Origin of the sequence: Nostoc mirabile CHAB5784, from assembly GCF_020829645.1 — a bacterium.
Lineage (GTDB): Bacteria > Cyanobacteriota > Cyanobacteriia > Cyanobacteriales > Nostocaceae > Nostoc > Nostoc mirabile.
In genome coordinates this window covers 1-57,452 of record NZ_JAIVFS010000040.1, presented here as the reverse complement: position 1 = coordinate 57,452, position 57,452 = coordinate 1, and the positions used below count along the sequence as shown (strand labels likewise).

Genomic DNA, 57,452 nt, shown 5'->3' with positions numbered 1-57,452 from the left:
TCAGTTGTGGCAATTTCGCCTGCTTCCATTAGCATTTTGAAGCGGCGCAATTCATCACCAATTTGCTGTTCTGGTTCTTCACCGAAAAGTTTAGCTACGGTAGCTGCCAATGCTCCACCGGGGGGGTTATACTCCAAAACAACCTTAACTTCCGTGCCGCGATCGCCTGGTGCTTTTTTGAAGCGGACAAAACCAGAATTATCTACGTCTGCACCTTCTACAGAAGCCCAAGAAATAAATTCATTTTCCCGGTCTTCGAGAATATCTGCATCCCATTCTACACTGTTACCCAAGGGTGCATTGGCAATCCAATGAGAACGTTTTTCGTTATGCACCTTGACAGATTTGAGATGCTTCATAAATGTGGGCAGATTCTCAAAGTTGTGCCAAAAGCGATATAATTCTTCTGCCGATTTATTGATAGTTACCGTTTTTTCAACTTTGATGGGTTGGTTTAGACCTATTGCTTCCTGTGCTTTCTGGATTGTGCTTTGCTTGGTTGCACCTTGATAAACCAAACCACCACCTGCTAAAGCCGTCAGCGCTCCTCGCAATGAACCTTGCCTTAAACCCATCAGCACCATCGCACCGCCACCGATAAGGGATGCCCAACGCTCTACTTCACTAGCTTCCGGCTGGTTTGTACTTGATTTATCCCCTGATGTTGAAGTCACTTTTTATATCTCCATTATTGTAAATTCACCATAGAGGCGCAAATATCCTCTTCTTTCTATCTGTATCAGGACTTACGCAAACAATAGCCGAAACCCTTATTTCACGTAGGGGCAATTCATAAATTGCCCCTGAGCGCGTGTACTTTTGCGTAAGTCCTATGTATGTTATTTGCGCCTCTTCGGTAGCCGTCTATGTTAAAAAACCTTACATTGACACAGCAGCCCCTGTAGTCGGCTTAGGAGGCTGAATCTGAGTGCCTATCCACGCCCGATACAACTCTACTAATCGCTGTTCGTATTTTAATAAATCGTGGTAAATTTCTTTGAAAATAGCAGTTGCTACTGGGTCAGTGAACATTGCAGACAAATTACCAATATCGCCGATACCAGTTTGCACATCGCCTAAAGCAGAACGTAACTGATATATGTCATCACTTCCTGTTAAGGCAGTTTTCACCTTGGCATACTGATTGGCAATATTTGCGCCTAAAGAGGGTTTTTCGCCCAATCGCTGAAGATAAGTTTCCAGTTTTTCAATGTGGCGCTGTTTTTTAGCAATTATTTCTTGAAAGACTGAGTTAACTTCGCTATCTGATTCTTTTTGCAAGTAATTTTCAAATGCTTCTAGTGAATAGCGTTCACCAGCAAGAGCATTATTTAAACCTTTGGTGATCTCACCTTTAGTTGAGCCACCCCAAGCATCAGCCAGTTTCCACCATTCAGCACTTGTGTCTTTCTCATTTGGTAATGCAGCATCTTTACCACCATAACCCAAACGGCTTAATATCGCTGTGGTGAAAATTGGCAAGTCTCCGGGTTCACGAGATGTAATCAAATTTCCGTCAACTACCACCGGCTCATCTAAATAATTTGCGCCAGCGTTAATCATATCCTTGGCAATAGCGCTAAAACCAGTGGCTTGTTTACCTTTGAGCAAGTCGCCTTCAATCAAAACTTGTGGCCCGTGACAAACAGCAGCGACTAATTTTCCTTGTTGTATAGCTTCTTGGACAAAACGTACTGTGTTAGTGTTCCGCCGCATTTGATCGGGAGCCATCCCACCGGGAATTATTACCGCGTCGAATTCGGCTGCGATCGCTTCTGTGGTAGTACCATCAGCTTGGATGCTAAGTTTGCCGCGTTTACCCTTATATTTTTCATTCATTCGGGAACCCAGGACTACTACCTCCATTCCCGCTTGTTTTAGTCCATTATAAGGAACTGTAAATTCTGCATCCTCTACTGCCTGTTCAATGAGAATAGCAACTTTTTTCTTACCGGAATGATTGTTATGGTCAGTCATAGATGGTATTACCTGTTTATTTCTAGTATTTAACTAACTACAATATTTATCGATTAGGAGAGTTAAAAACCAGGATTTTTCCTGAAAAATTTTGTTTGAATTGCTTACTATGCAGAAACTTCACTTGTTGCTCAAGTCCCAAACAGTTCTTCGTAATCGTGAGAAAAATGGGAGTGCAAGGCAGCAAATAATTCTGGACTGATGGCATTTTGCAACACAGTAAATACAGCCCGAACATGAATTGCCACAGTGGTTGGTTCTATATTTTCTTTTTGACTTGCACGCGTAATAAACTCTTGTAAATTGAAAGAGCCACCACTATCTCCTTCTTTTCCTCGCAAATAATCCCCTAGTTGTTGGGGCAAATTTGCAGCTAGTTCCTGTGCTTCATCATTTGCTATCCGTTCTTTAAGGGTTTCTAGTGTGGCACGGGTAGCACGTTCTGCCTCTTCACGAGAATCTGATTGGGTAAGGCTTTGTACATGTGTAATGAACTCATCGTATTCCACTGTCTACCTCCGTTTCTCAAAATTCTTTAGTTAAATGGCTAAACTTAAATTTTTATTTTTCCTCAATAATAAAAAATAGTTATGAGTGAGAACTTAGCTACTGAATAATTCCGGTTTAATTGCAAATTACGAATTACGAATTACGAATTACGAATTATTTAATAGCTCCTAACTCATAACTAAAAGCTTCAACTACAAGTTGCTTTACCATGAATTCATATTTACAATGGTATGGCCCGATGGTTAGTTAAGCTTCGTTCCAAGGGGATAGATTATTTTATTTCTAAAGCTATACATCTCTAGTAAGACAACTGGGTGACAGGAAAACGTTATTGTGAGAATGCACAAAAGGGCTAGTATCATGGCAGAAAAAAATCATAATGACGAAATTGAAACCAATGATTTGCCACAGGAAATTACCGAATCCTACGGTACTGGTGTGAAAGACTTGCCGGGATACAATATTGGTGGTAGCTCAATGAGAGCAGAAAGACAGGAGTATACAGAAACTAGTCCTGAACTCACTGGTGGCGATGTTGACGCTTATTGGCAAGATGCAGATGCAGTTGGGGATGAAGCTGTCGGTGGTAGTACTTCCACTCCCGATCAAAATGTAACTGAGGAGCTAGAAGCAGCAGTAGGGCTAGAAATGCATGATTCTGAGTTTCTGCATACTAACGATATTTTACAAGAACGTGACGGCGATCGCTGGGAGTTAGATCCGAAGTCTTCTGAAGATTATCAAGATCGGCGAGAATAAGCTAAATAAAAGCAAAAGCCGTATTCCTACTCGATGTCGCCGTTAAATAATTCGTAATTCGTAATTCGTAATTCGTAATGGGCAACTCTTAGAGACGCTAAACGCGAACGCCCCGCAACGCTTTCGTAAATTTTGTTTTGTAATGGGGATTTAACCCCAACACAAAACAAAATTTTTATTGAACCGGGGGACTTAAACCCACGGAACTAGTTAATAAATTAATATGGCTGAATTGGGCAGTGCTTAGAAAAGCACTGTCACAATAAAAATAACATCTATCTTAGGACTTACGCAAAAACCTTCTCAAACTCTCATTCCTCCGTGACGCGCCAGTTGCTTCTCCCAAGGGGAGACGCGCAAGGGACAAGTCTCTTAACCGCAAGGGCGCACTGGCTTCTCTGTGGTTCGTTTTCCGTTACCCGTACGTAAGTCCTATATCTATCGAAATACTTCCTGATAATATTTCAATTTGCTAGCATTCCCATTGCTAACTCCTTTATTTTGCCAAAGGCAAGCATTATTTTGGCTTTTGATATTTGGTTTTTATCTAATACCAATTCTGTATGAAGATGCACATAATAAGACCCCCCTGTAGTCCCCCCAAAGCATCGGGGGGTAAATATATGCAGCTTTACAAAGAAACGGTATAACTGTAATACTTCTAATGCAGGACTACAGTTTGCCCAATTTATGTTTTGTTTATAAATTGTTCTTCTTTATGATTTCAATACATCTGTCTTCAGTAGGGTAAAAGGCTAAATGTACATTTGGTAACCTTGCTAATGAAACTGATTAATTGCAATTGGAGTTAATAATGACATTTACACAAACTGGCGATCCAACTATTCGTGAACATGTTCAAGCTTGGCAACAGTTAGATGTGGATCAACAACTGGCTTTGTTTTGGTTCATTTACAAAGAAACGGGTAAGTCAATTACGCCAGCCGCTCCTGGTGCTAGCACTGTTTCCCCAGAAATCGCTGAAGGTTTGTTTAATCAAGTTAAGGAATTATCTCACGAACAACAATTACAAGTTCAGCGTGACTTGATTAATAAAGTAGATACCCAAATTTCTCGTGAATATGGTTCTTTGGGTGATACAACTAAGCTACTATTTTGGTATCGATTATCTCAAGGTATGGATACTGGGACTATCATTCCTGTACCTTCTGACTATGAACTTCCTTCAGAATCTCAACAGTTGTTTGGCAGAATTCAAGGATTAGAGTTTGAGCAACAGATTACTCTTTTCCGTGATTATGTTTCACCAATGGGTGCCGAAGCGAAAGCAGGTGGTGAAATTTAGCACTTTTGAAGTTTTTAGTCTGCTTCAGGCTACCTTTTTAGTCCCCGAATGAGGATGGCTGTTATACCAAGTTCATTTGGTAGTAGTAGAAGAATTCAGAAATCAGAATGTCTTTACTCTCCACGAGGTTTAGACGATTGGTGTTAGCGTAGCGTTACCAACTCTAGCCTGCGATATGCAGCATTGTCCTCATGAGAAGGGCAAGGGTATTATAGCCCAATACGCTCGGGTTAAGGCTAAAACTCTTTATCAAAGTCAAATTTTTAACGTAGACGCAAAGCGGTGAAGCAGCGCGGTCTTCTCACATTGGGAGAGGCTAACGCCAAGGGGGTTTCCCCCATGAGCGACTGCTGTTAGCGCAGCGAAAGCGTTCGCGAGTGCGTCTCGTAGAGAGGTACGAGCGGTAGCCGGAGGGCTTGCCCTCCGGCTACCGCTCCAGGCCAAAGGAAGCAGAGAGAAGAGAAAAAATGCTTAACCCAAGCGTATTGTATTATAGCCCTTTTGTTAAAGCTTGCCATATCCGCCAGTCGCTTAATATCAAGCTGAATTTTGATGACCGAAAACGAAAAGGATACAGAGCAAGTAAATTTATTTATGGGGATCAAAAATGTTTGAATTTTGAATTTTGAATTTTGAATTCGGAGCGAAGCGACGTGACTGGCGTCTTTATTTTTTCTGATAAATAAACACAGAGTAAAAACTAAAACTCTTACTCTGTGTTCATCTATGTCCTTAGTCCAGTTGCACCCTACAGTCGTAACGCCCTTTGTTTTGTACTCAATATATTAAATAATTCGTAATTCGTAATTCGTAATTCGTAATTTGTAATGGGCAACTCTTAGAGACGCTAAACGCGAACGCCCCGCAACGCTTTCGTAAATTTTGTTTTGTAATGGGGATTTAACCCTAACACAAAACAAAATTTTTATTGAACCGGGGGACTTAAACCCACGGACAGGAGTTAAAAGTGATTATATTTAAAACAATCTATCTTTTGGTTTGTTTAAATATGCTGAGATTGGATTAAAAGTATATCTTTATGTAGTGTTTTATCTAAAGTTAAATCTTTAAAATTGATAGAGATAGTAAGAAGGATAGTCGAGATTTTTGCATTGGAGATTTAATTATTTTTTCATATCTAATACCAAATTACATCTATGATAAGCACAAAAGGGTAGCTAATTTAGCATAGGTTATTATTGCTGATAAACATCTTGAGCAAGAAAACCTATATGTCTCAGTTTTTAATGCTTTAAATAGAGGCGATGCCGAGGACGGTCTACGCCCACGCTAGACGATATTCAGACTTATTTAATACTTAAGCTATGATCCAATACCCATTAATAGAATAAATACACTATTAACATAAATTCTTGCAAATTTAAGTAATAAAAAATTAGGATTGATATCATGTCCGGCCAATTAAGCATAATACGCAAAACCCCACCCCGCCAAAGCTGCGCTTGAGCTAACCTCCCGAAGAACTCTTAGGGGTTGGGGGTGGGGTTCTTTTATTATGGGTAATTTGGCGGACATGACATGATATAATACTTCAAATGACAGCTATTTGCTTGGCGTGAATTGTTGACAAGCAAAGCGAGAATCAAGTTGGTTCAAGGCAGGATTACAATTTTCATTTAATATTTTTTTAGTTAATTAAGTAGTTAATTACTTTGAGGTGTTTATGACTTCTACGAACGTCAATTTTTTAGAACAAAGTGTATCAAAATTTCAGAGTTTGGATATAGACGATCGCCTAACTGTGCTAGCTTTACTTTACACTGAAATTTCTGATGAAATTCCAGCGATCGCTCTCAATGATGTGCCAAACGAAAAGACTGCAAATTTAGTTGCACAAATTCAAAACCTGCCACAGGCAGAACAGTTGTTTGCTTTGCGCCAGTTGCTAAACCAAGATGAAGTAGGGGAAACAGCAATTCCTACTCAAGAGTATGCTTCAATGAACGCTGACGATAAATTAGCTTTTTGGTATCAATTAGCCCAAAATTTGGGAACTTCAATCATCGGTGTACCAAATGACTATATACCTTCTGAAAAAGCTACAGAAGTAATAGATTTACTTCACACACCCAATATTGAGGATTTAGTCAATTTCTTCAAGCGGGTGCTGTAATAGTCATTAGTCATTGGTCATTGGTCATTGGTCATTGGTCATTGGTCATTGGTCATTAGTACCAATGACCAAATAATTATTAATTCATAATTCATAATTCATAAATTTTATGGGTTCAAGCCCCCACTGAAATTTTTGATTTCAGTGGTCTACAATCAGTGGTGGGTTCAAGCCCCAAAGAATTGCAATTATGAATTAGTAATTATTAATTATGAATTAGATTGACTAAATCGGCGGGTGGCTATTGCTCCCACACTTTGAAGGGATGGGATTACGGCCAATTTTCGTTGAGTCAAGAATCAAAGGTGGGGCTATGCTTCACCTTTCTTTTTACAGCAATTTTCAAGTAATATAAACCACGTTCTACGGGCACAGCATTGCTCATTGGTGTCAACTTAACGTGAAAGCTATGTCCCGCAAGGAACTGAAGTTCCTTGGCTTTTAGCGAAAGTCTTCTGTTGATGACTAAATAGGGCTTGCTGAATAAGTCTCTCAAGCAAATGTAGAAGCCACACAGCTTACAAAATAGTTGTTTCATCGCTCAGTTTCCAAATTTACCCAGCGATCGCTAACGATTGTGCAAGGGTTTTGAGACTCTAGATGTTATAACAAAAGCACTTGTTTGTTGGAAAAAGGCTTAAAACCCTTATCTGGTCTATATTACAATTCTATTCAGCAAGCCCTAAATATATATCCAAAAATCTTTAGTCTACTTGAGTAGACTTTAGCTAAAAGCCAAAGAACTTTAGTTCTAGGCGGGTGAGTCAAGCCAACAGTTAAGCTATTTGTAACTTAAGTTGACACCAATGAGCATTGCTGTGCCCCTACAACTAATGTGCTTTAAATAAATGAAAACTCCTGTAAATACGTAATAGATTACAACTTTAACGTTCATAACCACAACTTCAGCAAACCTAATCACAGCTTCAGCCGTATTAACTACAACTTAAGCGTTACTTATAACAACTTCATCTGTAGTAACTACAACTTCAGCAAACCTAATCACAGCTTCAGCCGTATTAACTACAACTTCATCTGTAGTAACTACAACTTCAGAAAAGATAACAAAAGCTTAAGCCGTATTAACTACAACTTAAGCGTTACTTATAACAACTTCATCTGTAGTAACTACAACTTCAGAAAAGATAACAAAAGCTTAAGTCGTATTAACTACGACTTAAGCGTTACTTATGAAAACTTGAACGTTTATAACTACAGCTTCAGTTGTAGTTATCACAGCTTTAATTTTAGGAACTGCATCCAAACTAATTTTCTCTAATCGCTGCTTGATAGCGACCTAGAGCTATTAAAGGAAAGTATTGTTGATACAGATGATACTTGAGATAAAAATGACAAGGAAAGCCAGTACCTGTAAAGTCCGCCTCAAACCAAGTACCATTGGGCTGTTGAGTTGCCACTAGATAGGCAATTCCCCGCTCGATCGCCTCAAGAGCTAATTTACCAGTTGCTTCACCTGCTGCCAAGAGGCCAATTAAAGCCCAAGCAGTTTGAGATGCAGTACTATTTCCTTTTCCTTTAAGACTGGGGTCGTCGTAGCTGCGGCAAGTCTCACCCCAACCACCATCTGGATTTTGACATCCGATTAACCAAGCTGCTCCTCGTTCTATACTGAGTTTATGCTTTTGAGGAGCAATTAACGCCAAGGCTGATAAAACGCCACTGGTGCCGTAGATATAGTTGACACCCCAACGACCAAACCAACAGCCTTCGGTTTCTTGTTCGCTGTGAAGATAAGTAAGCGATCGCTCTAAATTATAAGTATCAATTGACAAATCACAAGCACCCAGCATTTCTACGACTCTAGCCGTAACATCTGCGGTGTTTGGATCAATCATCGCTTTCAAGTCGCCATAAGGGATGGAGTTAAGCCAATCTTGATCGTTATCCAAATCAAAGGCAGCCCACCCACCTGGTTTACATTGCATAGATGCAATCCAGTTTAAGGCCCGAGCGATCGCAGCCTGCTTGAGTTCTTCGTTGGGGAGTTTTGCCAAATGTAAAGCCATCACCACCACAGCCGAGTCGTCTACATCGGGATAAAAGCGATTGTCAAACTCAAACGCCCAAGCCCCTGGTTTTCCCTGACGATTTTTTACAGCCCAATCTCCGTAATCTAAAATTTGTTTTTGCAACAACCATTCTCCAGCTTGCACCACAACGGGATGATCTGGTGCAAAGCCAGATTCTACTAAGGCACGTATCGCCCAAGCTGTATCCCAGACGGGTGAAATACAAGGTTGAACTCGGTAGCTATCCTCTGTTTCAATGGCAAAGTTATCAATTGCTTGCAAACCTCGTTCTACAATGGGGTCGCTTCGGTCATAATTCAGACACCGCAAAGCCAGCATTGAATTCAACATTGCCGGAATAATCCCACCCCAGTCACCTGTGGCTTCTTGGCGCTCTAAAATCCATTTTTCGGCGGCTTTGATGCCTTCTTCACGAAAGGGAACTAAATTCAGACTTTCTGCAAACTTGAACCCCTGATCAAGGGTAAGGAATAAATCTGTCCAATCGCCAGTTTGGGGTAATTCCCACCGCACTTGATCAACGCCTTCAGCGTATAGTTCATCTAGGTTGATAGTTGGATCAGTGATAAAAACAGGTTTGCGATCGCACACAATCAACAACGGCACTGTGCTGGAACGCGCCCAGCTAGACATTTCGTAGATATTAACTGGGAAAGCTTTTGGCAACAGCATCACCCAAGCTGGTAGCGAGGGAATACCGCGCCAGTTGTAGCAGCCAATCAAAGCTAAATGCAACTTGGTAAAAATCCGAGTTTTGCTAATCCCACCCCGTTGGAGAATAAAGGCTTGCGCCCGAATCATTGCCGGATCGGTTGCTGGTACACCTAGCAGCCTTAACGCCATGTAGGCTTCAACCGAGGTGCTAAGTTCTCCACCATCACCGTAGTAAAGTTCCCAACCGCCATGCTGCCGTTGCTCTTGGAGCAGGTAGGCTGCAACTTTGTGTAAAGGTCTACCTTGGTCTGTTCCCCAAATTTTATGCAAAAGGACAACTTCAGCAGTAATGGTGACATTGGATTCTAACTCTGCCCACCAGTAACCTACGGGATTTTGAATCGATTGCAAATATTGTTGACTGGCTGCGATCGCCGTTGCGACTTGATTGACTTTTACCCTGTCTTGTGTTTGCATCAAAAACTATTTAACCTCAACACCCAACACTAGTTATGAACACGGCAATATTATGATGAAAAAATTTTTTCTCTATCACTAGACATAGTATAGGAATCATATTTGATTTTTGAAATTATCTACGTAGGCGGGGAGTGGGGAGTAGGGAGTAGGGAATACGGAATCACGCTTTTCGAGTTGTACGGAGATTTTTCAGAAATCAAATCATAGTCCTATATTCTGTCTGAGTCACTGAAAATTTGCAATAGATTCAGCCTCCTTCGGTGAAAATTCCACACATTAACTCACCAGATCAGAGAAGTTGTCCCCGAAATATCTTGCTAAAACTATGTACGTGCGTAGCAAAAACTTTCAGGAAAAGTTAATCCTCATCTTGTAGTGTTTTTTTGTACGGCTGACAGAGCGATCGCAGTCACTAAATCTAAATATTAGGGCAAGAATCGCAGTTAATTCCCAATTTTTGACTTTTAGGAAACCTCTGGTTATGGATGAACAAAGAATGCAGGCTTATGCGAACCTCATTAAGCAGCTTTTAGGTTGTGCTATTGGGGAAAAGTTAGCCGTCTTGCCGCAGCACGCTGAGTTGGTGGATGCAGAGCTATTAGCGGTGATGCAGCAGTATGCAGCGGATTTGGATAGTCAAGGCAATGGGAATGAGGCACGCTGGCTGTTGGAAACGGCAAAGCAGTTGGCACAAGCAATGGAAATAACGGATGCTGGAGCAGAGGAGTCACCGGAAGATTCAGAGCAGTTTTTGTTAGAAGTGTTGCAACTTGTGGCAAACAGCAAAGGCAATGCCCAACAAGTTGATCGGTTTTTAGCGCAGCATCAAGACAAGCCCAATGAACCAACGCAATTTCAGCAATGGAAGAATATAACTATATCTGGAAATGTAGCTGGAGTACAGATAGGTTGGGTACGACTACCTGGTGACCCATCAGAACCTATTCCTGCACCCGAATTTAAATGTCCTCAGTGCGACCACACATGGTATTGTCCCAAAGCTGGCATTAAGCCACCCCTTTGCCCCACTCACAACGTTCTCCTCGAACGCGCTTAACCATAACGATACAATACTCACAACCCACGCACCCCAAACGGCAATGGTTCAAACTCCCGCCAAACCCCTGACCCTTGATGAATTTCTCCATCTGCCAGAAACCAAACCTGCTAGTGAATTCATCGACGGTCAAATTATCCAGAAACCCATGCCCCAAGGAAAACACAGTACAGTTCAACTTGACCTTGGTACTGACATCAACCAAGCACTCAAACCCGAACACATCGCCCGCGCTTATTCAGAACTCCGCTGCACTTTTGGTGGTAGGTCGATTGTTCCTGATATTGCAGTCTTCACTTGGGAACGCATTCCCCGCGATCAAAATGGCAAAGTTTCCAATACCTTCGCTATCGCACCCGACTGGACGATAGAAATCCTCTCCCCCGACCAAAGCCAAACTAAAGTTATCCGCAACATCCTCCACAGCCTTGCCCACAGCACCCAAATGGGATGGTTGATTGACCCAGAAGAGGAACTGGTGTTTGTTTATTTTGCCGATCGCACCATCGCTGTCTATGAACAAGAAAGCGATCGCTTACCCGTCCCACCCTTTGCCGAATCCTTCAGCCTCACTGTTGGTAAACTCTTCAGTTGGCTAACCGAATAGCCCCAGCCCTATCAACTCTCTCGGTCACACCATGTCCGCAAAATTCCTGGAAAGCTTTGGCAGCAAACTCGCCGAACAATGGCTTGCCAACCTGCTCACCCCCGCTTTTGTCTTTTGGGCAGGGGGAGCCGCCGCTGGGCTACAGCACTTTGGCTGGAAACGTCCTAGCCTTGGTTCAGCCAACAGCCTGAACCATTACAAATCGCCCTCCTGGTCGGGGTTTTGTGCCTGATTGTCGCCTCTGCCTTCGTGGTGCAACGCTTCGATTTGCCTGTGCTGCGCTTTCTGGAAGGCTACTGGCATCCTTGGCTGCGTCCTTTGCGTCGTTGGTTGATCGCCAAAGAAGCGAAACGCAGTCAACGGATTAGCGATCGCTGGCAAACACTTAAACAACTCGATAAGCAATCTCAGAAATTTGCAAATTTTAATTTCTCGCAGCTTACAGATCAGCAAAAAAAAGAAGTCATAGACTTTATCTTGCAGCAACATAATCAACTACATTCCAACGAAAAACGATTGCAAAAGCTCACCAACCAGGAGCTAAAACAACGCTTAGATAAATTGCGCTCTGAAATTAAGGATGAGCTTATATCGCTTGACTTGCAACAACACTACCTACCCCTGCACGACCAACTCATGCCCACCCGCCTGGGCAACATCCTCCGTGCTGCTGAACAGCGCCCCTTGAAAAAATATGGATTGGATGCGATCGTCTGCTGATCACGCCTGTGGCTTCTCCTTCCTGATGCTGTCAAAAAAGACCTGCAAGAAGCCCGCGCCGACCTCAACACCGCCGCCCGCGTCTGGTTGTGGAGTCTGCTATTTATCCTCTGGACAGTTTGGGCATGGTGGGCGGTATTTGTAGGCATCATCTCTGCAATCTTTGTTTATTACAACTGGGCACTTGATGCTGCCAGAAACTATGGTGAACTAATCGAAGCCACCTTTGATCTGCACCGCCATCTACTCTATCAATCTGTGCGTTGGTATTTAAACCCCGATCCCAAAGAAGAACGTCGTGTGGGACAGCAACTTACCGAATACTTATGGCGGGGCTGGGGCTTGTGATTTTAGGAATAGGCGATCGCCAATACCAAGGTAGAGTGATTTTGGATTTTACACAGGGAGATAGCGGCGGTCATGGATGTAATTGTATTAGGATTGATGCTCTTATCCTTGACAATTTGGTTAGGATTACTGTGTTTTTGGGGACAATTTTGGCGGGTAGACCAGCAATTAGAGGTTACAGAAACTCAGCTAGAATCGTTACCTGTGGTTTGTGCCGTGGTTCCAGCGCGTAACGAAGCTGAGTTCATACCAACCACACTGCGATCGCTCCTACTCCAAGATTATCCTGGTTCTTTCAACGTGTTTTTAGTAGACGATCGCAGCACAGACCGGACAGCAAATTTTGCCGAAGGAGTTGCACACGCCCTCGGTAAACCCCAGCAATTGCATATTATCTCTGGCGTTTCACTGCCTCCCGATTGGTCGGGTAAACTTTGGGCAGTTGAGCAAGGCATAAAGAGCGCTAGTAAATTTGCACCCGATTATTTTTTGCTGACTGACGCAGATATCGAACACGATCCTGGTAATCTCCGCCGACTCGTGAAGAAAGCTATGCAGGAAGATTTGGACTTGGTTTCGGTAATGGTGCGACTCAGGTGTGAGAGCTTTTGGGAAAAATTTTTGATTCCAGCTTTCGTCTTTTTCTTTCAAAAACTCTATCCCTTCCGCTGGGTGAATAATCCTAACAATCCCACCGCAGGAGCCGCCGGCGGATCTATTCTGATCGCCCGTGAAGCTTTAGAGCGAATCGGGGGTATTCAAGTCATTCGCCAAGCTTTAATTGACGATTGCGCCCTTGCTAAAGCTGTTAAGCAGAGTGGGGGAGTGGGGAGTAGGGAGTGGGGAGTGGGGAAGCAGGAGAGCAGGGGAGACAAGGGGGACAAGGAAAATAATAACCATGCCCATGCCCCATGCCCAATCCCCAATCAAGGGCGTATCTGGCTAGGATTGAGTACATTGACTCGGAGTCTGCGTCCTTATGACTCGCTGGCGACGATTTGGGATATGGTTGCTCGTACTGCTTATACCCAACTGAATTATTCTCCATTACTATTATTGGGAACTTTGGTAGGAATGCCTCTGATTTATCTAGTTCCACCGGTGTGTATAATTCTGGGTGCAGTTTGGGGCAATTGGGCGATCGCACTTACAGGTTTATTAGGATGGTTGTTAATGTCGTTGGCTTACTACCCAACGATCCGCTTTTATAAATGTTCTCCTTGGTTAACATTTAGTTTACCTGCGATCGCTTTCCTCTATACTCTGATGACTCTAGACTCAGCACTACGTCATTGGCAAGGACGCGGCGGCGCTTGGAAAGGAAGAGTTTATCCCACCCCTTAACATTTCTTAAGTTTACAACTCTTAGAGCAGAAAGCCCACCAACAAAAGACTAAAAACCCAAAAAGTTTTTAGTCTTTTGTGTCCTTTAGGGGTGGGATGCAAAGAGTGCGGGCAAAAGAGGCAGTCCCAATGTTATCGTGTTTTTTGGTTGGCGATATACTTTTTAATCGTCTCACTTGAGGCATCACCAGCCGTCCCACAAAAATAACTTCTTGTCCACATTGAGGGTAGTCTTAGTAGATGCGGAAATTCCTGTCTTAGCACTCTAGAAGTGTAACCTTTCAACCTAAACATAATTTGGTCTGGGGCTAAGGTTGGAGGACAACTAACAAAAACAATAAATTCCCTATTGCTCTGGGAGCAAAATTCGACTTGATCTTATATCTACGGGTATTGTCCTTGACTTATCAACACTTGTCGAGAAAGCACCCGATTGGGAACATTAAATTGAAGTAACCTTGCAGTCCCTTGACCAATCTGAGTTTTTCCTTCTATCCTGGCATTTTCAAGATAAAAATGTTCATCCCAAACTAGGCGGCGGGGATTAAACAATGGGACAATTTCTTGAGTAAGCTGGTCTATAGTAGCAAAATCAGAGCCTTTGTGACGGTTACAGGATAAACATGAAAGTGCCAAATTCTCAGCAGTAGTTTCACCCCCATGTTTGACGGCAATAATATGGTCTACTTCATGGGTATAAATAGAAAAGTTTTGATGGATTTGGCAATATTCACAGCGTGCTGAAGCTCTCTGGCTCACTAACCTACGAAGTTCCACAGAAATCGAATTATATCAAGTACGTCGGATTACTTATAATAAAATCTATCAATGTAGGTTGGTAGGTTGGGTTGAACGGCAGTGAAACCCAACATTAACATGGATCAAATGTTGGGTTTCGTTCCTCAACCCAACCTACAGATATTATAAGTGTTTAATCGAACCTGATATTAGAAGTCATGTTAGCTGATTGCAGAATAAGCTCGTGCTTTTAATAAACTCATCATCTGCTCTAGCTGCTCATAAACATCTAATTCTGCTAATTCCATTTGACTGAGTGTTGCAGAACGATTTTTTTCTAGTAGTTCTTGTAGGCGTGTTTGAGATTGAAATGAAACTTTAAAATTAATAATTTCTTCTGGTTTTGGCCCTTTAATTAAAAAATCAATAACTTCTTGATAAACTGCTGGAATATTTGTAGTCTCAGGGTTAACTGTTGGCTGGATCGTTATTGGTAGATTAACAACGTCTAATAATCTCCAAAGCAATTCGGGTAAGCGATTTTGGAGGGGTTCTAAACGTTGAGCTAGTTCATCGGGAATTTGAATGGTGAATTCTGCCATTTGATGCTTTTGTTGCGATTTTGCACTCTTAAGAAAATGTGTTGTATCCTAATTATAGCTTTCAAACCTACCTCTCCATTAGATGCCATTGTTTTGATACGGGCATCACACCCCAATACTTAGCGGCACATACATTGTTTTGGATCGCCCGTTTTATATTTCACCAGTGATTTGTCCTTCTCGAAAGTGGTCAAATTATAAGGCGCGAAAGCTAAAATTAAAGTAAGCCTAAAGTGGTTGATTAAAATAATTATGACAACCGTAACACCAACAAATAATCCTGTTATTGTCCCCAAAAAGCTGCCTTTTCTGGAGTCAATTTGTTGGCAGACCGCCGATGTATATCGGTTTACTCCAGAACAAATGCTGAGTCGCTATGAGCGTGGTTGGCAATATCGCAACCTATTTAATAATCTTGAAGGTGAAGAACTTAATTTTCTTCAGGAATTGGCCAGACGTTATAAATCCTGGTTGCAAGTTTGTTTATGACCGAAACAGACTCATTATACAGAGCAACTAAATTTATTTATGGTTACTGAGCGACTTGCCTTGAGCGAAGTCGAAAGGAGCCGAAGTATGGAGATTATTAATTTTGAGTTTTGAATGCGTGAATTTTGAATTCGGAGCGAAGCGACGTGACCTTCAGGTTTGAACACCACAATAAAATTCTCACAGTTCTTGAATGCTTAGATTCTGACATACTTAGAAAGGGTTCTGCTTACTTTGGTGGCGGAACCCTTCTTGCTCTTGATTTTGACGAATATCGCTGGAGTAATGACGTTGATTTTATCGCTTCTGTTGGTACAGAAGGCTACAAATACCTGCGGACAGTGGTATTTGAGGGTGGGCATGAAGCATTATTTAGTGATTTAAGTAAAATCCAAATTGGACGTAGCACAACTGACCAATATGGAATTCGGATGATAGTCTTTGTGGATGAGATGCCAATTAAAACGGAAATTATTGCCGAAACTCGTTTTCAACTAGACCCACCAAGATATCCAAAATGGTCATTCGTTCCCTGCTTGAGCTTCAATGACTGCTTTACCTCTAAGCTGCTGTCAAATTCTGACCGTTACGCAGATGACAGCGTTGAGGCAAGAGATTTAATTGATCTAGCAATTCTCAGACTGCAATCTCCAATCCCTCAAGCATCAATTGAGAAAGCTGAAAAAGCATATCAGGTTATGCGCCCTTTGAAAAGAGCGATCGCACTATTTCAGGAAAGACCAGATTACAGGGAGAAATGCTTTCTGGGTCTGCAAGTTGATCAAGCTCAGATACCCAAAATTATCGACGGTATTGATTTACTCTCTACAGATTTAGGTTTATCTCCCACTCCAAGGGCTTTTCGAGAACAACATGATATCTTTGCTGATTTAGAAACACAAATTAAAAAACAACAAGATTCTTAAACAGGTAGCGTTGCCCAATGCCCCTAAATTGTTGAAGCTGTTTGTTTACTACTTGCGGGTTCAACAGGCAATGGTTGAGCCGCTTTCAATACTGCATCCAGCAACCCTGGAAACAGCACCTCTAAATCTTCACGCCGCAGGATGTTAATGTGCTGTGTCCCGGATTTCCGTGTAAAGACTATCCCAGACTCCCGCAAAATCTTAAAATGATTGGACATAGTAGACTTAGCGATCGCAAAATCAAAACTGGCACAGCATTGTTCCCCCTCAGTAGCCAACCGCCGCACAACCTCTAACCGGACTGGATCGCCCAATGCATACAGCACGCCCGGTAAAGAAATATTTTTTCTATCTGGATGATAAAGAAATCTCATAGTTGCATTATCTCATCAGGTGGCATATATTTTTATTATTCGATATTATCGAATTATAGAATTAATTAGGAAGGCAATTTTATGTCATCCATTACAAATGTTACAGAAGCCACATTCAAGCAAGAAGTCTTGGAAAGTGAAATTCCGGTATTAGTGGACTTTTGGGCCCCGTGGTGCGGCCCTTGCCGGATGGTGGGCCCAGTCGTAGATGAAGTTGCTGCTGAATACGAAGGACAGGTGAAATTTGTGAAGCTGAACACAGATCAAAATCCTACTGTAGCCAGCCATTATGGAATTCGCAGCATCCCGACGCTGATGGTTTTTAAGGGGGGTCGGCAGGTCGATACTGTCGTAGGGGCAGTTCCAAAAACCACCTTGAATAAGACCTTAGCACAGCATCTTTAATTTAAGTGAAAGGGGAGTAGGTAGAGACGCGATTAATCGCGTCTGTACTAGGGAGCAGGGAGCAGGAGGAAAATTCCTCTCCTGTGCACCCTTCCCCCTCCCCTTTTGCCTCTTCCAATCACCAATCATTCCCCACTCCCCAGTTCAGACGCGATTAATCGCGTCTCTACCTACTCCCAATTCCTAAATTCTGTTTCAACTAACGGGGAAAGAGCGAAATGGACTTGAAATTGCATGGTAAATCCGCGCTGGTGAGTGGCTCAACCGCAGGTATTGGTTTGGCGATCGCTCTTGGGTTAGCTCAAGAGGGTGCATCAGTGATTATCAACGGTCGGTCTGAAGAACGAGTAGCTCAAGCGATCGCTAAAATTAAGCATTCTACACCCGACGCGAAAGTTTCTGGTGTTGTTGCTGACACAGGTACTGCATCAGGGGTAGAGAAACTCTTTCAAGAGGTTCCTCACGTTGATATCCTGATAAACAATTTAGGTATTTACGAGCCAAAAAGCTTCTTTGATATTACTGATAAAGACTGGTTAAACATATTTGAGGTTAACGTCCTCAGTGGAGTCCGTTTGAGTCGGCAATATCTGCAAAAGCAGCTAGAGCAAAACTGGGGACGGATAATTTTTATCTCCAGCGAATCTGCGATTCAAATTCCCGTAGAAATGATTCACTACGGTACAACTAAGACAGCGCAGCTAGCCATTGCACGAGGTCTAGCAGAAATGACTGTCGGGACTGGAGTCACGGTAAACTCCGTCCTTCCCGGGCCAACCCGCTCAGAAGGAGTTGAAGAGTTTATCAATAACCTAGCGCAGGAACGCGGTATTGATCGCGCCCAAGTCGAGGCTGAGTTTTTTCAAAATGTACGTCCAAGTTCCCTGATCAAACGCTTTGCAACTAATGAAGAAGTAGCAGCGATCGTAGTTTACCTTTCTAGTTCTGTAGCTTCAGCAACTAATGGTGCAGCTTTGCGGGTAGATGGTGGCCTTATTCGGTCGATTGTTTAGTTTGTGGGGGAGTGGGGAGTGGGGAGCAGGGAGCAGGGAGCAGGGAGCAGGGGAAGAAAACGAATGACAAATGAAATGACTAATAACCAATGACCAATGACCAATGACCAATGACAAATGACAAATGACAAATGACAAATGACTAAAATAATTTGGAGATAAAATCAATGACTAGTGATATCAACTTATTCTCTCCTTACCAATTAGGGAATCTGGAACTACCTAACCGAATAGTAATGGCACCCTTAACCCGAAACAGGGCAGGACAGGGAAATGTACCACACCAACTGAATGCTACCTACTACGCCCAACGTGCTTCCGCCGGACTGATTATTGCTGAAGCAACACAGGTAACTCCTGAAGGACAGGGTTATCCCGCTACACCAGGAATTCATTCACCAGAACAGGTGGAGGGCTGGAAGTTAGTAACCGATACTGTACATCAGCTGGGAGGGAGAATTTTTCTGCAACTATGGCATGTAGGCAGGATTTCCCATCCTGACTTACAACCAAATGGAGCTTTACCTGTGGCACCTTCTGCCATTGCTGCTAAAGGTGACGCCGCAACTTATGAGGGGCCAAAACCCTTTGTTACTCCCCGTGCTTTAGAAACTTCGGAAATACCGCAGATAGTCGAACAGTACCGTCAGGGAGCAGCAAATGCTCTAGCAGCTGGGTTTGATGGGGTAGAAATTCACTCAGCTAATGGTTATTTAATAGATCAATTTCTGCGCGATCGCACCAATCAACGTACAGATAAATATGGCGGTTCCATTGAGAATCGCGCCCGATTCCTGTTAGAAGTCACAGAGGCAGTAACTAGTGTGTGGGATTCTAACCGAGTAGGGGTACGTTTATCTCCCAGTGGGACTTTTAACGATATAGGTGACTCCAATCCCCTGGAGACATTTGGTTATGCGGCTCAAGCATTGAACCAGTTTAATTTGGCATATCTGCATATTTATGAAGCAACAGAAGCAGATATCAGACATGGCGGCATAATTGTACCCACTAGTCATATACGCGATCGCTTTACAGGTACACTCATCGTCAATGGTGGTTATACTCGTGAAAAAGGCGATGCAGTACTGGCAAACAAAGCAGCAGATTTAGTTGCCTTTGGCACATTATTTATATCAAACCCAGATTTACCCCGACGCTTGGCTTTAAATGCACCACTAAATGAAGCAAATCAAGCAACCTTTTATGGTGGCGGTGAAAAGGGATATACAGATTATCCATTTTGGTCGGCTGCTAATGAGCCGATAGCTAAGGCATAATTCGTAATTCGTAATTCGTAATTCGTAATTATGACTTTATGACTGTACTTTGTGCGTGCCGTAGGCAAGTCGTTTGTTCTGAAACAAGGAATAATTTTTATTTTTGTTTTGTGAATAAATAGATTTGCTTGTATCCTAATTACGTTAGCGCAGTGGTAGCGAGTGTGCGTTCGCTTTTAGCGTCTCGTAGAGAACGTCATTACGAATTATTTGGTCATAACTCAACTATCAGGAGAATCTCATGAGTTCCATCACCCAAACTCAAGCTTTAGATGTACCAAGTGCGATCGCTAAACGTCGTTCCATCAAAACTTTTAAAACAGACCCCATCGCCCCAGAACTGCTCAAGCAACTGGTAGAGTTGACCGTGGCAGCGCCCAGCAGCTTTAATATCCAAGACTGGCAAATTATTCTTGTGCAAGATGAGGCGCAAAAGGCAGCACTAGCAGCAGCATCATGGAATCAACAGCAAATTGTCCAAGCACCTGTAACCTTCGTCTTTGCCGCCGATCCTAACGTAGGCGAACGAGACTTAACCCCAATTTTTGAGCGGGCAACTGAAACTGGGGCATGGAATGAAGGCACGGTAAACTACTTTAAAAGCGCCATCCCACAATTTCAAGCTGGGCTAGGCGACAAACGACGCGAATATGCGATCAAAGATGCCATCATTGCCGCAACTCATTTGGTGTTAGCAGCAGAAAGTTTGGGATTATCCACTTGTTTTATGAACGGTTGGATTGAGGATCAGGTAAAACAAGTGATTGGTGCTGGGGATAATCCAGATTTAGCGATCGCTGTTTTAGTTCCTGTTGGCTATGCAGCCGAACCACGCTTAAATCCCGGTCGTTTGCCATTCTCTTCCAACGTCTCTGTAGACAGAATTGGCAATCCTTATGCAGGGTAGCTTTTCCTAAATGGGGAATGGGGAATGGGGAATAGAGGATGAGTCTTTGATACTCGCCGACGAGTCTTTGATACTCGTGAACTGAGTCTTTGATACTCGCCGACGAGTCTTTGATACTCGTGAACGAGTCTTTGATACTCGCCGACGAGTCTTTTATACTCGTGAATGAGTCTTTGAACCTGCTCCCCCTGCCCCCTGCCCCCTGCCCCCTGCCCCCTGCCCCCACCCCAATCATGTCCTTACCCTCCTTCCTAGCGCGTCGTTCGTTCCACTATGCCTGGATCGTAGCTGGTTTAACATTTTTAGCATTGTTAGTAGCAGCCGGAATTCGCTCTGCTCCTGGAGTTTTTATAGTCCCTCTCGAACAGGAGTTTGGCTGGAGTAGAGCAACTATATCTTTAGCAATCTCCATTAACTTAGTACTTTACGGGTTGATTGGCCCTTTTGCCGCCACAGTTATGGAGCGGATCGGCATTCGCCGGATGATGGTGTTCTCACTTGCTGTCATTGCTCTCGGTGTCGGTTTAACTACTTTGATGTCAGCTTCCTGGCAGCTAGTTTTGCTGTGGGGTGTAGTTGTCGGTTGTGGTAGCGGAGTTATCGCCTTGGTTTTGGGTGCTATTGTTGTCAATCGCTGGTTTTTTGAGAAGCGGGGTTTAGTTCTGGGCATCTTAACCGCCAGTACAGCTACGGGGCAACTAGTATTTCTGCCGATGCTGGCCTCAGTAGCCGATCGCTTCGGATGGCGAACTGCTGCTCTGGCTCTGACTGGTGCAGCACTCCTAATTATTCCAGCGATCGCAGCCTTTATGCGCGATCGTCCGGCGGATGTCGGTTTGCGACCCTTTGGCGACAACAGCGAAACTGTGGAGGTGTTACAACCCAAAGTAAATTCCATCGCCTCTACCCTCAACGCCCTCTGGCTGGGAATGCGTAATCGAGACTTCTGGTTGTTATCTGGTAGCTTTTTTATCTGTGGTGCAAGCACAAATGGGTTAATTGGAACTCATCTGATTCCCGCTTGTATTGACCACGGTATCCCTGAAGTCAAGGCTGCTGGTCTTTTGGCAATCATGGGACTATTCGATTTTTTTGGAACTACTATGTCCGGTTGGTTATCTGATCGCTGGAACAATCGCTACTTATTGTTTTGGTACTACGGACTGCGGGGTTTGTCTTTGATTTTCTTGCCCTTCAGTTTCAACTTTTCCTTCTATGGACTTTCTATTTTTGCCGTCTTCTATGGACTTGATTGGATTGCTACCGTACCACCAACAGTCCGTCTTGTTGCCAATGTCTTCGGTAAAGAAAATGTCGGCGTGATGTTTGGTTGGATTGTAGCAGGACACCAGCTTGGTGCAGCGACAGCAGCATTCGGAGCCGGGGTGTTGAGAACTTGGACGGGTAGTTATTTACAAGCGTTTATTTTATCAGGCGTTCTCTGTCTAATTGCCGCAGTTTGTGTACTGCAAATTGGTCAAAGTCCCACTAAGGGCAATTCAGAGTTATCTTCAGTCACGCTCAATTCTTAGTATGTAAGATGAATGTCTTAATCGTTTATGCCCATCCAAATCCCAATAGTTTTAATCACGCCATCCTTGACTCTGTGGTAACTGGACTCAAACAAGCCGGTCATACTGCCAAAATTAAGGATCTTTATACTTTATCTTTAAAAATTATCCTTGATGCCGAAGATTTCGAGCAAATTGCCAACGGAAAAACGCCAGATGATATCTTAAAAGAACAACAAGATATTCTCTGGGCTGAGGGACTTATTTTCATTTACCCAATTTGGTGGTATGACCGTCCAGCTATTCTCAAAGGCTGGATTGATCGGGTATTTTTACAAGGCTTTGCCTTTGATACAGATGCCGATGGTATCAAAGGCTTACTCATGCACAAAAAAGCCATTATTTTTCAGACCACTGGCGGCACAGAAGCAATGTTTACACACATCGGCACTGATAAGGATGTATTCCGACACACTATGATGGAAGGTACTTTACAGTTCTGTGGCATTCAAAACATTATCTATAAGCCTTTTTATGGTGTGCCACATATTTCGCAAGCAGACCGAGAACAAATGCTGTCGGAAACTTATGAACTGGCTAAAAATTTCTAACAAGGAGAATTAAATTTATGGCAACAACAGCTTTAATTGTCGGTGCAGGTAGTGGACTAAGCGCATCTTTAGCCCGCCTATTTGCCAAAGAAGGATTTACCGTAGCTTTAGCAGCTCGCCAAATTGAAAAACTGACTCAATTGAGCAGTGAAATTGGCGCAGTTAGTTTTGCTGCTGATGCCTCAAAACCAGATGAAGTAGAACAGTTATTTATTGATATTGATAATAAAATTGGTTCCCCGAATGTTGTCGTTTACAATCCCAGTTACCGAGTGCGGGGGCCTCTTGTTGATCTAGACTCTGGTGAGGTGGCAAAAACTCTAGAGGTAACTGCTTATGGTGGCTTTCTCGTTGCCCAAGCTGCTACCAAAAGGTTTTTGCAACTTGGTGGCGGTGCTATCTTCTTTACTGGAGCCTCAGCGAGTGTCAAGGGTTATGCTCAGTCTGCTCCCTTTGCAATGGGTAAATTTGCACTGCGCGGTTTGGCTCAGAGTATTGCTAGAGAATTAGCACCAAAGAATATTCATGTAGCGCATTTCGTAATTGATGGTGCAATTCGTTCAGCAGTCCGCCAAGATCCAGCAGATAATCCTGATAGTACTCTTGACCCGGATGCGATCGCTCAAACTTATCTCAGCATTTTACGTCAACCCCGCAGTGCTTGGACATGGGAAGTAGAACTACGTCCGTGGGTAGAGAACTTTTAGCCAAAACAATTGTTACAAAAATAGTTTTGCAGGTATGAATATTGATTTTGGTGCAACTGCTACTGATTATGCAAAACACCGCGCTGGCTTTCCCAGTTCATTATTTAATAAACTGTCTGAATATGGTATAGGTTTACCAGGGCAGAATATTGTTGACCTTGGTACAGGAACAGGAACACTAGCGCGGGGCTTTGCCGATAGAGGTGCTTATGTGATTGGCATAGACCCATCAGTTTCACTTTTAGAACAAGCGAGACTGTTAAGCGAATCTATCGAACTCAAAGTAGATTATCGAGTCGCAACTGCCGAGAATACCGAGTTACCAGATGCAAGTGCGGATGTGGTGACAGCTGGACAGTGTTGGCATTGGTTTGATCGTCCCCGGGCTGTCCAGGAAATTACTCGGATATTGAGAAGAAATGGCTCAATTGCGATCGCTCATTTTGATTGGATACCCTTAAAAGGTAATGTAGTTGAAGCCACAGAACAACTGATAAAAGCTCATAATCCAGTGTGGGAAATGGGCGGACGTAATGGATTGTATCCCTTGTGCTTACAAGATATTGGAGAAGGAGGATTCCGCGAAATCCGCACATTTTCTTATGATGTATTTGTACCTTATACCCACGAAGATTGGCGGGGTCGAATTCGTGCTAGTGCTGGTGTAGGAGCCAGCTTGATACCAGAAAAGGTAGAAGTATTTGACCGAGAACTAGCGGCATTACTCGAAGCAAAATATCCTACACCAATTCTTCAAGTTCACCATCGGGTTTGGGCAGCGATCGCCAAATCACCGCTATGAAAAGCTCTATGTTTCATCCAGAGAAAGCCATCACTAGCGGCTGGCTATATGTCAATACGCTTGGGTTAAGCATTTTTTCTCTTCTCTCTGCTTCCTCTGCGCCTCTGCGGTAGCCTGCGGCAAGCCGATGCAGCGTCTACGTTAAAAATTTGACTTTAACCCAAGCGTATTGGGCTATATGTTGCTAGTGATGGCTTATTTGCAGTAGATAGACGAATACTGCAATAGTTAAAACTAGTCTTGCTTAATAGGTTTGATTCTAGCGATCGCTTGTAGTAACATTTTTGGCAGCCAAAAAAGATAACAATATAGTTGTTTTGCCTGACTATAAAGCGAGAATAACTTTCTTTCACTCAATAAAGTATATGGTCGAACTGCTCTGAGAATTTCTGCAAATTTATCTTCCGCCGCAGTTTGAACTGAACCACTTACAAAATAACCTTGTAAATGTGGAGGTAAGCGCCAATTAATTTTAGGATCTGGCTGGTGTATTACAGGCTCAACATTTCCCCGCCATGCAACTCCCATAATTTGCATAGTTTGATAGACCATTGTGTTCCATCCTTTCTCTTTTAAGTAGTCCAAGCCTTGGCCTACGTCGGGAGAAGCCAAATCATGAAATAAAATTAAAGCATCTGCTTCTGCAAGTTGTTCGCAAATAATTGTATCATTGAGCGGAGCTGGTGCTTCGTGATTACCATCTATAAATATCAATGACCATTTACGTTGAAATTTATTTGCTATTTCTTCTACTTTTTCAGGGCTACATCCTGGTATTAGATTCACAGATTCCTTAACGCCTGCCGACTTTAGTGATTCTGTGACGCTTTCATTAAATAATTGTTCGGATAGCATCGGATCGATTACATCTAGCTCTACTCCTCCTAGAGCCAAATGACAAGCTGACCAACCCATCCAACAACCTATTTCTAAAGCTTTTTTACCCTTAAATTTTAAGGCTGTATTGTATAAAATATGAGCTTCATCTCTGCTGACAAATCCTACATTCTGCTTTCGTTTATCCACGTACCAGTTATGAGTAATATCCCGCCGCAAGTAAAGCCAAAAAGAATCAAATTTATTTCCTAAAATTATATTGGGAAAATAGGAATCTGGCTGGATAGTGGAAAATCCTGACGAAACATAATCTCCTTTTGGCAATAAGTTTACTTCAATCACTTTTACTGTTTTTTCACTCATAAGTTACTCTCTAAGTCTTTGAAATTCTAGATTTTGGGTTGACAATTTAACTTCAACAACTTCTCGAAAAGCGACATCTTCTCTACAGATGAGCTTCGGACTACACCTCCAATACGGTTCGGTTAAGATCCCCCCGCCTACGGCGACCCCCGATAAATTGGGGGTAAATAGGAGGAAAAGCCCCCCTTTTTTAAGGGGGGTTGGGGGGATCTCCGAGAGCCAAATATACTAACCGAACCGTATTGACTACACCTCCATCCATAACTAAAGCAAGCTAACGTTAAACCCAACACAAATAACCTCTTGGCGCTCAAGTGCAGCAAGCGGCTGATAAATCCTTAATAGGGAATAAAATGGATGTTAACCACCTAGTACCGCAAGGCGTAAATAAACATACCATTTCAAATGGCGCAAAAGCTTGGAATACAATTATGCGTGACTTTTGACTTTTGATTTTTGACTTCTGCCTTGCGGTACTAGCCTGAAGTTATCGATTTGAGATTCACTTTCAAACAACGATTTCCAGGCAAAACCTGAAAATGTCATCCAGAAACTAAAAAGTTAATTTTTTTTAAGGATCTCGTCTTTTTTAATAATGCAAAATCAGTAATAGCCCAGCACAATAGTCCAGTATGGGGCTTTAGCTCCATTCCTGACAGCGATTTTCCATCTTACCTCTAGGGCAATACTTTTGGGTATAAAGTGCTAAAATGCTTACGTTATATACATTTTTGCAGTTCTTAGGGACTTCCAAATAAAAAAATACTCAAAAAACTGGCGAAAAAACTCTCTCCTCCTTATTCCTCTGTGTTCTCTGTGCCTCTGTGGTAGCCTTCGGCAAGCCGCAAAGCGTCTACGTTTATTTGGATAATTTATTTCTTGGAAGTCCCTTACCCTCATTTTTTTCAGATTTTGTGAGAAATGCGAAAGAGGTGTCCGCACCATTCACTTAAAAAACAATCGCACAATTTTAGGAAAAATAACCATGATTGATCTTTATTATTGGACAACCCCAAACGGTCATAAAATTACGATTTTCTTAGAAGAAGTCGGTTTGCAATATACCATAATTCCTGTGAATATTGGGGCTGGGGATCAATTTAAAGCGGAATTTTTAAAGATTTCTCCTAACAATCGCATCCCCGCGATCGTTGACCACGAACCAGCAGATGGAGGTGCGCCGATTTCGGTATTTGAGTCTGGTGCAATCTTGCTGTATTTAGCAGAAAAAACCGGTAAACTAATCCCCCAAGATTTACGTAATCGCACTAAAGTTTTAGAATGGTTGTTCTGGCAAATGGCAGGGCTGGGCCCAATGGCCGGACAAAATCATCACTTTAGCGCCTATGCTCCCGAAAAAATAGACTATGCCATTAACCGCTATGTGAATGAGACGGGACGCTTATATGCAGTGCTGAATAAGCAATTAGCAGATAGAGAATTTGTGGCTGGCGATTATTCCATCGCCGATATTGCTGCCTATCCCTGGATTGTGCCCTATGAGCGCCAAAGTCAGAATTTAGAAGATTTTCCTCATCTCAAGCGGTGGTTTGAGGCAATTAAAGCCCGTCCAGCAACAATTCGCGCTTACGAGAAAGCAGAAGCACTGAAAACTCAAGCGCTTGATCCAGATAAGTCACGAGATTTGTTATTTAACCAGTCGGCGAAGACTATTCAACCTTGAGCCTAATGAAATTGTCTTGTCACTGTGGCGATCGCTAAGTTAGCTCTAATCCCAGATCATCAGTCGCAACTATGAGCAACGATTTCTCACTATATGACTCAAAGTGTGGTGATAACTATTGAGTCTAGCTTTAACAAGATTATGCCGTCTCACGCAATCTTCCGAAAACTAGCGTTATCTTCCGAAAAATTCAGTGTAGCTTCTTAAATCCTTGAGGAGTGATGCCGATATATTTACGAAAAACCTTGGTGAAATGACTTTGACTTTGAAATCCTACTAGTTGGGAGACTTGTATAACTGATAATTCTCGCTTCGCAAGTAAATACTTTGCTCTTTCCACTCGACATTTAGTGACATATTGATGAGGTGCTATTCCCATTGATTGCTTAAACAAGCTAGCAAAATAATGCGGACTTATCTGTGCAATCGCAGCAATTTCTGCTAAAGACAAATTTTGGTCTAAGTTATCGTTGATATAGGCGATCAACTAGTCTTTAACCTCTTAACTCTGTGTTCTCTGTGCCTAATAAGGTTAAATAAAAGACTTTTGAACCGCTCCAGACGCAAAGAAGCCAGTGCGCCCTTGCGGTTAAGAGACTTGAAGCAACTGGCGCGGCACAGAGAGAAAAAAAGAGATTTTACCAGTCACCTTGAAAGGGCTAGTCCTACTCTCTTACTTCTCCAGCCCTTCCCCTTCTGCAAAAAGTCTATTCTAGAAGTGCGAAAACTCAAACTACAGGAGAATATAGCAGTGGGTAGGTTAGCAACGGACATCGCAGGCAAAACACCTGTCTCATTAGGACTGTTGGGCGCTGCTGCTTTCATGGTGATTGCTGATGCACGGGTGATTGACCCTCTACTGCACATTATTGCCGACGAGTTTAAAGTCGGTGTTGGCAGTGCTGCGGTGATTATCTCCGCATACACGATTCCCTACGGGCTATTTCAGTTAGTCTATGGCCCATTAGGCGATCGCATCGGTAAACTTAAGGTAATTACAATAGCACTGGCAGCATTTGCTGTGGGTACTGCTGTTTGTGCCTTTGTCTCAAATATCGTCTTACTTACCTTGCTGCGGTTTCTCACAGGGATGGCTGCTGCTGGGATCATCCCCGTCACCCTAGCTTATATTGGTGACAACTTTCCTTATGAAAAACGCCAAGCTGCGATCGGCAAGTATCTAAGTGCCTTCATGCTAGGTCAAATTCTGGGTGGTAGTTTGGGCGGCATCTTTGGGGAATATATCAGCTGGCGTGACATCTTTCTTTTATTTGGTATCGTCTCTCTTGGTATTGCTGGACTTTTATGGCGGGGGACACGCCATCTGGGCAATGTTCAACGTCCCCAAGATCAAAGAGGTAGGATAACATTTCGACCTTATTACCAACTATTAACGCAACCGATCGCCCGGACTGTAATTATAGGGGTGTTTGTGGAAGGCTTTTGCGTCTTTGGGGCATTTGCTTACATTGGCGCATTTCTGCGCGATCGCTATAGTCTAAGTTATGTAGCGATCGGGTTTATGCTCAGTGGTTTTGGATTCGGTGGACTGATTTACAGTCGCTCAGTTAAATGGTTCGTCAGGCGACTGGGTGAAATTGGTTTAATGGGAATGGGAGGAGGCTTGATGTCTATCAGCTTCTTAGCGATCGCATTATTCCAGAACTGGATGCTGTTTATCCCCTTGAGTATTTTAATAGGATTGGGCTTTTATATGATGCACAGCACCCTCCAAACCCAAGCCACTGAGCTTTCCCCAGAAGCACGAGGCACTGCTGTTTCGCTGTTTGCCTTCAGCTTGTTTGTCGGGCAGGGAATCGGCGCAGCAGTATTTGGTAGGATTGTGGATAACTTCGGCTACATTTATTGCTTTATTGTCGTTGGTGTAGCGATCGCTCTGCTCTCTGTTTGGCTAGTCAATCAGAAGCAAGTCGTACCTAACTAAAACTTTTATAGATCAATCTTTGGCGCTAGTAATCAAATTTCCTTGCTTACTTTTTGATTACTTATCAGCTTTAGCATCACTTTGAAACGCCCCTGTAAAAACGTAAGCGCATTATATTGCTAGACACAGACAGATTAACAATTCAAAATGACGCTCGCGGACTCGCTCATAGCGTTGCCATGCCGAAGGCTTTACGCTGCGCTAACAAAATTCACGCATTCAAACATTTTAGACATTTTCAGACGAACGCGAATGCGTCTCTAAGAGTTGAGAAGTGCTAAGCGATAGGTTAAGAGCGTTGTGGCAACTACGTTCGATTTAAACCCCGACTTAAAATGATCGGAGGCGGAGTGGCTCCGACTCCGCACTACGTGTAATGTTTGGGGTCTTAAACCCTTTAATTTCCGATAAAACCGATGATTTTTCTAAAATCTGCATAAATGGCTAAAAATCACCAGATAAGAGCATCTACCAAGGTAACTTAAAATATGGACGCTCCTTTAAGGAGATTCTTGGCTGCTGGGCGAAACCGAAGTTTGTTAAACTTTAGAAGATTACACTTACCAGAGAAAGTAAAAGACCGAGCAGAAGTAATTAAGTTGGAATTAGCTGCTGTTAGAGAAGAAACTGACTTAAAGTATTTAGACGAATCAGGTTTTGTGCATGGAACAAATGTGGTCATACCTAACAAAGGATTGTTTGACCTTTCCCAATCCTGTTAGAATGCATCGATGTCAAAAAAGCAACATTTCTTAAACAAAAAACCCGGTTGGTCTTTGGATGAGCGAGATCCAAAGTTCATAGAATCTCTGATGCCCCTGTTGGGCTTTTTCTATCACTACTATTTCCGAGTTCAAACTAGTGGCTGGGAGAATATTCCACCCCAAGAAAAAGTCCTATTTGTTGGTTCGCATAATGGGGGACTTGCGGCTCCCGATATGACAATGGTGATGTATGACTGGTTCCGAAGATTTGGTGTCGAGAAACCCGTTTATGGTTTGATGCATCCCAAGGCTTGGCAGGTTAGCCCGCCACTAGCGCAACTGGTTGTTAAGGCTGGAGCAATCATGGCTCATCCGAAAATGGCTTACGCTGCCTTGCGTTCTGGAGCGAGTGTGCTAGTTTATCCAGGTGGAGCCGAAGATGTCTTCCGACCGCATTATTTACGTAACAAAATCTACTTTGCGGGGCGACAAGGATTTATCAAGTTAGCGTTGCGGGAAAATGTGCCGATTGTCCCTGTGATTTCTTGGGGCGCTCACGATACGCTGATTATACTGGCTGACTGCTACAAAATTGTGCAGCAACTCCATGAATGGGGAATGCCTTGGCTGTTGGGGATTGATCCGGAAGTTTTTCCGATCTATCTTGGACTGCCTTGGGGATTAGCAATTGGCCCGTTACCCAACATTCCATTGCCTGTGTCCATTTACACGCGGGTTTGTCCGCCAATTGTATTTCAACGCTACGGCCCTGAAGCAGCCAGCGATCGCTACTATGTCAATGAATGTTATGAATTAGTTGTTAGTCAGATGCAGCAAGAGTTAGATCACTTAGTGAAGCTAACTGCTAATAGTTGCTAACAATATGGACAAATGTCCACTCTGTTAGTTTAGAAGTTTAACCTTCACTGGGGAAACTACAATCCCCTCTATCCCTTGGGCAAAAGCTTCAGGGATTGCTTTTCTCAAGATGTTGAGAGATCCATTTACGTCTGCATTAATTAGCTGATTACCACTTGCTCTGTAAAGACCACGTTTGATTCTCTTGCCACTAAAAGTAGCAAGCGTACCTTTTTTATAAACTGGTATCTCGTCTTGATCCAAAAAACTTGCAATACTTGTATAGCTGCTAACGCAACGCTTACAGTCGGGGATTCAGACCCGCGACTGAATTGTTGCACCACCAAATCTACGATTTGGTGGGGGTGCAAAAACGCCGGTTATTCAGACGCTCGCGGACTCGCTAACGCTGCGCTATCCGCAATTTCTGTCAAAATACCCAACTGAATTCTGACTCCTGACGCATGTATTCTGTTCGATAACTCATAACTATTTTGCTACCCACCACTGACTGGTGGAATCAGCACGACTTCATCCCCATCTTGTAGTAGGGTATCTGGTTCGACAAATATTAGATTAATTCCAAAGCGGGTGATGTCTCGCCATTGGGAGAGTTCGGGGTGTTCAGCTATGAGGCGATCGCATACTGTTTTGACTGGCATACTATTGGGAAATTCCAGCACCAGTTCCGAAACCTTAAAGGCTTCTTGATAAGCAGCGAACAATTTGACGGTAACGGTGATTACAGATTTAGACATACAACATGCTTTGGCAGTACCAGCAAGTAATTTAATACTTGACAAGCACCCTGAACTCTTGGGCTTAATTATACATTAATAAGTACATGATTTCATAAGTTCATAGCGAAAAAATGTTTCTTAATCCAACATTTCTGGGTCAATTCCTAAAGCGTTGAGTTGTTCAATAGAGAGAGTACGCAATTTCTCTACAATTCTCTCCCGCTTTTGTCGCTCAATGACAGCCCGTTCCTCACCTGTTAGCAATAAATTTCCTTGTGCATCCCACCAGCGCAACCAAGGTAACTCTGCATTCTGATAAAATCCTTGCCAAATTCCTAACTCTACCCCCATAGGAGCAATTGGGTAATGTCCTCGTTCATTGGGTTTCATTAGTTGATAAGTATTATCCACTAGGTGATACACCTCAATCTGCGCTTTTGCTACTTCATAAATTCCATAATAAGGCACTCGAATTGCCTGCTCATAAACCCAAAATTTACCAACATTTCCACCATCCCGTTGAGATGGCGGTGTGTTATCTCGTTCTTCTGAACCATCTCCAGAGACAAATTCCAGCACAATTAAGGGTGCAACATACTCCTTCCACAGCACATAAGAACGCCGCGTTTTACCGTCAAGGGTCGGTGGTACATTGGGTACATAAAACCAGTCTGGTGCTTCAGCCCCTTTCTCAGGAGGATCTGTCAATCGCCAGTAGATGCCTAAATCCTGTCCAATACAATATTGACTATCAGGATAAAGTTCCTCTAAGACAAGTTTAATCGAGTCAGTGAGTAAAATACTTTGCGGATGCTCTTGCCAGTTTTTCACGAATGTACCATCTGAGTCTGGTAACTGGGTGTGGTCAGGTAAAGTTAATGCCGATAGGGAAGTCACAGGCTTTAACCAAGATTATATTTGTATTTTATTTATTATCCTAATAAATTAGGACTTACGCACTGTACAAATGCATCGTGATGTGAATTAACGAAAATCCGTTGTTTCAGGCTTTTTTTAATTATCCTGCGATCGTAAATAGGCCATGCTGTAGGGGCACAGAAAAAGCTCATAGGTGTAAACTTAACGTAAAAGCTATGTCCCGCAAGGAACTTCAGTTCCTTGGCTTTTAGCGAAAGTCTTCTTTTGATGACTAAATATAGCCAAAAATCTTTAGTCTACTTCAGTAGACTTTAGCTAAAAGCCAAAGAACTTTAGTTCTAGGCGGTTGAGTCAAGCCGAAAGTTTTGCTATTTTTAGCTTAAGTTGACACCAATGAGCAATGCTGTGCCCTTACGAAAGATGTGGTTTTTTACTTACTCATATTTGCGATTTCTTGTCAATGCGTAATTCCTATAAATATAACAAGCTTTGTTGTCCTAGAGTACTTGAGACTTAGGAATTTTGCACCTATTAAATTCGCAATCAAGTACGTTCTTTCAAATTAGAGATGCTTACAAAAACATTGCATCTCAATTGTTAAGTTGTGCTTTTGTTACTTTGCCTTTGGTGTCAGTTTATTGCTATTTGATAAGTTATCAAGCGTGTATTAAGGTCAACAACTACCGTTCCACCCCGATATTTATCTACCTGCCGCCAGACATCATAGCCCATCAGAATTGCCTTCTCCCAATCACCCAACGAACACTGAGAAACTTCTAAATGCGATGTCATATTTTTGATAGTTTTCAACAACTGATAATCTATGACTGTAACACCTTCTAAGAAGCCGTGATCTTTGGCATAGGCGAATACGAGTGCTGATATACCTTCCTCAATAGCTATTGCACGACCACCGTCTTCAACCTCATCAATGCGGAGATTGCTTTTACGCTTACATTTAAGAATACTACGAGTGACCACAGACCAACCTAAAACTGCGGCGTAGGAAAAATGGAAAACATCATGAAAGCGGTAGCCATCGCTTGTATAAGAATTATCGGTGAGGTCATTTCCAATTTGTTTTTTGTTGACAAATGCCTTCATTTTGATTGAGTTATCTTTGCTTACCTCCGTAATTTCTACTTCAAATTGTCGTGGTAAACTTTCATTTTCAGGAAAGTCATTGTCGAATATGTAGGTTGTAGCTTTATCATCTATCTGTGCTGAATCTCTCCATCCCCAACGGTCACGGCACTTTCTCAGATTATCTTCCGCAATTTCTTCCAAATTAAGGTTAAACTTGCTTGCCAAGTTGGAAATATACCAAAGCATATCTCCCAATTCTTCCGCGATGCCTTCTTTAAATAGTTTGTGTGCATCACCGTCGCGTAAATGTTTTTTATACTCAGTCATCAATGAGCCAACTTCACCCACTAAACCTAGTAGCGGTATGATTAGTTCAGTACCTTCGACAGCAGGAATTTGGTCTGTCTTCAGTGCTTGTGTTTGATACTCAGAAAAATTCATAATAGACATATCCAATTTTAAAATTGTTGATTATAGTGATTCTCTGAAGGATGAAATATAAATCTGACGATGAATAAAAAGTATCACCATTAGAAAATTAAACTATATTTATAGAGAATTACTAGGAAAAATAATTGGTTGTGTACTAACTGAAAGACGTAACGGATGGTGTGGGTATCCATACTTTGTTAGAACTAGGCAGTAAAGAGGTTGTTTATCAGAAATTAGACTTAACACTTCTTTTTCACGGTTCTGAATTCTGGGATATTTCCCCGCACCCCATGCCAAAATAATTAAGGCAGCGCGTTTTGTTGCTACTTGAATATAGCAGTTGTTTTTTGGCCCCACAGGGTTATCTACTTGGCAAAGTTCACGGGGGTTTGTAGCACAATAAGCAAATAGATTAACTACTTCAAGAGAACCATATTTCCAAGACTTAGCAAAGTCAATACATCTAGTGAGGGTGTGATCATTTTTCTTATCATCGGCGGTACTTGGGTTAAGCATCACAAAAGTAACTTGAGGTAAACTTATATCCCATTTACGCCGCAGTAAGTAGCGATACTTTCTAGTGATGTCGAACTTAGCATATCCTTTTATGTCCATGTATTTTACTCTGAATTACTGTGGATTAATAAAGAGCCGCTTCTCTTAAAACAGACACAACTGTTCATGTTTTTCCATTTCTGGATTTTGTAAAACTTTTGATTTTTTTCTCTGAGTCTCTTGTTCAGATTTTTTATATTGTTTTGATACATTATTCGGAATTTCAGATGTTGTTTTTACCTGAGAATCTAGCTCCAAAGATAATTGCTGACAATTACTATTATTTAATATTTGCAAATTAGTAATCTCTAATGTTGGCAATCTCTGTGCTAAACTTTCTTTAACTTTATCATTAATACACCATTTGGGTGGATAAAAATAATCAATTGCTTGAGGCGTTGAAGTAAATTTTGATTTGATTTTTTTGCGATTACTTTTCAATTCGGGAAATGCTGCTCGGCAGTATTTATCAGTTTCACAAAAAAGATTTTGACAGTCTATAGCCTGTAGTGGACGACTCCAGAGTGATTGAAAATTTAACCCCAAACGCTGAAACTCTTTTTCTTGGTTTTCAGTCATCCAATGAATGATATCAGTATATGTTTTACCATCTGTATCAAGGAAACACTTGCTGATACCACGTTCGGCTCCTGGGCCTGCTATAGTAAAACTGTTTTCGTCAAAGTTGATAATTTCACTATAATTAATATCTGTCGCTAATTGGTAAGCCATAAACTTACCTAGCAATGGATATTCTTGAAGAATCTGAAAAACGCCTCCAAACTTTTTAGCTTTTACTATGCGATTGACTACTCTATCTTGGACAACCATTTTATCAATTAATGCCAAATGATTCTGGTGTTTTTTATCATAACCAAACTCTTTGCTGGCACAAGACATATATGCACTGGTATAAATTACATATCCAAGATTCATAGCATCTTGTAATATATCTGAATACACATTTGAGTCGAAGTTAGATAGTCTAATATAGTCTCCTATTTTGTTTTCTAAGTATTCCCATGTTTCTATTTTATTAAAGATTTTAAATAGTAGAATCCGTAAAATTACTTCTTCTTCGTTCTTGCTCCTATTCTCATCGTAAATTACGTTTTTTATCAAATATTGTGAAACGCGATCGCTTGCTCGATATGCATTACAAAATTTATAAGTGTTAATAATCGGGTCACCCGTCCAGGGTGGTGGTACATTGTTAATTTTGTTGAAAAATACTTCCTGGCGCATAGTAGCAAATCGCCAATAAGTATCAAAAATTTCTTGTCTTACTTGCATACACGCTTCTCCTGGTTTGTCGTCATCAGTTTCAAACCTTCCTTAATTATGAGGTACTAATCCGAGTTTATTGGGGTTAAGCTCAAAACGCCGATTGTGATATATCTTGAGAATCAACTAGGTAAAAGCAATTCCAGCATAAATAATTTTATTCATACAATACAGGGTAGACAATTTTGCCTACCCCATACAGATTTTACACAGTTATGTGAAACTTATTTAAACTACGCACGTTACCGCAACTTACCCAATACCCGGAGATTATCTAACGTCAAAGTATCACCAGCAGCCAAATTCCGCAGCAACTGCTGGATAATACCCGATCGCAGTTTTTGCAAAGCATCCTTAAAGCTAATTTTCAGCAACTCTTTTTAACTTTTATCCACGGAATAATATGATTTTCATGAAACACTAGGATCATCAGCAGTTTTGATCTCTCGCAAGATTCGTTCGACTTGGTTAGCTTTTTCACCTCTATTCTGTTCTTTGAAGATTTTTAAAGCTTTTTCTAAAGAAGATAGCGCCTCGTCTTTTTTATTTGTTTGCCACAATGCCAGTGCAAAATTAGTCAGCCCCTCGCCATAATTAGGATTAATTTCTAGAGCTTTTTTATATTGAGTAATGGCTTCTTCCCAGCGACTTTGGCTAGCGTAAACCATACCCATCGCATTGTAAGCTAGAGCGTATTTTGGCTGGAGGCGAATAGCTTCTTGATAAGAGCTAATCGCTTCTTCTGATTTCTTTTGCCGAAAAAGCACATTTCCTAGTTGAAAGTGTCCAAAGGCATCGTCTGGAAATTGTTTAATGAATTTGCGTAAATTTTCCTCTGCACCTGTCAACTCTCCCTGATTAAATAAAGCATTGGCTTGTTGCAGCATCTGCGATCGCTCTGATGGCCCTGTGTCTGAAAACTGTGCTAGTTTTTGTGGTTGTCTCTCAACCGACTGTCCAGGGGAATGCAAAGAAAGTTTTGCAGGAACCGCTAACGCTAATGGTGATAAACCAATTACAGTGATAATACTCAGCGTCATGCCGCCAAAAGATTGAACAAATGCTGATTTCAGTTTGCGCTTCACCTTCATCGCTCTGAATGCCTCAATAATGTTTTAATCTTTATGATAAATGAGGTATGTTATCGCGTAATGCATCACAAGACAGACCGTAAGCGAATTTCTCCGGAACGCGCGATCGCCCAGACACTGAGAATGATAATCTTAATTTAGAGCTTTCATGCACTAGCAGCTAGCTCTGATTCAGGTAGAAAAGCTAAAACGATATCTGTTGGAGAAACACCCATCGCTATCAAATCTTGGGTTATGCCGTGTTCTATGCCGTCATATTCTATATAAACCTTACCATTTTGTAGCATGACATAAATTAGATTTCCTCGAACTCGCCGTCCTCTATCCCAACCCACTTGCATCAAAGCACACCTATCGTGCGTTTCATCAAAGATTGGGTCAAGTCGAATATCTCCATGCGAGGGACGTAGTTTAGCATATTGTATAATTATCTGCTTGACTATTTCTCGATAGGTCGTGTTGGTATCCATTGTATGACCTCTACTGTTTTTAAATTGATGATAATTAATTTCAGTGGCATTTCTGTAATTACTAGTTCGCCAATTGGTTCATTGAAAATATTGCTATAGATAGTATCTGTAATCGCTAAATAGAGTTCTCGCTCTGGTTCTATTCTACTGAGTAAAAGCTGATAGAGTGTATACTGTCCAATCGCTTGTTCTAAATCAGCAATAACAGATTGACCGCGAAAATCTTTAATTTCAATTGCTATTCGCTGATTTTCTTTTGTTGCACCGATAAAACTTCCTTGAGCTTGGTTAACTGTTGATGATAAAGTAGCAGCCAAATCTATAAATAAGAATCTATCCCCGTAAGAAATAACATAAGGATCGTCAAAATAATTCGTAATTTATAATTCGTAATTCGTAATTATTACCCCACGACTGAAGTCGGGGGCCTAATTGAGGAATAAATTTATTTGTCTCCATAAAATGTTAGTTAGTTGCTCTGTACCTTTAATTACGAATTACGAATTACGAATTACGAATTAGTAATTATTTGGTCAGTTATTTTCCAACCATCTTTAATAATCGCTTGCTTGACTAGATTGTGAATGCTATCTCTTGGTGGCATTAATTAATCAAAAGTAAGTTAATACTAGGATGTATTTCATAGCTATGTATAACGGATCATATTGTGAGCCTCATAGAAAGGCATCTCCAATACAGGAAATGCCTTTCCAAAATCTAAAATTTCTACGCTCCTTCCCGCAATTTATCCAACACGCTTCTATCTTCCAATGTCGAAGTATCCCCAGATACCTCTTCACCCGCAGCTAGATTCCGCAGCAAGCGCCGCATAATCTTACCCGATCGCGTTTTGGGCAAAGCGTCTGTAAAGCGAATTTCTCCTGGACGCGCGATCGCACCAATTTCTTTGACAACGTGCAGTTTGAGTTCTTTACTTAGTTCCTCACTTGCCTGATAAGTGCCTTCTAAAGTCACAAAAGCAACTACTTCTTCACCCTTAAGTTCATCTGGCTTACCCACTACCGCCGCTTCTGCAACTGCTAGATGCGAAACTAAAGCTGATTCTACTTCCATTGTACCGAGTCGGTGTCCTGATACATTCAATACGTCATCCACACGACCCATTACCCAAAAGTAGCCGTCTTCATCAAGCCTTGCGCCATCACCAGCAAAGTAAGTATAGTTACCATCTTTGGGCGGAATGTGTTCCCAGTAGGTGCGGCGGAAGCGTTCTGGATCGCCGTAGACTGTCCGCATCATTCCTGGCCAAGGATGTCGCACTGCTAGATAACCGCCTTCGTTATTGGGTACGGTGTTTCCTTCTAAATCCACGACATCTGCAATAATTCCTGGGAAGGGAAGAGTTGCAGAACCAGGTTTGGTGGGAATTGCTCCTGGTAGCGGTGTAATCATGATACCGCCGGTTTCCGTTTGCCACCAAGTATCAACAATTGGACAGCGATCGCCACCAATTACTTTCTGATACCACATCCAAGCTTCTGGGTTAATCGGTTCGCCAACGGTTCCCAGCAAACGCAACGAAGATAGGTTTCGCGCATTGGGATGTTGTTCGCCCATCTTAATAAATGCCCGAATTGCCGTAGGTGCAGTATAAAAAATATTAACGCCGTATTTTTCAATTACATCCCAGAAACAGCCAGGATTAGAAGTACGGGGCGCACCTTCATACATAACCGTGGTTGCACCGTTAGAAAGCGGGCCGTAGACAATATAGCTATGTCCGGTAATCCAACCTACATCTGCGGTACACCAATATACATCTGTATCTTGGAGGTCAAAGATCCACTTGGTAGTGATATGGGTATACAAATTATAACCAGCAGTTGTATGCACAACGCCCTTCGGTTTGCCCGTGCTGCCAGAAGTGTAGAGGACAAACAGCATATCTTCGCTGTCCATTGGTTCGGCGGGACAATCGGCTGATGCACCTTTTTGCAAATCATGCCACCAATGATCGCGTCCCCCCAATTGCATATAAGTTTCTTGTCCGGTGCGCTTGACAACTAGGACATTTTCAACACTGGGAACAGCACCATCAGCTAAGGCTTTGTCTACCTGTTCTTTGAGAGGAACGATCGCATCTTTGCGCCAACCACCATCAGCCGTGATTACTAGTTTAGCTGTGGCATCAATTAAGCGATCGCGCAAAGCTTCGGCACTAAAACCACCAAATACCACGCTATGAGGTGCGCCAATTCTGGCACAGGCTAACATAGCGATCGCAGCTTCGGGAATCATCGGCATATAAATACCAACGCGATCGCCTTTTTGTACACCCAGTTGCTTTAACACATTGGCAAACTGGCAAACTTCTCGGTGTAGTTGGGCATAAGTGAGGGTACGCGAATCACCTGGTTCTCCTTCCCAAATCAATGCTGCTTTATTTTTGCGCCAGGTAGTGAGATGTCTGTCAAGGCAGTTGTAAGAAATATTAATTTTACCACCAACGAACCATTTAGCAAAAGGTGGTTGCCAATCTAATACCGTATCCCATTTTTGGAACCATTCTAATTCTGTTCCAGCCAAATCTGCCCAAAATTGTTGCGGATCAGCTTTAGCTTTGTCGTAGAGGCGCTGATAGTCTTCCAGACTTTTGATATGGGCATTCTGCGAGAATTCCGAGTCAGGATGAAATAGGCGATTCTCTTGTAGGATTGATTCTATAGTTGGTTGAGACATGGTTAGTTATGAGTGCGATCGCTATTGTTACTAAAAACTATTCTTAGCTTAGTTGTGCTAGACATTGTTTAGATTTTCGTTAAGCTAGGTAAAAATTGCCGAGTTATTTAGTTTACATTCATTTTCATCTAGCAAAAGCAAGCGATCAAGAAATGTAAAGAGGTTACATTGCAACCTATCTACCGCGAATGTTGCAAAATATAAGTAGTCTGGACAAACAACGCCTGAAACTATGACACTCACCGTCGAAGCTAGCAGCCTATCTCTCAACGATGTTCATCGCTTTCTCAAACTAGAAGAACTTTCCAATGGTTCATTCACAGACTTTTTAACTCTAGAACCACTCTCTGAGTTTGAACAGCAGGATTTATTAAAAATCAGAAACGACTTCCGTCGCTATTTAAGCGCTAGGAAAATTTCTGAAGGTTTAGTTAAATTCTTAACGATCGCACCCTTGATGCGGTTAGCTGGGTTTTACGATGTGCCGATTCGGTTGACAATGGAAGATAGCATTGCGACCGCAGTCGAAGATGAAGACAAAAGAATTACCGGACGGATGGATATTTTAGCAATCAACAGTCCTCAAAGTAATATTGCGCCGCCTTTTTGGGTTGTAGTAATTGAAACGAAAAATAGTGCGGTTGAAGTGGGTGAGGGTTTACCTCAATTACTCACTTATGCTTTTAAAAGTTTAGACCAACAACCATCAGTTTGGGGTTTGGCAACTAACGGACTGCGTTATCAATTTGTTTATTTAAGACATGAACAGCAACCTACTTATCAGTTAATGCCATTATTAAGTCTGAATGAATCTCCCGGTGCAATTGAGTTGTTACAAGTTTTAAAAGCCGTCTGCAAGTTACCGAATTTTCAGTAAAATGAACGTAAATCGCGGAGCGATCGCTGATGTCTGAACCTGCTACCCTAGAAATCATCTCTGATAATATTTCAGACGACGAAGTTATTTTTCCTCCTGGCGATATACTGAGTGACGAACCACCCTTGGAAAGTGACCTGCACCGTGACCAAATCGATTTGCTGATTCGCATACTTAAATTGTGGTGGCGAGAGAGGCAAGATTTTTATGCTTCTGGCAATTTGACGATTTACTACAGTCCTAACCAGAAAAAATCAGAACATTTCCGTGGCCCAGACTTTTTTGTAGTTTTGGGAACCCAGAAAAAAGACCGTAAGAGTTGGGTAGTTTGGCAAGAAGACGGCAAATATCCCAACCTGATTGTGGAAATTTTGTCAAGTTCAACCACAGCAGTTGATAAAGGTTTAAAAAAACAAGTTTACCAAGATACCTTCCGTACACCAGATTATTTCTGGTTTGATCCTGTAACAATGGAACTTCAGGGATTTCATCTAGTTGATGGTAAGTATCAAGAAATTCAAGTAACCACTGATGGACGTTTGTGGAGTCAGCAGTTAGAACTTTATTTGGGAGTTTATGAAGGTAAATTAAGATTCTTCACTACTGAAAATCAATTGATACTATCATCAGAAGAATTGGCCCAACAAGAACGTTTACGTGCCGAACAGGCAGAAGAACGTGCCGAACGAGCAGAGCAAGAAATTGCTCGACTGCGGGAGGCTTTACGTACACAGGGCATCGACCTAGAGAGTATTTGATGACATCAGAAAATTAACTAAATACATTTTCAAGTTAAAATCTAGTTAAAAGTGTGTAAAAAAAGCGTAATCTTCTGAAAGTAGGGCATCGATTGCAAGCACAAGAAATTAAGGATCGGCTAAAGTCCCTTATCGAGCAAGCCTCCTCGATAGATCGTAATTTAGCGAGAAGATTAGATGAAATCAATCGTTGGGTAAAAGACATCAAACCAGGTTCCCTGACTGCAAAACCCTTTGTCATTGCCTTTCTGCTAGAGGTGATTACGGATTCGACAATATGGTTGATAATCAAATCCTTACCTTCAGAAGAGGAACAAAAAGCCAAATTCGAGATGATGACGCCAATTGAGAGATATTGGTATGGTTATCTATTTCCCAGATGGTTTAATGCAAGTGACTCCAAGTTTTATATTTGGAAGCAAAAATTGATGGCAGGCGAATTTAATCAGGTAGATGATGATATCATTAAATCAATAGCCCAAGATATTGTTCAGCGAGAAGGTAGTTTTTGGCAGCGTTATATAGCCGACCTTTCTATGGCAACAGATTTAATTGTTAGTCGTAACAATCAACCACTGTGCATTCAAGTTACCAGTGTTAGTGAAGAACTCAATCAACAAAAGTACGAAGCTTGGCAAAATACACTGCGATCGTGGGAAATCGAGAGGGGGCTGTTCTTAAGTTACAATCCCAAAGATACTAATTTCGTTAACCAGTTAGTCAACGTGGCCCTGTATAACAGTGATTACCTTTCTGGTGGCAAATATTTAAAATTTTCGTGAACTTTTCAGGAATTTGATATTTCAGATTTGTGTCTAGCCTACATACTTACGTGCTAATTACAGCTTCTATGGCTAATAAAAGAGAAACTCACTGCAACAATCAAGTAGATACATTTGCTGAAGCTTTAGCGACGGCGCGACAAATGCAGCAAAACTGGCTAACTTATGGGGTTGATTTTGTCAATATTTACGTTGAAGATGTAGATGGAGACTGGCTAGAAACGTGGGGACATGACGAAATATTAGGTAATTTTCGATTAGATACTATTAAAGAATTTTTGGTAAGTAATGATAGTGTAGCTGTTAAAGTAAGACAGCATTTAGGAGAGCGATCGCTATTTGATTTTGCCGTAAACTTAGATGAATCTTGGAGAATTTCCCAAACCAATGACAGGTTATCTGCTGTAAAAAATCTGTTAGCTAGTGAAGGAAATAGTATTAATACAGATGATATCAGGTTATTGGATTTAGCAAATACTCTGGTGGTAAAGTTAGCAGAGATTTTGTGAAATTTAGAATTAAATTGTAGTAAATTGCTTCCAGAGGCTATTTACATTTATTCCTCACGTTGAAGCATTCATAAGATAGTTTGAGCATTTGTTGCAAACGTTAAATATTTTCTTATCAATGCTGAAGCAATTGTTACTCACGTTCAAGCATGTATAAGAAACGTTTAAGCAATTGTTGCAAACGTTAAATATTTTCTTATCAATGCTGAAGCAATTGTTACTCGCGTTCAAGCATGTATAAGAAAGGTTTAAGCATTTCTTGCAAACGTTAAAGCAATTGTTGCTCACGTTGAAGCATGTATAAGAAAGGTTTAAGCATTTCTTACAGCAATAAAAGCAGAAAGCCCATCGGCTTCTAGCCGTGGGATGAATGCGTGGCAACTTTAGTTGCCGTCAAGTTTTTCTAGCGAACGAATCCACTCACGAACTAAGTCTGTTTTAGTTCGTTTTGTTTTTTCAGCGTATTTTTCAAGAATTAGCATTTCATGTAATGGAACTCTGATACTCAATCTTATTTCTTTCATATTGTGTTGCATATATGAACACATATATGCTAACATATATTTATCGTTAATAGGTCGAGACGATGCTAGTAATAGATGCCAAGTTAAAAGGTAAACAGAGTCAATACAATTCATTAGATGAAGCAATTAGGACGGCTTTGTTTATTCGTAACAAGGCTCTAAGACATTGGATGGATAACAAAAATGTTGGCAAGAATGACCTTCAAAAGCTTTGTGCTGTTTTAGCCAAGGAATTTGACTTTGCAACGAAGCTAAACTCTATGGCTCGTCAAGCATCTGCTGATAGAGCATGGTTTGCAATTAAACGTTTTTATGACAATTGTAAAGCCAAGAAACTAGGAAAAAAAGGATACCCCAAGTTTAAAAAACGCGGGCATTCCGTAGAGTATAAGACTTCAGGATGGAAACTTTCTAACGATAAAAAGTACATCACATTTAGTGATGGTTTTGAGTCTGGAAGATTTAAGCTTGTTGGTACTCGTGATTTGAGTTTCTACTCTGTTAAGCAGATTAAGCGTATCAGAGTAGTTAAGCGAGCAGATGGGTATTATTGTCAATTTTGTGTTGATATTGAACGTAAAGAAGACCATCAGTATGATGGCAACCAAGTTGGAATTGATGTAGGACTTGAATTTTTCTACACTGATTCCAATGGTAGAACAGTTGAAAATCCTAGATTATTGCGTAGGGCTGAAAAGTGTCTCAAGCGTAAGCAACGCCAAGTTTCTAAATGTAAAAAACGTTCTTCTAATCGTCGAAAAGCTGTTAAGAAATTAGCTAAAAAGCACCTCAAGGTAAGTAGACAGCGTAAAGATTTTGTGGTTAAGACTGCAAGAACGCTTGTCCAGTCTAACGACTTGGTAGTCTATGAGGACTTGCAGGTAAAGAATATGGTTAAGAACCATCGTTTAGCTAAATCTATCAGCGATGCATCGTGGTCATTGTTCACAGATTGGGTGGACTACTACGCCAAAGTTTTTGGTACATGGGCTGCTTCAGTTCCACCCCACTATACGAGCCAAGATTGTTCTGTTTGTGGAACACGAGTCAAGAAGTCATTGTCTACTCGTACCCATAAATGTCATGAATGTGGAACAGTTATGCATCGTGACCACAATGCAGCAAAACAAATTTTGATGAAAGGACTAAAAAGTACCGTAGGGCATACGGGATCTAAAGCTTCTGGACAGAACAACCGCTGCTTAGGTGGGGAAACTCCTTTAAGTAAGTTGACTGAGTGAAAGAAGAATCCCACGGCTTTATGTGAAAACGAGCGACAGCGAAGTTTTCATAGCCGTGGGAGTGTCAAAAAGATTAAATATTTTCTTATGAATGTTAAAGCAATTGTTACTCAGGTTAAAACTTTGGTTAATAACTAGGATTTACGCAAAATATCTCTCAAACTCTGATTTCTCCGTGTCGCGCCAGTTGCTTCTCCCTACAGCCCTTCGGGCATCCTACGCAGGCGCTAGCCTCTCACGAATGGGATTCGGGGAGACGCGCAAGGGACAAGTCTCTTAACCGCAAGGGCGCACTGGCTTCTCTGCGCCTCTGCGGTTCGTTATTCCGTAACTCGTGCGTAATATCATGTCCGGCAAATTGCTTATGATATGTCATTGCGAGTGCAACGAAGTGGAGCGTTCGCTGAAAGCGTTCTCGAAGAGTAGCAATTCACTTGGACTCTGCGATTGCAACTCTTAGAGACGCTTTGCGAACACAACGTTTGCAATTGACTTGTGTTCAACCGCACATGATATAAGTCCTAAATAACGTTGAAAGTTTTCCCTTTAAGGGTAAACCCGACTTTCACCAGAGAAACTGAATTAGCCTCTATCTCTCTGGAATCTAAACAACTGCTATTGTATCCATCAGTGAGGATGTTGCTGGATAAGGTAGGATATTTTGGAACCAATTACAGCTAGTGCGATCGCAACTCTCGCTTTTAAAGGGTAAAAGTTCTTATCAATCGTGATGATGGTGTTATGTAGCTTGTAAAACTTAGTTAATAAATATTAACTTTACTAAAGTTTTGGAAAAACTAACATCCAGTTATTTTAACGTAACTAGTTCATTGATTGATACTTGATAGTTTGTGGAATGCAAAGCTTGCCTACCTAGATTTAAAGAGCAGCATCAACAAATCCAGAACACTTCCAATTTTTGCAATACAACCAATTAATTAAGATAACCAGAGGTATACATTATGGCTCCCGTATCTGATATCTTTCTGTTACAAGACTTAACAGGGTCATTTATTGACGACTTGCCCAACCTCAAAGATATCTTTCCTTCACTAGTAGATAACTTAAAAAACCCAAATTTTCAGATTATCTATGGTGCTGACCCTTTCTTTGGTGTTGCCTCTTTTAAAGATAAACCAGTTGGTGGTTTGGGTGATCCTGGTGACTTTGTTTATCGAAACAACATCGCTTTGACAGGGGATACAGTTAGTGTTATTTCAACAGTCAATGGCTTGAGTGCTGATGGTGGTGGGGATCTTCCGGAAGCACAACTAGAAGCACTTCTGCAACTATCTTTCAGTCCAAATTATAGATCAGATTCAACTCGCATTGCTTTAGTAGTCACGGATGCTGATTTTCACAAACCGCCAGATGGTGCAAACGCTAGTCCTACTATTACTCGACCTAATAATGGAGATAATGTAGTCGATGCTGATGAAGATTATCCGACTATTGTACAATTAAAAGATCGGCTAGTTGCAAGCAACATTATTCCCGTTTTTTTAGTTACACCGGATGTTGTAAGCTTTTATGAACAGCTAGTCATAGACCTCGGTCGGGGTGAAGTAATAGGTCTTGATAGGACAAGTATAACTATTGCTGATGCTATAAAGTTTGGCGTTGCTAGTGCAAGAGGAATAATAACCGAATCGGGAACACCAGAACCCAATACCATTGATTTAAGTGGTAGTGATAGTGATGAAATCGTGTTTTCAGGAAGTGGTAATGACGGTGTTACAGGAGGAAATGGTAACGATTATATTGATGCGGGAGCTGGTGATGACTTTGTTGATGGTGGTGATGGTGAAGATACACTTGATGGTGGAACTGGTGGTGACATAGGTCGTGGAGGAGGTGGTGATGATTTTGTCATCGATGGTTTATCTGGTAACGATATTTACGATGGGGGAGCAGGTAACGATACTATCATCGGCGGCCCTGGTATCGATAACCTGATTGGGGGAGAAGGTGATGATAATCTCCAAGGAGATCGTGGTAACGATATCCTTACAGGGGGAATAGGTAACGATAATCTTCAAGCAGGTGATGGTGACGATAACCTCAAGGGCGATAGTGGTAACGACATTTTAATCGGAGGCGCAGGTTCAGATATCTTTGTATTTGACAGTAGAAGAGCCTTTATCAGTTCTGATCTTGGAGTAGACCAAATTTCTGACTTTTCAAGTGGCACAGACAAAATCCGTTTGTCGAAAAAAACTTTTACCGCTCTAGACAACACTTCTAATAGTGAATTAATTGGCTCTAACTTTGCCGTAGTCGCTGTCGATTCTCTAGCTGGAGATAATAGTGCAGAGATTGTTTATAGCTCTAGCAGTGGCAACCTGTTCTACAACGAAAATAATAATGCGGCTGGTTTTGGTTCGGGAGGTTTGTTTGCAACTATTGTGGGTTCTCCTGTCAGTTTATTATCTTCAGATTTCTTTGTTTTTGCTGTGTAGATTAGTTTAGTTCTAAACCTAACTTAAGCTCGACTTTATCCATTTTTTGACAACGCTCAAGCTGACGCTGAAACGTTTGTGGAACAGCAGTTTTACTTTTTCAATGTCACTGATAATCAGTGACATTGAAAAAGTTTTTGCCATATCATATCATGTCCGCCAAATCACCCATAATAAAAGAACCCCACCCCCAACCCCTAAGAGCTTGCGGGGAGGTTAGCTCAAGCGCAGCTTTTGCGGGGTGGGGTTCCGGTTATTATGGTTAATTACCCGGACATCATATCAAGAGAAGCAAGTTCTTAGTTTTGGATAAAGTCAAGCTAACAAAGCTTTTGAGAAAACTGTCGAGAAATTCTATTAATATTGCCTGTCGTGATTAAAAGTAGTTTATAAGGTTGCTGAACTGTTAAAAAAGAGTTGATAAAATCCACATCTTTAGTAATTAAAATTCGATTTTGTTGAATTAATACGCTATTAATCTCATTATCTAGCGTAGCATTTTCCCCTGGTAAGTCTTTGGTGTGGATTGTGTCATAACCTGAAGTTTTGAGAAAACCGACAAGACGAACTGGTAACTGAGCATCGACAATAAATTTCATGAGGCGATTCGATGAATGCTTTTGACTTGGCACAGTCGAGCAGCAAATAACAAGACAGCCAAAATATCTTCAGATTCTAAATCGTCATAAGCTGATATGCGTCTAAATTATATAAACATTCTTTATAATCGTTGACGGTTGACGGTTATCGGTCATCAGTCAACCGTCAACAGTCATCAGGTAAATGTACAAGTTAAATGCGTAACAGCTTAATCTTTCAATATTTCTTCAGTAGTCATACCAGAACTGAGCAGTTCCAAAATAAACTCAACTGGATAACGAAGTCCTCGAATACAGGATTTATATTAATTCGTAATTCGTAGTGACGCTCGTTCGCTTTTAGCGTCTCCCTTTGGGAGAAGACTCGCTAACGCTGCGCTAACGTAATTCGTAATTAATAAAGTTTTACTTAGTCTGGGTTTCAGGGGTTATATCTGTTTCATTATTTTCGTGAAATGGTATTACCGTGGCAGATATTTTGATTATGAGTAATGCGTTGTAGAAGTGTATCATTCATAAATAAATATTCATAAATTATGACGATATTTTTGTTCTCATATTCTAATTCTAAACCTCATCTAACTTGATAACTGTAGTTTTTTACCAAAGTTTTGCGATTGCTTCCTACCCTGCGGGAACGCTAAGAGCGAACGTCGCAATGACACAACAGAATAATTCAAAACTCCAGGTTTCAACATGGACGAGGTTTAGATGCCAAATAACGACAACAGAAAAATAATTGTAGCTACAAATAAATACTTTTGACTTTTAATTTATTTTTGATTTAAGGTTTTGCAAGTATAAAATTATACTTTAATATCCAAATAAGAAAGGCGATCGCCCTCTGCCAAGAATCTGCGATCGCCTTTCTGCAAACCCCCATTCTGGGAGATAATTACAATGATGACACAAGTACAAAAGTTTGTAAAAAATCAGAAGCTCGCCCAATCAGAATTACAACAGTACTTAGATGGTGAAAACTTAAATACACCCATCCTTAATCAATCTTCTGAAAATCAATTACCGAAAAGAGAACCGATTAAACATCTATTAATAGGTTCTCCAAAAGCAGTTACTAGCACAATTCACTATCTGCAACTGATTGGCTACGCCAGCATCGGCGATTGGAGTCCGCTACTACCAACCGCCAACCCAGGCGAGGTAATGAGTATTTTAATCCGTCAGATTTTAATGCAATAGGACATATCAAGATGGTGCGTTGTCGTGCAGCGCAACGCACCCTACTTGAACTTCATCTGTCGTAAGGGTTTAGCAATGGCATTGGTGTCAACTTAAGCTAAAAGTAGCTTAACTGTTAGCTGACTCGCCCGCCTGGAACTAAAGTTCTAGGCTAATAGCTAAAGTCTACTAAAGTAGACTAAAGATTTTTCGGATTATTTAGTCATCAAGAGATGACTTTCGCTATTAGCAAGGAACTTTAGTTCCTTGCGGGACATGGCTTTTACGTTAAGTTGACACGTATGAGCAATGTGCTAAACCCAAAAAGCAGTGATTTTAATCAGAAAATAGCGCCTCTAAATCGCGGTAGCCACTCACTACCCGCACAACTTCAATCCCCTCTGCAATTGGGCGATAAAATATCAAATAATCATCAACTGGAAAGCTTCGCAACGCAGGTAAAAGTTCATCCCGTCTACGTCCCATACTGGGAAACTGTGCTAAAGTATCCAACTTTTGAGTGATGAGTGTGAGTAATCTATCTGCAACATCTGGATTTCCAGCAAATAGGTAATCGTTAATTTCTTGTAAATCTTTTGCAGCTTGGAGCGATAAAAAATATAAACTCATTATTGTGCCTGAGTCTTTCTCAAAGCTTGGTTCTTTTGACGCAGTTGCTCGATTACTTCTCTACCGTCGAGTCGTTCTTGGCGATCAAGTTGCTCAACCCCAATCATAATTTCTCTTTGCAGTTCCTCAAACCGACCCTTGTAAATACGTTCCCGTTCCTCTAACAGCCTAATACCTGCAAGAATCACTTCCTCATTTGAGGTGTACTTTCCGCTTGCAACCTGACTTTGAATGAACTGCTCAAGCTCGGTTGTTAAGGAAATATTCATAAACTATTACCATATTTTTGTTCTCATATCCTAATTTTAGATGCGAAATCAATACGGTTGGTGTTAAGAGGATGTTTTAAAAGTATTTGGCTGTGATTTTAGGCACTTATTGATCCCCCCTAACCCCCCTTAAAAAGGGGGGAACCGGAATCAAAGTCCCCCAATTTATCGGGGGATTTAGGAGGATCTAGAACGTTTTGATACCTACAATAGGACTTTTAAAACATCCTCTAAGGCTTAACTCTTTGTCAAAGTTAATTTTTTTAACGAACCGCGAAAACGCAAAGAACGCAAAGGAAGAGAAGAAAAAGAAGGAAGAAATGCTTAACTGAACTGTATTGGATGCGAAATGACAGCAGCCCATTGCGATCGCATTCACTAGATGTTAAAACTTTTGGTGTATTGACTTATACGCAAATTACTCCACTTGCATTACGCTCGCACACATTTAACCCTCTTCAAAATGCACCACAACCACGTTAAGCTGGATTAGAGTAGCAATTTATTGCGCTTTTTAATATGCAAATCTCTGTTCTTGTCAAATTTTAATTTTTTCTGCTTGAGAAACCCGGAATGCTAGACCGAATTTTTGATTACCTCGACTTTCATTTCAGCGTTGAAGCCCCTATAGTTCTGCTGATCCTGGTGCTTTTAGAGGCGCTGTTATCTGCCGACAATGCCATCGCCCTGGCTGCGATCGCAAGGGGGCTAGAAGATAAAGAACTTGAGCGTAGAGCTTTGAACTTTGGTTTAGTCGTTGCTTATGTGCTGCGAATCACCTTGATTCTAACTGCCACTTGGGTGCAAAAATTCTGGCAATTTGAATTATTGGGCGCTGCTTATCTGCTGTGGTTGGTATTCCAACACTTTACCTCTCAACAAAGTGAAGACGATCACCATCACGGGCCGCGTTTTAATTCATTGTTGCAAGCAATACCCGTGATTGCATTTACAGATTTGGCATTTTCTTTGGATAGCGTGACAACTGCGATCGCAGTTTCTCAAGAAAAATGGCTAGTGCTGACGGGTGCAACAATTGGTATTATTACGCTGCGATTCATGGCGGGATTGTTTATCCGTTGGCTAGACGAATATGAAAACCTAGAAGACGCAGGCTATGTAACTGTAGCGTTGGTAGGCTTGCGCTTGTTGTTGAAAGTGGTGAACGATAGTTTAGTTCCACCAGAATGGATAATGATTGCTGCGATCTTCCTGATTTTAGGCTGGGGATTTTCCAAGCGTGTTGGCACTGAATTACCCCAAGTAGAACCAGAAAAGAGCGAAGTCTCGAAGTAAGTGAGGAGTTAGGAGTCAGGAGTGATATCATGTCCGCATAATTAGTTATGATTCCCACAGTCATTGCACCCCACACGCTATCCGGCTCCACTTGGGGAGACCCCAAGACCGCACTGGCTCCCCAAAATCTCCCCTCCCCGCAAGCAGGAGGGGAGACAAAGCGACGATTGTCGGGGTGGGGTGATTCGGGTTTAATAAGTAATCAAGCAGACATGATATGAGAAATTTTTAACTCCTAACTTTTGTACAGACGCGATTAATCGCGTCTCCCCATTACTCGTGCAACCAAGGCGTTAAGTGTGGTTGCCAATTCACTAATTCTTCATCCTTAAACCATAGGGCTATTTCCCGTTGCGCGGTTTCTTGAGCATCAGAACCGTGGATTAAGTTGCGACCAATATTCAGACCAAAATCGCCCCGAATCGTTCCCGGCTCTGCTGTTAAGGGGTTTGTCGCACCAATAATCTTTCTGGCAGATGCAACAACGCCATCACCTTCCCATACCATCGCTATCACTGGGCTAGAAGTGATAAATTCGACTAGACCAGCAAAAAACGGACGTTCCCGGTGAACATCATAGTGTTGTTCAGCCAATTCCCGACTGACTTTGAGGAACTTTAAACCAACTAGGGTAAAACCTTTAGTTTCAAAGCGACGGATAATTTCCCCCACTAATCCCCGTTGTACTCCATCTGGCTTAATTGCTAAGAATGTGCGTTCCAAAGTTATCTCCAAAAACTTAATGAATTTTTTATTTTGTCAATTGTCATTTGTCAATTGTCATTTGTCCTTTGTCCTTTGTCATTTTCTGTCTTGAGTTTAAGGGTTTTCCACTAATGACCAATGACCAATGACTAATGACTAATGACTAATGACCAATGACCAATGACTAATGACCAATCAGAGTTTATCTCAGAAATTATCTTTGGGTGCATATACGTTCCCAAATGAATGCGTTAAATTGTTAATTCGTGGGTGAAAAACAGAGGTTAGGAAGAAATGGGTGTTGATTCAACTACTACATCTGACGAGGTGGTACCAGTACCGTCCAATGGACACAAAGAAGTGAAAAATCATAAGCAAAAAAAGCTGTTACCACCTAGTCCTACCACAGGAGATTTACCTCGCTCCTGGAAAATTGAGGATAGTGAAGCCTTATACCGGATTGAAGGTTGGGGACAACCTTATTTTTCTATTAGCGCTGCTGGACACGTTACCGTGTCACCCAAGGGCGATCGCGGGGGTTCTCTAGACTTGTTTGAATTGGTCAACGCCATGAAGCAGCGCAACTTGGGACTTCCCATGTTGATTCGCTTTTCCGATATTTTAGAAGACCGGATTGAGCGGTTGAATGCTTGTTTTGCTAAAGCGATCGCTCGCTATAATTACCCTGGTGTCTACCGTGGCGTGTTTCCCGTCAAATGCAACCAAGAACGGCATTTGATTGAGGATTTAGTCAAGTTTGGCAAACCCCATCAATTTGGTTTAGAAGCCGGTTCCAAGCCAGAATTAATGATTGCTCTGGCTGTCCTGGATACACCAGGAGCATTGTTAGTTTGCAACGGCTACAAAGACCGAGAATACATCGAAACGGCAATGTTAGCCCAAAGATTAGGGCAAACACCAATCATCGTCTTAGAACAGATTGAAGAGGTTGATTTGGTGATCGATGCCAATCGCCAGTTAGGTATTAAGCCGATATTAGGCGTTCGAGCTAAACTCAGTACCCAAGGTATGGGACGTTGGGGAGCCTCTAGTGGCGATCGCGCTAAATTTGGTTTGACAATGCCTGAAGTAATCGAGGCTGTTGACAAGTTACGGGAAGCTAACCTGCTCGATTCTTTGCAGTTAATGCACTTTCACATCGGCTCCCAAATCTCTGCCATTAATGTGATTAAAGATGCTATCCAAGAAGCCAGCCGCATTTATGTGGAATTGTCCATGCTGGGGGCGGATATGAAATACCTTGATGTTGGCGGCGGCTTGGGCGTAGATTATGATGGCTCCCAAACCAACTTCTATGCATCGAAAAATTACAACATGCAGAACTATGCCAACGACATTGTGGCAGAGTTAAAAGATACCTGTGCAGAGCGGCAGATTCCCGTACCAACACTGATTAGTGAAAGTGGACGAGCGATCGCTTCCCATCAGTCGGTGCTGATTTTTGATGTTCTTAGTACTAGTGATGTCCCTCTCGATTCACCAGAACCACCACAAGAGGGAGAATCTCCAATAATTAATTATCTTTGGGAAAGCTACCAATCGATTAACCAAGAGAATTACCAAGAGTTGTACCACGACGCTGCACAATTCAAAGAAGAAGCCATCAGCCGCTTCAACTTAGGAATATTACGCCTCAGAGAACGAGCCAAAGCCGAACGCCTCTACTGGGCTTGTTGTCAGAAAATTCTCAACATCACTAGACAGCAAGAATACGTACCCGATGAACTGGAAGACCTAGAAAAAATCATGGCTTCCATCTACTACGTGAATATGTCAGTGTTTCAATCAGCACCAGATTGCTGGGCGATCGATCAACTATTCCCAATCATGCCAATCCACCGCTTGGATGAAGAACCAACGCGGCGGGGAATTTTGGCAGACCTCACCTGCGATAGTGATGGTAAAATCGACCGCTTTATTGACCTGCGCGATGTCAAATCGGTTTTAGAGTTGCACACCTACAAGCCCGGAGAACCCTATTATTTGGGAATGTTCCTAAATGGAGCTTACCAGGAAATTATGGGCAATTTGCACAACCTATTTGGTGATACTAACGCCGTTCACATTCAATTGACGCCCAAAGGCTACCAGATTGAACACATTGTCAAAGGCGACACCATGAGCGAAGTGGTAAGCTACGTTCAGTATGACTCCGAAGATATGGTGGAAAACATTCGCCAGCGTTGCGAGAAAGCATTAGAAGAAAAGCGCATCACCCTAGCGGAATCTCAGCGACTGCTACAAACCTACGAGCAAAGTCTCAGAAGATATACGTACTTAAATAGTTAGGGTATAGGTTACAGGGTATAGGTTACAAATTTATTCCCTGTTCCCTGTTCCCTATACCCTATTCCCTAATTTACATTTGTCCCCAACAATTCCTCTATCGCTTGTAACTCAAGAGGCGTATGTGATGGCGGAGTCTGACGGGCATCGGTAATCAGCCAGTCTAGAGCAGCCGCTTGAACATCTATTGCAGCGCCAGTTTTATCCACACAATAACGTCCAAACACCAGCTTATCGACTAAACGCACTCCTGGCCCCAGGCGCGACCATTCAAAAATCACGCTGTTTTCGACTGTTGCGCCACTACATATCCAACAATTAGGGCCAATCATCGCTGGGCCAACAATTTTTGCTCCGTCTTCTATTCTCGTCATCCCGCCAATATAAACCGGGCCAGTGATATCCACTTTGTCCCAATTTACGGCGACATTTAAGCCAGTGTAGATGCCAGGGGCGACTTCATGACCAGGAATTTGCACATTCTTGATTTCACCCAGCAGTACACCGCGAATCGCCCGCCAATAATCTGGTACTTTACCAATATCTACCCATTCAAAGTCCATAGGGATGGCGTAGAAGGGGGCTTTGATTTCCACCAATTTGGGAAACAATTGGCCACCAATGTCATATTCGACACCAGAGGGGATATAGTTAAACACCTCTGGCTCAAAGATGTAAATACCTGTATTGATGTTGGTGCTGAGGGCTTCTTCAGTTGAAGGTTTTTCTTGGAAAGCTTTAACACGCCCCTCTTCGTCAGTGACCACCACACCGTAGCTAGAAACTTCTTCCTTGGGGACAGATTTTGTAATAATAGTAGCGATCGAGCCTCTAGCTCTATGCCATTTAACCGCCGCAGTTAAATCCAAATCAATTAAAGCATCACCGCACAACACCACAAAGGTATCGTCAAAAAACGGTGAGAAGTCTTGGATGCGCCGCATCCCTCCAGCTGAACCTATTGCTTCGCCTTCCAGTTTACCGTTGTCATCAATTTTCCCTTCAAAGGAATAGGCAATTTGCACCCCAAACCTCTGACCGTCACGAAAATAGTTTTCTATTTCCTCAGCCAAATGACTAACGTTGACCATAATCTGGTCAAATCCATGTCGGCGTAACAGTTCCAGCAAGAACTCCATCACTGGCTTTTGCAGGATGGGAATCATTGGTTTGGGAATTGTATAGGTAATCGGACGCACGCGAGTACCCTTGCCAGCCGCGAGAATCATCGCTTTCATAAAAATTTATTCCTCAACCACAAGCCAGTTTACTTTCATCGAGTGATACTTAATCATCAGTTTTTATTTCTGCTCTAAGTTATCCCTTAAACAGGGATAACAGGAATTTAGTGGTTATTGCAACCATAGGTATACTTAGATGACAAGCGATCGCTTATCTTTTCAATTTACTCGGATTTTGGGACTGAATCAAAAATCTATAAATTATCTGTAAAGCTACTTATCACTTTTTTAGTTCATCGACTCCTCAAAAGGTTTACCAGTCTTAGCTGAATCTGTAAGTAGCCGAATTTTAATCTCATGGTAAAACTCCTCTTGAAATAGCTCTACTTTCGATTGAGCCGAGAGTAACAGTAGCGCCCAGAAAACGCTAACTAAATGACTGTGTTTAGAATCATGTCCAGAGCCATTTTGGTTGAGATGCTTTGTCTGAGTCCACAACTCTACAAGTTGTTCTAGATTCAACCAATTTTGTTCTAAATTTAGCTCCCTTGCCGACACATTCAACACCTGCTCCAGTTCCCTAGCTACTTCCGTCAGATTTTCCTGGTGAGCTAACTCCAGCGCCTCCCGCATACTTTGGACGCTAGGCAACCGTCTGGGACGAATAGGTTTGCTGACTTTTTCTACCTGTTTTAGCTGGTTCGCCATAATCTGCAATTGCTTAATTAACTCTTGCAGAGTCACACGGCGCTTTGGTGGCGGCATTGCCGATGCACGACGACGCAATTGCCGTTCTAATGGTAGACGATGACCCTGATGTGATATTCCGTCTTCATCTTCCAATAGGGAATCATCTACTACACCATCCTGGACATCTCCTACTGTTGACAATTGCATCAAGGTATTGGCTTTGAATAATACCAGCATTGATGCTGACAAAAAAGCCTGTCCAGATTGAGACAAGTCGGATTCATAACCTCTTCCTATTGCCTCCGGTGCCATCAGTTCTAAGTAACGGTCAATCACCTCAATCACTTGGACATCCCAAGGGTCAATTTCTCCCTGTTGGGCTTGGTAAATCAGGAGTGTGATTGTTTCTAATAGCTCGGAAGCTTCCATTAACGGGTTCTAAGTTAATTAATGAGAATCAAAAGACCGTAAATTCAACACTAAACTCATTGACTATTGGCAAAGCGTGTACTTTATGAATTCCCTTGCGCTTATTTTATTCAGGAATTGCCTGCTGGCAGTATCCCCTGAAATTTGTAATCAATCACCATTGTGAATTGTGAGATCAGATTGTGCAACTTTTGATTTTAGTAGGACTTACGCAAAATATCTCTCAAACTCTGATTTCTCCGTGTACTCTGCGCCTCTGTGGTTCGTTATTCCGTAACTCTTGCGTAAGTCCTATTTAGGTATTGGGCATAGGGAGTTAGAACTTGAAAGTTCACCCTCAAAGGCTCAAAGTTGAGCTTCTGAGGGTGAACGTTGAGCTTCTGAAGGTGGAAGTTGAGCTTCTGAGGGTGGAAGTTGAGCTTCTGAGGGTGAACGTTGAGCTTCTGAAGGTGAACGTTGAGCTTCTGAAGGTGAACGTTGAGCTTCTGAAGGTGGAAGTTGAGCTTCTGAGGGTGGAAGTTGAGCTTCTGAGGGTGAACGTTGAGCTTCTGAAGTCACCTTCAAGTTTTAACAAAGTTTAAGGGTTTAATTCCCCAGCAAGACAGGCAGCACGAATTGAACGCCTAATATAAAATCCCCATTACAAAACGTAATTGCGTTAGCGTAGCGTTAGCTCATCCTGGAGCGTCATTGCGAATTGCGAATTGCGAATTGTTTAACTCCCCCTGCCGCCTTAATCAGGGGGCGAGTCATGAGCAATAGTGACAGTTGATACAAAGTCACTTGGCTTACCGCTCTTGATGGCATCGAAAGTGCCTTTAATAGTACCAGCAATGGGAACAGCAACAAGTGTCCCCAACAACCCAGCAATCTCAAATCCCATCAAAATAGCTACGAAAATCCAGATGGGATTCAGCCCAATAAAGTTGCCAAGTAACCTGGGAGCGAACCTGACTTTTCCCGTTAAGTCTGTTTTGCAAGCTGCCAACCTTCACAGAGGTCGTGTAATTTTAACCAACCTCGCCACAGTACCTGGATACCAATTGGTGTTTTGCTTCGATGTTCTAGGTAGCCGCC

At 41.9% G+C, this 57,452-nt stretch carries 62 protein-coding genes and 2 pseudogenes (1 of these 64 running past the window's edge); 32 read left to right on the top strand and 32 right to left on the bottom strand.

The genetic code is table 11. From position 1 onward, the window contains the following. From LC653_RS23665 to LC653_RS23655, 3 genes are all read right to left on the bottom strand, one after another. A protein-coding gene (locus LC653_RS23665) for an SRPBCC family protein (RefSeq protein ID WP_229497171.1) crosses the window boundary here: on the bottom strand, window positions 1–674 show its 5' portion. The gene continues 25 nt to the left of window position 1, outside the view; the window shows 674 of its 699 coding nt (coding positions 1–674); it begins with the start codon at window positions 672–674; its stop codon lies beyond the left edge, outside the window. A 205-nt stretch (window positions 675–879) separates the two neighbouring features. After that, window positions 880–1,977, bottom strand: coding sequence for a DJ-1/PfpI/YhbO family deglycase/protease (locus LC653_RS23660; RefSeq protein WP_229497170.1), 1,098 nt, complete (start codon window positions 1,975–1,977; stop codon window positions 880–882). A 131-nt stretch (window positions 1,978–2,108) separates the two neighbouring features. Further along, entirely contained in the window at window positions 2,109–2,486 is a 378-nt protein-coding gene (locus LC653_RS23655; protein WP_229497169.1) for a DUF2267 domain-containing protein, read from the bottom strand. A 361-nt stretch (window positions 2,487–2,847) separates the two neighbouring features. Here LC653_RS23655 and LC653_RS23650 point away from each other — a divergent pair, with 361 nt between their 5' ends. The 3 genes from LC653_RS23650 (at window position 2,848) to LC653_RS23640 (ending at window position 6,686) form a co-directional block, all read left to right on the top strand. After that, window positions 2,848–3,246, top strand: coding sequence for a DUF6335 family protein (locus LC653_RS23650; protein ID WP_229497168.1), 399 nt, complete (start codon window positions 2,848–2,850; stop codon window positions 3,244–3,246). Between the two features lie 814 nt (window positions 3,247–4,060). Continuing rightward, window positions 4,061–4,552, top strand: a complete 492-nt coding sequence (locus LC653_RS23645; protein WP_229497167.1) for an orange carotenoid protein N-terminal domain-containing protein — start codon at window positions 4,061–4,063, stop codon at window positions 4,550–4,552. A 1,684-nt stretch (window positions 4,553–6,236) separates the two neighbouring features. Then, entirely contained in the window at window positions 6,237–6,686 is a 450-nt protein-coding gene (locus LC653_RS23640) for an orange carotenoid protein N-terminal domain-containing protein (RefSeq protein ID WP_229497166.1), read from the top strand. A gap of 292 nt (window positions 6,687–6,978) precedes the next feature. Here LC653_RS23640 and LC653_RS23635 read toward each other — a convergent pair whose 3' ends face one another. Both LC653_RS23635 and shc read right to left on the bottom strand, forming a co-directional pair. Then, window positions 6,979–7,224 (bottom strand): hypothetical protein, encoded by a 246-nt coding sequence (locus LC653_RS23635; protein WP_229497165.1) that lies wholly within the window; start codon window positions 7,222–7,224, stop codon window positions 6,979–6,981. A gap of 727 nt (window positions 7,225–7,951) precedes the next feature. Continuing rightward, entirely contained in the window at window positions 7,952–9,868 is a 1,917-nt protein-coding gene (shc, locus tag LC653_RS23630) for a squalene--hopene cyclase (protein ID WP_229497164.1), read from the bottom strand. Window positions 9,869–10,352: 484 nt separating this feature from the next. Between shc and LC653_RS23625 the strand changes: the two genes are divergently transcribed. From LC653_RS23625 to LC653_RS23600, 6 genes are all read left to right on the top strand, one after another. Next, complete coding sequence (locus LC653_RS23625; RefSeq protein ID WP_229497163.1) at window positions 10,353–10,928, top strand: hypothetical protein; 576 nt, start codon at window positions 10,353–10,355, stop codon at window positions 10,926–10,928. A 43-nt stretch (window positions 10,929–10,971) separates the two neighbouring features. Then, window positions 10,972–11,535: a Uma2 family endonuclease gene (locus LC653_RS23620; RefSeq protein WP_229497162.1), complete on the top strand. Its 564-nt coding sequence runs from the start codon at window positions 10,972–10,974 to the stop codon at window positions 11,533–11,535. 31 nt (window positions 11,536–11,566) lie between these two features. Next, a complete protein-coding gene (locus LC653_RS23615) occupies window positions 11,567–11,767 on the top strand; it encodes a hypothetical protein (protein ID WP_229497161.1) in 201 nt (66 codons plus the stop codon). Then, window positions 11,758–12,255 (top strand): hypothetical protein, encoded by a 498-nt coding sequence (locus LC653_RS23610; protein WP_229497160.1) that lies wholly within the window; start codon window positions 11,758–11,760, stop codon window positions 12,253–12,255. The genes LC653_RS23615 and LC653_RS23610 overlap by 10 nt, the downstream gene beginning before the upstream one ends. A gap of 87 nt (window positions 12,256–12,342) precedes the next feature. Next, on the top strand, window positions 12,343–12,603 hold the full coding sequence (locus LC653_RS23605) for a hypothetical protein (protein WP_229497159.1): 261 nt from the start codon (window positions 12,343–12,345) through the stop codon (window positions 12,601–12,603). Window positions 12,604–12,675: 72 nt separating this feature from the next. After that, window positions 12,676–13,947 carry a glycosyltransferase gene (locus tag LC653_RS23600; RefSeq protein ID WP_229497158.1) on the top strand — a complete coding sequence of 424 codons (1,272 nt, stop codon included), beginning with the start codon at window positions 12,676–12,678 and terminating at the stop codon, window positions 13,945–13,947. Window positions 13,948–14,079: 132 nt separating this feature from the next. Here the strand turns inward: LC653_RS23600 and tnpA are convergent. From tnpA to LC653_RS23585, 3 genes and pseudogenes are all read right to left on the bottom strand, one after another. Further along, window positions 14,080–14,271 (bottom strand): annotated as a pseudogene (tnpA, locus tag LC653_RS23595) (IS200/IS605 family transposase); the annotation flags it as partial. A 60-nt stretch (window positions 14,272–14,331) separates the two neighbouring features. Next, window positions 14,332–14,706, bottom strand: coding sequence for an HNH endonuclease (locus tag LC653_RS23590; RefSeq protein WP_229497157.1), 375 nt, complete (start codon window positions 14,704–14,706; stop codon window positions 14,332–14,334). A 200-nt stretch (window positions 14,707–14,906) separates the two neighbouring features. After that, window positions 14,907–15,287, bottom strand: coding sequence for a hypothetical protein (locus LC653_RS23585; RefSeq protein WP_229497156.1), 381 nt, complete (start codon window positions 15,285–15,287; stop codon window positions 14,907–14,909). Between the two features lie 252 nt (window positions 15,288–15,539). Between LC653_RS23585 and LC653_RS23580 the strand changes: the two genes are divergently transcribed. Then, window positions 15,540–15,776, top strand: a complete 237-nt coding sequence (locus tag LC653_RS23580; RefSeq protein WP_229497155.1) for a hypothetical protein — start codon at window positions 15,540–15,542, stop codon at window positions 15,774–15,776. A 146-nt stretch (window positions 15,777–15,922) separates the two neighbouring features. Next, complete coding sequence (locus tag LC653_RS23575; protein WP_229497154.1) at window positions 15,923–16,702, top strand: nucleotidyl transferase AbiEii/AbiGii toxin family protein; 780 nt, start codon at window positions 15,923–15,925, stop codon at window positions 16,700–16,702. 23 nt (window positions 16,703–16,725) lie between these two features. Here LC653_RS23575 and LC653_RS23570 read toward each other — a convergent pair whose 3' ends face one another. After that, window positions 16,726–17,076, bottom strand: a complete 351-nt coding sequence (locus LC653_RS23570; protein WP_229497153.1) for an ArsR/SmtB family transcription factor — start codon at window positions 17,074–17,076, stop codon at window positions 16,726–16,728. A gap of 81 nt (window positions 17,077–17,157) precedes the next feature. Between LC653_RS23570 and trxA the strand changes: the two genes are divergently transcribed. The 8 genes from trxA to LC653_RS23530 all read left to right on the top strand — a co-directional run bounded on the left by trxA (window position 17,158) and on the right by LC653_RS23530 (window position 24,312). Continuing rightward, window positions 17,158–17,481, top strand: a complete 324-nt coding sequence (trxA, locus tag LC653_RS23565; protein WP_012412473.1) for a thioredoxin — start codon at window positions 17,158–17,160, stop codon at window positions 17,479–17,481. Between the two features lie 218 nt (window positions 17,482–17,699). Then, window positions 17,700–18,494 (top strand): SDR family NAD(P)-dependent oxidoreductase, encoded by a 795-nt coding sequence (locus tag LC653_RS23560; protein ID WP_229497152.1) that lies wholly within the window; start codon window positions 17,700–17,702, stop codon window positions 18,492–18,494. A gap of 167 nt (window positions 18,495–18,661) precedes the next feature. Next, complete coding sequence (locus LC653_RS23555) at window positions 18,662–19,774, top strand: alkene reductase (RefSeq protein ID WP_229497151.1); 1,113 nt, start codon at window positions 18,662–18,664, stop codon at window positions 19,772–19,774. A 241-nt stretch (window positions 19,775–20,015) separates the two neighbouring features. After that, entirely contained in the window at window positions 20,016–20,681 is a 666-nt protein-coding gene (locus LC653_RS23550) for a nitroreductase family protein (protein WP_229497150.1), read from the top strand. A 233-nt stretch (window positions 20,682–20,914) separates the two neighbouring features. Then, entirely contained in the window at window positions 20,915–22,213 is a 1,299-nt protein-coding gene (locus LC653_RS23545) for an MFS transporter (RefSeq protein WP_229497149.1), read from the top strand. Between the two features lie 8 nt (window positions 22,214–22,221). Next, window positions 22,222–22,803, top strand: a complete 582-nt coding sequence (locus LC653_RS23540) for an NAD(P)H-dependent oxidoreductase (RefSeq protein WP_229497148.1) — start codon at window positions 22,222–22,224, stop codon at window positions 22,801–22,803. A 17-nt stretch (window positions 22,804–22,820) separates the two neighbouring features. Then, the gene (locus tag LC653_RS23535) at window positions 22,821–23,510 is read left to right on the top strand and encodes an SDR family NAD(P)-dependent oxidoreductase (protein WP_229497147.1); all 690 of its coding nucleotides are present in this window, start codon (window positions 22,821–22,823) and stop codon (window positions 23,508–23,510) included. A gap of 34 nt (window positions 23,511–23,544) precedes the next feature. Continuing rightward, complete coding sequence (locus tag LC653_RS23530) at window positions 23,545–24,312, top strand: class I SAM-dependent methyltransferase (RefSeq protein WP_229497146.1); 768 nt, start codon at window positions 23,545–23,547, stop codon at window positions 24,310–24,312. Between the two features lie 234 nt (window positions 24,313–24,546). On the opposite strand, the gene LC653_RS23525 is transcribed toward LC653_RS23530, so the two are convergent. Beyond that, a complete protein-coding gene (locus LC653_RS23525) occupies window positions 24,547–25,512 on the bottom strand; it encodes a class I SAM-dependent methyltransferase (protein ID WP_229497145.1) in 966 nt (321 codons plus the stop codon). Window positions 25,513–26,497: 985 nt separating this feature from the next. On the opposite strand from LC653_RS23525, the gene LC653_RS23520 reads away from it, so the two are divergent. Further along, window positions 26,498–27,196, top strand: coding sequence for a glutathione binding-like protein (locus LC653_RS23520; protein WP_229497144.1), 699 nt, complete (start codon window positions 26,498–26,500; stop codon window positions 27,194–27,196). A 190-nt stretch (window positions 27,197–27,386) separates the two neighbouring features. Here LC653_RS23520 and LC653_RS23515 read toward each other — a convergent pair whose 3' ends face one another. Next, window positions 27,387–27,683, bottom strand: coding sequence for a helix-turn-helix transcriptional regulator (locus tag LC653_RS23515; RefSeq protein ID WP_229497143.1), 297 nt, complete (start codon window positions 27,681–27,683; stop codon window positions 27,387–27,389). A gap of 60 nt (window positions 27,684–27,743) precedes the next feature. Between LC653_RS23515 and LC653_RS23510 the strand changes: the two genes are divergently transcribed. The 3 genes from LC653_RS23510 (at window position 27,744) to LC653_RS23500 (ending at window position 30,724) form a co-directional block, all read left to right on the top strand. Beyond that, on the top strand, window positions 27,744–29,141 hold the full coding sequence (locus LC653_RS23510) for an MFS transporter (protein ID WP_229497142.1): 1,398 nt from the start codon (window positions 27,744–27,746) through the stop codon (window positions 29,139–29,141). Window positions 29,142–29,629: 488 nt separating this feature from the next. Further along, on the top strand, window positions 29,630–29,863 hold the full coding sequence (locus LC653_RS23505) for a hypothetical protein (protein ID WP_229483811.1): 234 nt from the start codon (window positions 29,630–29,632) through the stop codon (window positions 29,861–29,863). 9 nt (window positions 29,864–29,872) lie between these two features. After that, on the top strand, window positions 29,873–30,724 hold the full coding sequence (locus tag LC653_RS23500) for a lysophospholipid acyltransferase family protein (protein WP_229497141.1): 852 nt from the start codon (window positions 29,873–29,875) through the stop codon (window positions 30,722–30,724). A 24-nt stretch (window positions 30,725–30,748) separates the two neighbouring features. Here LC653_RS23500 and LC653_RS23495 read toward each other — a convergent pair whose 3' ends face one another. The 12 genes from LC653_RS23495 to acs form a co-directional block, all read right to left on the bottom strand. Next, entirely contained in the window at window positions 30,749–30,967 is a 219-nt protein-coding gene (locus LC653_RS23495) for a hypothetical protein (RefSeq protein WP_229497140.1), read from the bottom strand. A gap of 233 nt (window positions 30,968–31,200) precedes the next feature. Next, a complete protein-coding gene (locus LC653_RS23490; protein WP_229497139.1) occupies window positions 31,201–31,461 on the bottom strand; it encodes a MoaD/ThiS family protein in 261 nt (86 codons plus the stop codon). Window positions 31,462–31,581: 120 nt separating this feature from the next. Further along, window positions 31,582–32,340 carry a Uma2 family endonuclease gene (locus LC653_RS23485; RefSeq protein WP_229497138.1) on the bottom strand — a complete coding sequence of 253 codons (759 nt, stop codon included), beginning with the start codon at window positions 32,338–32,340 and terminating at the stop codon, window positions 31,582–31,584. Window positions 32,341–32,952: 612 nt separating this feature from the next. After that, the gene (locus LC653_RS23480; protein ID WP_229497137.1) at window positions 32,953–33,849 is read right to left on the bottom strand and encodes a nucleoside triphosphate pyrophosphohydrolase family protein; all 897 of its coding nucleotides are present in this window, start codon (window positions 33,847–33,849) and stop codon (window positions 32,953–32,955) included. A 108-nt stretch (window positions 33,850–33,957) separates the two neighbouring features. Continuing rightward, complete coding sequence (locus LC653_RS23475; RefSeq protein ID WP_229497136.1) at window positions 33,958–34,455, bottom strand: DUF1643 domain-containing protein; 498 nt, start codon at window positions 34,453–34,455, stop codon at window positions 33,958–33,960. A gap of 45 nt (window positions 34,456–34,500) precedes the next feature. Next, complete coding sequence (locus LC653_RS23470) at window positions 34,501–35,688, bottom strand: nucleotide kinase domain-containing protein (protein WP_229497135.1); 1,188 nt, start codon at window positions 35,686–35,688, stop codon at window positions 34,501–34,503. A gap of 233 nt (window positions 35,689–35,921) precedes the next feature. Further along, a complete protein-coding gene (locus LC653_RS46330) occupies window positions 35,922–36,053 on the bottom strand; it encodes a hypothetical protein (protein WP_267923162.1) in 132 nt (43 codons plus the stop codon). Between the two features lie 36 nt (window positions 36,054–36,089). Continuing rightward, a complete protein-coding gene (locus LC653_RS23465) occupies window positions 36,090–36,770 on the bottom strand; it encodes a tetratricopeptide repeat protein (RefSeq protein WP_229497134.1) in 681 nt (226 codons plus the stop codon). 146 nt (window positions 36,771–36,916) lie between these two features. Next, window positions 36,917–37,240: a XisI protein gene (locus tag LC653_RS23460; protein WP_229497133.1), complete on the bottom strand. Its 324-nt coding sequence runs from the start codon at window positions 37,238–37,240 to the stop codon at window positions 36,917–36,919. Next, window positions 37,210–37,620: an element excision factor XisH family protein gene (locus tag LC653_RS23455; RefSeq protein ID WP_308189130.1), complete on the bottom strand. Its 411-nt coding sequence runs from the start codon at window positions 37,618–37,620 to the stop codon at window positions 37,210–37,212. Before LC653_RS23455 ends, LC653_RS23460 begins: the two co-directional genes overlap by 31 nt. 131 nt (window positions 37,621–37,751) lie before the next feature. Beyond that, window positions 37,752–37,844, bottom strand: coding sequence for an element excision factor XisH family protein (locus LC653_RS47435; RefSeq protein ID WP_372478212.1), 93 nt, complete (start codon window positions 37,842–37,844; stop codon window positions 37,752–37,754). 122 nt (window positions 37,845–37,966) lie between these two features. Next, window positions 37,967–39,940: an acetate--CoA ligase gene (gene acs, locus LC653_RS23450; RefSeq protein WP_229497131.1), complete on the bottom strand. Its 1,974-nt coding sequence runs from the start codon at window positions 39,938–39,940 to the stop codon at window positions 37,967–37,969. Window positions 39,941–40,172: 232 nt separating this feature from the next. Between acs and LC653_RS23445 the strand changes: the two genes are divergently transcribed. The 6 genes from LC653_RS23445 (at window position 40,173) to LC653_RS23420 (ending at window position 47,090) form a co-directional block, all read left to right on the top strand. Next, complete coding sequence (locus tag LC653_RS23445) at window positions 40,173–40,817, top strand: restriction endonuclease subunit R (RefSeq protein ID WP_229497130.1); 645 nt, start codon at window positions 40,173–40,175, stop codon at window positions 40,815–40,817. Between the two features lie 29 nt (window positions 40,818–40,846). Continuing rightward, window positions 40,847–41,575 (top strand): Uma2 family endonuclease, encoded by a 729-nt coding sequence (locus LC653_RS23440; protein WP_229497129.1) that lies wholly within the window; start codon window positions 40,847–40,849, stop codon window positions 41,573–41,575. Window positions 41,576–41,667: 92 nt separating this feature from the next. Further along, a complete protein-coding gene (locus tag LC653_RS23435; RefSeq protein WP_229497128.1) occupies window positions 41,668–42,357 on the top strand; it encodes a hypothetical protein in 690 nt (229 codons plus the stop codon). A 68-nt stretch (window positions 42,358–42,425) separates the two neighbouring features. Next, window positions 42,426–42,866 (top strand): hypothetical protein, encoded by a 441-nt coding sequence (locus LC653_RS23430; RefSeq protein WP_229497127.1) that lies wholly within the window; start codon window positions 42,426–42,428, stop codon window positions 42,864–42,866. Window positions 42,867–43,452: 586 nt separating this feature from the next. After that, the gene (locus tag LC653_RS23425) at window positions 43,453–44,631 is read left to right on the top strand and encodes an RNA-guided endonuclease InsQ/TnpB family protein (RefSeq protein ID WP_229497126.1); all 1,179 of its coding nucleotides are present in this window, start codon (window positions 43,453–43,455) and stop codon (window positions 44,629–44,631) included. A 962-nt stretch (window positions 44,632–45,593) separates the two neighbouring features. Beyond that, complete coding sequence (locus LC653_RS23420) at window positions 45,594–47,090, top strand: hypothetical protein (protein WP_229497125.1); 1,497 nt, start codon at window positions 45,594–45,596, stop codon at window positions 47,088–47,090. 320 nt (window positions 47,091–47,410) lie between these two features. Here LC653_RS23420 and LC653_RS23415 read toward each other — a convergent pair whose 3' ends face one another. Together LC653_RS23415 and LC653_RS46325 are read right to left on the bottom strand one after the other, a co-directional pair. After that, on the bottom strand, window positions 47,411–47,689 hold the full coding sequence (locus LC653_RS23415; RefSeq protein WP_229497124.1) for a DUF5615 family PIN-like protein: 279 nt from the start codon (window positions 47,687–47,689) through the stop codon (window positions 47,411–47,413). 209 nt (window positions 47,690–47,898) lie between these two features. Then, window positions 47,899–47,982, bottom strand: a complete 84-nt coding sequence (locus tag LC653_RS46325; RefSeq protein ID WP_372478213.1) for a DUF433 domain-containing protein — start codon at window positions 47,980–47,982, stop codon at window positions 47,899–47,901. Between the two features lie 607 nt (window positions 47,983–48,589). Between LC653_RS46325 and LC653_RS23405 the strand changes: the two genes are divergently transcribed. Next, a complete protein-coding gene (locus LC653_RS23405) occupies window positions 48,590–48,889 on the top strand; it encodes a hypothetical protein (protein ID WP_229497123.1) in 300 nt (99 codons plus the stop codon). A gap of 315 nt (window positions 48,890–49,204) precedes the next feature. Here LC653_RS23405 and LC653_RS23400 read toward each other — a convergent pair whose 3' ends face one another. Then, complete coding sequence (locus LC653_RS23400) at window positions 49,205–49,498, bottom strand: type II toxin-antitoxin system RelE/ParE family toxin (RefSeq protein WP_229497122.1); 294 nt, start codon at window positions 49,496–49,498, stop codon at window positions 49,205–49,207. Next, on the bottom strand, window positions 49,498–49,767 hold the full coding sequence (locus LC653_RS23395; protein ID WP_229497121.1) for a type II toxin-antitoxin system ParD family antitoxin: 270 nt from the start codon (window positions 49,765–49,767) through the stop codon (window positions 49,498–49,500). Before LC653_RS23395 ends, LC653_RS23400 begins: the two co-directional genes overlap by 1 nt. Before the next feature lie 573 nt (window positions 49,768–50,340). Here LC653_RS23395 and LC653_RS23390 point away from each other — a divergent pair. After that, window positions 50,341–51,063: a TerC family protein gene (locus tag LC653_RS23390; protein ID WP_229497120.1), complete on the top strand. Its 723-nt coding sequence runs from the start codon at window positions 50,341–50,343 to the stop codon at window positions 51,061–51,063. A gap of 273 nt (window positions 51,064–51,336) precedes the next feature. Here LC653_RS23390 and ndk read toward each other — a convergent pair whose 3' ends face one another. Beyond that, window positions 51,337–51,786: a nucleoside-diphosphate kinase gene (gene ndk, locus LC653_RS23385; RefSeq protein ID WP_229497119.1), complete on the bottom strand. Its 450-nt coding sequence runs from the start codon at window positions 51,784–51,786 to the stop codon at window positions 51,337–51,339. A 276-nt stretch (window positions 51,787–52,062) separates the two neighbouring features. Between ndk and speA the strand changes: the two genes are divergently transcribed. Continuing rightward, entirely contained in the window at window positions 52,063–54,078 is a 2,016-nt protein-coding gene (speA, locus tag LC653_RS23380; RefSeq protein ID WP_229497118.1) for a biosynthetic arginine decarboxylase, read from the top strand. A gap of 65 nt (window positions 54,079–54,143) precedes the next feature. Here the strand turns inward: speA and LC653_RS23375 are convergent, their stop codons facing one another. The 4 genes and pseudogenes from LC653_RS23375 to LC653_RS23360 form a co-directional block, all read right to left on the bottom strand. After that, on the bottom strand, window positions 54,144–55,313 hold the full coding sequence (locus LC653_RS23375; protein ID WP_229497117.1) for a nucleotidyltransferase family protein: 1,170 nt from the start codon (window positions 55,311–55,313) through the stop codon (window positions 54,144–54,146). Window positions 55,314–55,544: 231 nt separating this feature from the next. Further along, window positions 55,545–56,375, bottom strand: coding sequence for a segregation/condensation protein A (locus LC653_RS23370; RefSeq protein ID WP_229497116.1), 831 nt, complete (start codon window positions 56,373–56,375; stop codon window positions 55,545–55,547). Between the two features lie 345 nt (window positions 56,376–56,720). After that, window positions 56,721–56,933: a hypothetical protein gene (locus LC653_RS23365; RefSeq protein WP_229497115.1), complete on the bottom strand. Its 213-nt coding sequence runs from the start codon at window positions 56,931–56,933 to the stop codon at window positions 56,721–56,723. 175 nt (window positions 56,934–57,108) lie between these two features. Next, window positions 57,109–57,321, bottom strand: a pseudogene (locus LC653_RS23360) (AI-2E family transporter); the annotation flags it as partial. Window positions 57,322–57,452: the final 131 nt, after the last annotated feature.

Excerpts from the sequence above, each read along its gene's own strand:
- LC653_RS23660 (WP_229497170.1), bottom strand. The coding sequence starts at position 1,977 with ATGACTGACCATAACAATCATTCCGGTAAGAAAAAAGTTGCTATTCTC.
- LC653_RS23650 (WP_229497168.1), top strand. The coding sequence starts at position 2,848 with ATGGCAGAAAAAAATCATAATGACGAAATTGAAACCAATGATTTGCCA.
- LC653_RS23645 (WP_229497167.1), top strand. The coding sequence starts at position 4,061 with ATGACATTTACACAAACTGGCGATCCAACTATTCGTGAACATGTTCAA.
- LC653_RS23640 (WP_229497166.1), top strand. The coding sequence starts at position 6,237 with ATGACTTCTACGAACGTCAATTTTTTAGAACAAAGTGTATCAAAATTT.
- LC653_RS23635 (WP_229497165.1), bottom strand. The coding sequence starts at position 7,224 with ATGAAACAACTATTTTGTAAGCTGTGTGGCTTCTACATTTGCTTGAGA.
- shc (WP_229497164.1), bottom strand. The coding sequence starts at position 9,868 with ATGCAAACACAAGACAGGGTAAAAGTCAATCAAGTCGCAACGGCGATC.
- LC653_RS23625 (WP_229497163.1), top strand. The coding sequence starts at position 10,353 with ATGGATGAACAAAGAATGCAGGCTTATGCGAACCTCATTAAGCAGCTT.
- LC653_RS23620 (WP_229497162.1), top strand. The coding sequence starts at position 10,972 with ATGGTTCAAACTCCCGCCAAACCCCTGACCCTTGATGAATTTCTCCAT.
- LC653_RS23615 (WP_229497161.1), top strand. The coding sequence starts at position 11,567 with ATGTCCGCAAAATTCCTGGAAAGCTTTGGCAGCAAACTCGCCGAACAA.
- LC653_RS23600 (WP_229497158.1), top strand. The coding sequence starts at position 12,676 with ATGGATGTAATTGTATTAGGATTGATGCTCTTATCCTTGACAATTTGG.
- LC653_RS23585 (WP_229497156.1), bottom strand. The coding sequence starts at position 15,287 with ATGGCAGAATTCACCATTCAAATTCCCGATGAACTAGCTCAACGTTTA.
- LC653_RS23580 (WP_229497155.1), top strand. The coding sequence starts at position 15,540 with ATGACAACCGTAACACCAACAAATAATCCTGTTATTGTCCCCAAAAAG.
- LC653_RS23570 (WP_229497153.1), bottom strand. The coding sequence starts at position 17,076 with ATGAGATTTCTTTATCATCCAGATAGAAAAAATATTTCTTTACCGGGC.
- trxA (WP_012412473.1), top strand. The coding sequence starts at position 17,158 with ATGTCATCCATTACAAATGTTACAGAAGCCACATTCAAGCAAGAAGTC.
- LC653_RS23560 (WP_229497152.1), top strand. The coding sequence starts at position 17,700 with ATGGACTTGAAATTGCATGGTAAATCCGCGCTGGTGAGTGGCTCAACC.
- LC653_RS23555 (WP_229497151.1), top strand. The coding sequence starts at position 18,662 with ATGACTAGTGATATCAACTTATTCTCTCCTTACCAATTAGGGAATCTG.
- LC653_RS23550 (WP_229497150.1), top strand. The coding sequence starts at position 20,016 with ATGAGTTCCATCACCCAAACTCAAGCTTTAGATGTACCAAGTGCGATC.
- LC653_RS23545 (WP_229497149.1), top strand. The coding sequence starts at position 20,915 with ATGTCCTTACCCTCCTTCCTAGCGCGTCGTTCGTTCCACTATGCCTGG.
- LC653_RS23540 (WP_229497148.1), top strand. The coding sequence starts at position 22,222 with ATGAATGTCTTAATCGTTTATGCCCATCCAAATCCCAATAGTTTTAAT.
- LC653_RS23535 (WP_229497147.1), top strand. The coding sequence starts at position 22,821 with ATGGCAACAACAGCTTTAATTGTCGGTGCAGGTAGTGGACTAAGCGCA.
- LC653_RS23530 (WP_229497146.1), top strand. The coding sequence starts at position 23,545 with ATGAATATTGATTTTGGTGCAACTGCTACTGATTATGCAAAACACCGC.
- LC653_RS23525 (WP_229497145.1), bottom strand. The coding sequence starts at position 25,512 with ATGAGTGAAAAAACAGTAAAAGTGATTGAAGTAAACTTATTGCCAAAA.
- LC653_RS23520 (WP_229497144.1), top strand. The coding sequence starts at position 26,498 with ATGATTGATCTTTATTATTGGACAACCCCAAACGGTCATAAAATTACG.
- LC653_RS23505 (WP_229483811.1), top strand. The coding sequence starts at position 29,630 with ATGGACGCTCCTTTAAGGAGATTCTTGGCTGCTGGGCGAAACCGAAGT.
- LC653_RS23500 (WP_229497141.1), top strand. The coding sequence starts at position 29,873 with ATGTCAAAAAAGCAACATTTCTTAAACAAAAAACCCGGTTGGTCTTTG.
- LC653_RS23490 (WP_229497139.1), bottom strand. The coding sequence starts at position 31,461 with ATGTCTAAATCTGTAATCACCGTTACCGTCAAATTGTTCGCTGCTTAT.
- LC653_RS23480 (WP_229497137.1), bottom strand. The coding sequence starts at position 33,849 with ATGAATTTTTCTGAGTATCAAACACAAGCACTGAAGACAGACCAAATT.
- LC653_RS23475 (WP_229497136.1), bottom strand. The coding sequence starts at position 34,455 with ATGGACATAAAAGGATATGCTAAGTTCGACATCACTAGAAAGTATCGC.
- LC653_RS23470 (WP_229497135.1), bottom strand. The coding sequence starts at position 35,688 with ATGCAAGTAAGACAAGAAATTTTTGATACTTATTGGCGATTTGCTACT.
- LC653_RS23465 (WP_229497134.1), bottom strand. The coding sequence starts at position 36,770 with ATGAAGGTGAAGCGCAAACTGAAATCAGCATTTGTTCAATCTTTTGGC.
- LC653_RS23460 (WP_229497133.1), bottom strand. The coding sequence starts at position 37,240 with ATGGATACCAACACGACCTATCGAGAAATAGTCAAGCAGATAATTATA.
- LC653_RS47435 (WP_372478212.1), bottom strand. The coding sequence starts at position 37,844 with ATGCCACCAAGAGATAGCATTCACAATCTAGTCAAGCAAGCGATTATT.
- acs (WP_229497131.1), bottom strand. The coding sequence starts at position 39,940 with ATGTCTCAACCAACTATAGAATCAATCCTACAAGAGAATCGCCTATTT.
- LC653_RS23445 (WP_229497130.1), top strand. The coding sequence starts at position 40,173 with ATGACACTCACCGTCGAAGCTAGCAGCCTATCTCTCAACGATGTTCAT.
- LC653_RS23440 (WP_229497129.1), top strand. The coding sequence starts at position 40,847 with ATGTCTGAACCTGCTACCCTAGAAATCATCTCTGATAATATTTCAGAC.
- LC653_RS23430 (WP_229497127.1), top strand. The coding sequence starts at position 42,426 with ATGGCTAATAAAAGAGAAACTCACTGCAACAATCAAGTAGATACATTT.
- LC653_RS23425 (WP_229497126.1), top strand. The coding sequence starts at position 43,453 with ATGCTAGTAATAGATGCCAAGTTAAAAGGTAAACAGAGTCAATACAAT.
- LC653_RS23420 (WP_229497125.1), top strand. The coding sequence starts at position 45,594 with ATGGCTCCCGTATCTGATATCTTTCTGTTACAAGACTTAACAGGGTCA.
- LC653_RS23415 (WP_229497124.1), bottom strand. The coding sequence starts at position 47,689 with ATGAAATTTATTGTCGATGCTCAGTTACCAGTTCGTCTTGTCGGTTTT.
- LC653_RS23405 (WP_229497123.1), top strand. The coding sequence starts at position 48,590 with ATGATGACACAAGTACAAAAGTTTGTAAAAAATCAGAAGCTCGCCCAA.
- LC653_RS23400 (WP_229497122.1), bottom strand. The coding sequence starts at position 49,498 with ATGAGTTTATATTTTTTATCGCTCCAAGCTGCAAAAGATTTACAAGAA.
- LC653_RS23395 (WP_229497121.1), bottom strand. The coding sequence starts at position 49,767 with ATGAATATTTCCTTAACAACCGAGCTTGAGCAGTTCATTCAAAGTCAG.
- LC653_RS23390 (WP_229497120.1), top strand. The coding sequence starts at position 50,341 with ATGCTAGACCGAATTTTTGATTACCTCGACTTTCATTTCAGCGTTGAA.
- speA (WP_229497118.1), top strand. The coding sequence starts at position 52,063 with ATGGGTGTTGATTCAACTACTACATCTGACGAGGTGGTACCAGTACCG.
- LC653_RS23375 (WP_229497117.1), bottom strand. The coding sequence starts at position 55,313 with ATGAAAGCGATGATTCTCGCGGCTGGCAAGGGTACTCGCGTGCGTCCG.
- LC653_RS23370 (WP_229497116.1), bottom strand. The coding sequence starts at position 56,375 with ATGGAAGCTTCCGAGCTATTAGAAACAATCACACTCCTGATTTACCAA.